This window comes from Pseudonocardia alaniniphila (assembly GCF_022524485.1).
Taxonomy (GTDB): Bacteria; Actinomycetota; Actinomycetes; order Mycobacteriales; family Pseudonocardiaceae; genus Pseudonocardia; species Pseudonocardia alaniniphila.
This window is the reverse complement of the sequence record NZ_JAKXMK010000013.1, coordinates 115,017-171,374: the sequence shown is the minus strand read 5'-3', so window position 1 is coordinate 171,374 and position 56,358 is coordinate 115,017. Positions and strand designations below refer to the sequence as shown.

The following is a 56,358-nucleotide window of genomic DNA, read 5'->3' as shown; positions in this document are numbered from 1 at the left end:
GGGCTTCGAGGACCTGCCGCAGAGATCCCGGGAAGTCGCCCGCGTTTCGGGTGAGGTTGGCGGTGCCGCCGAGCAGCAACCGCTCCTCGGGGTGCTCGACGAGGGTCTCGATGAGCACGGTGGAGAGAGTGACGATCACGTCACGCAGTTCGGGCGGGACGGACTCGGGCAGGTCGGCCACCGCGACGGACGCGGCCGCCAGCCTGCGGCCGGCAAGCGCTCCGTTGATCAGGCTGCGCAGCTGCGCGACCTGGTCGTCGGAGAGCACCTCACCGAGATCCACCACCCGCTGGTCCACCCGGCCACTGTCGGTGATCACCACCAGCATCAGCCGCGCCGGGGTGAGCGCCACGATCTCGCAGTGGCGCACGGTGGAGCGGGTGAGCGTGGGGTACTGCACCACGGCGACCTGGCGCGTGAGCTGCGCGAGCAGCCGCACGCTACGCCGCAGCACGTCGTCGAGGTCGATCGCGCCGTCGAGGAACGCCTGCAGCGCACGCCGCTCGGCCAGCGACAGGGGTTTGACCTGCGCCAGCCGATCGACGAACAGGCGGTAGCCCTTGTCGGTGGGCACCCGCCCTGCGCTGGTGTGCGGCTGGGCGATCAGTCCGTCCTCCTCGAGGACGGCCATGTCGTTGCGCACGGTGGCGCTGGAGACGCCCAGGTTGTGGCGCTCGACGATCATCTTCGAGCCCACAGGCTCATGCGTGGCGACATAGTCCGCCACGATCGCCCGCAGGACCGCGAAGCGACGCTCGTCGGCGTTCACGCGGCGTTCCTCCCCGGTTCGTGGTGTTCTCACCAGTCTAGGTGTTCTCCACGAGTTGAGCGCTCATCATCGCCCCGCCGGTGGCCGACCGCACGTTCCGGCGGGGGGGGTGGTGAGCCTGTCCGGGACGTCAGGAGCCTGCCGGCCCCGCATCCGCCAATGCCGCCGGGGCGACGACCGGGGCACCCCGACCTGCGGCGACCTCGCGCGCCACCTCCTCGACCGTCTTGCCCTTCGTCTCGAAGGTGGCGGCGAGGGCGATGAGGCCGGCGACGATCGAGATGACGCCGAAGAGCACGAAGAATGCGTAGTGCGAGGTGTGCATGGCCAGCACGAAACCGACCAGCACGGGCATCACGAGCCCGCCCACCTTCTGCATCGCGGCGGCCCAGCCGATGCCGGTGGCCCGGCTCGCCGTGGGGTACAGCTCGCTGGCGTAGGCGAAGAGCGTGGCACCGCCCAGCCCGCTTCCGAAGAAGGTGGCGAGCGAGCCGAGCACCACCACCGCGACGGCTGCCGACGCGGTGCCCCACACGAAGCAGAGCAGCCCGCTGACCAGGAATGACACGCCGAGCACGACCCGGCGGCCGATCCGGTTGATCAGCTGGCCCGCCAGGATGCTGCCCACCACACCCACCGCGGTGATGATCGCGGTGTAGCCGAAGCTCTTGAGCAAGCCGACGCCTTGGCCCTCCAGCACGGAGGGCAGCCAGCCGGAGAGCCCGTAGAGGAACGCCCCACCGCAGACCTCCATGATCCACAGCGCGATGGTGTAGCGGAGGTAGGAGCGTCCGAGCAGTGACCCGATCGATCCGGCGGGTTCGGGCTGCGCGCCGCGCACGGCGGTGAGGTCCCCCGCGGCGCCGCGTGACTCCGGACAGAGCCGGTCGACGATCCGGAGCGCATCCTGTGCCCGTCCGCTGCGCAACAGGTAGCGCACCGACTCCGGGAGCCGGGCCAGCATGAACAGGCTGACGATGACCGGCAGCGTCCCAATCACGAACATGGCGCGCCAGGAGAACGCGGGCACCACCAGCGCCCCGATCGCGGCGGCCACCGGCGTGCCGATGAGCCACGCGGAGGTGGCCATGGTGACCATCGGGCCGCGGTGGCGGGAGGGTGCGAACTCGGCGATGTAGGGCAGCACCACCGCGATCTCCGCGCCGAGGCCGACACCCTGCAGCCCGCGGAACACCAGCAGTGACGGAAAGCTCCAGGCGAACACCGCCGCGAGGCAGAACACGGCGTAGATCGCGATGCTGGCGGCCAGCGGAACCCGGCGCCCGAACCTGTCGGAGACCGAGCCCGCGAGCGCCGCGCCCACGAGCATTCCCGCGAACAGGACCGACGAGTAGAAGCCGGCCTGCTCACTGGAGAGATGGAACGTACCGATGATTCCGGGGAGTGTGACCCCCGTTACGTTGATGACGAAACCGCACAGGAAATGCCCGGCCAGTACCGTCAGGTAGAGCGTCAGATGCCGATTGGTAAATCCGGATTCGTCCAGCCGGGTGAGCAGGGAGCTGGAACCGGGGACGGTCGCGGCGTGGTGGGACATGGAGATACCACCTCCTTGTGGCGCGAAGCTGAATGTGTGTCGCGGTGGCCGTTCGGGTGGGCCGCGCGATCAGCGGTCGTCCAGGTGGCCCTGGGTGTCGAAGTAGATCCGGCGCAGCGCCGGAAGGAGTGGGGAGCGCATCTCCGCGGGCAGCCCTGCGGTGAGCTCGGCGGCGAACTTCTCGAGAGCCCGCCGCGCCGCATCCCGGGCTTCCACGCCCAGCGGGGTGAGCGCGAGCCGCATCGTGCGACGGCTGGTGTCGGACGTGCCGCGGATGAGGAATCCGCGGGTGACCATCTTGTCCACGCTCTCGGACATCGTGGACGGGTTGCGGTGCGCAAGTTTGCACAAGGCGGTGAGCGATGTGTGCCCGCTCCCGACCCGGGACAGAATTCGATACTGCCGAATAGTGAGGGACTGGTCGAGCCCGGCGAGAATCTCGGTCTGCAACCTGGTGAGCCGCCCGCCGAGGGCGAGAAGCACTTCTCCGACGTCGGCATCAGAGCCGACCTCGTCGAAAGTTTCAGTATCGTCGTTGATCACTTTGGTGTCCGCACTGTCCGGTGCCCGAAATGATGTCCGCCGTGAGACTACTGGCGTGACAGCGTTCACGGAAGAGGCAATTTCGATCACCCGAATGATCCCATAGCGACCATATCGGAATGGATAGTCAAATTAACGAAACAGGATTTTCAGGACATCCGCGCAGGGCGTGGTGACACCGGCGCGCCACCTCACCGCTACCGGTCGGCTACCCGCACAGGTTCCGCGGAACTCCCGGCCGGGTGTGATCGTTGGGTTGGCGTGGATCATCCGTTTCGCGAACTTCGCGAAGAACGACGCCAGGGAGCCGCGCGCTGATGGGCCTCTTCGACAAGCTGAAGGAACGCTTCGCTCCGCCGGCGCACACCGCACACCCCACGCACGACCATCACCGGGCGCACGATCATCACCGGCCGCAGTACGGCCACGAGCACGATCGCGACCCTGACGAGGTCGCCGTCGAGCGCTACAGGTACATGCTGAAGACCGCTCCCCCCGAGACCATCGAGCAGGCGCACGCCGAGGCGTTCGCCAAGCTCACCCCGGAGCAGCGCTCGCGGGTGCTCGCCGAGATGAGCACCAACGTGCCGGAGGCGGAGCGGGCGCGCTCCACCGACCCGCGGGAGATGGCACGGATGGCCACCCGCGCCGAGATGCACAACCCCGGCACGATGGAGCGCACGCTCGGCGGCGGCCGTCAGGGGCCGGGCATGGGCAGCATGATCGCCGGCACGCTCCTGGCCAGCGTCGCAGGCGCGTTCATCGGCACCGCCATCGCCGACGCCTTCTTCGACGACGACGAGGACGACATGTCCGGCGGCGAGGAGGAATTCGCCGGCGGTGAGGAGTTCGGCGGCGCCGAGGACTTCGGCGGCGAGGAGTTCTGACCCTCGCCCGTGCGCGGTGACGGGCGTTCGCGCTGGTCACCGCGCACGGGCTGCTGGGAGGATTCGCCCTGTGCTGATCCGGCGCATCACCCTGGACGCAATCGCGGCGGGCACCGTCACCGCGGTTTTCCGGCGCTGGGACCGGCCCCGGGTGCGCCCGGGCGGCACACAGCGCACGCCCGTCGGCGTGCTGGAGTTCACCGCGGTCGAACCGGTGGACCCCACCGCTCTCACCGAGCGGGATGCCCACGCCGCCGGTTTCGCCGACCTCCCGGCGCTGCTTGCGGCACAATCGGGCCACGGGCAGCTCTTCCGCATCCGGTTGCGGGTCGCCGGTCCGGATCCGCGCGTGGAGTTGCGATCCCGGGCGAGGCTGAACGCCGATGAACGCGCCGAGCTGACAAGGCGGCTGGACCGGCTGGACCGCGCGTCGCGCACCGGCCCGTGGACCGCCACGGTGCTCGACCTGATCGCCGGCAACCCCGGAACCCGCGCCCCCGACCTCGCCGCACGGCTGGGCCGGGAGACGCTGCCGTTCAAGCGTGACGTGCGCAAACTCAAGGAGCTCGGCCTGACCGAGAGCCTCCAGGTCGGCTACCGGCTCTCCCCGCGCGGCGAGGCCTACCTCCGCGGCTGACGCCGGCCGGGGGACGCGCAGCGCAAGACCCGGTTCCCGAGATCCTTGCGGTCCATCAGCCTCCGAGGCGGGTAGGGGAGCTCCGGGTTCGAGCGCAGCACCGCACGGGGTTGGGCCCGCACGTTCTGGGCGTGCCCGAGGTGGCAGGCGCCGCGGGGTGCGGCCACCGCTGGGCCTCCCAGTGGGTCGGCAGGCACCGGCGCCGACGGTCCGAGGGCGCAGGCTGGGCGAACATGCGCCCGGCCTCGACGACCCGGAGTGGTCCGTTCGGCATCGGCCGGTCACCGGACCGGCAGGACCGGCCGACTTCGTGTTGAGTGCCTCCCCGGGCGCTTGATCAACGGTTGTGGACCCGCAACCGTGCGGAGAGCGGCGGCGGGTCCCGAAACGGTGATCATGAACCACGCACGGATCAGCCGGCGGGTCGCCACCGACCATGATCAACGAGCGGGGACCCACAGCCGCGCCCCGAGCGGTTGCCGGGCCCAAACAGTGATCATGAAGCAGCCGCAGCTCTCCCAGGACATGATCACCGATTGCCGTGCAGCGACCAGGCCACCAGTCCGAGCCACCGTCTGCGGATCGGCGCGTCCGGATGCCCCGCGGCCCCCGGCACCAAGCCCCGCAACCGCATGATCATCGATTGGGGCCACGGAACCGCGCGGAAAGCGGCGGCGGGTCCCGAAACGCTGATCATGAACCTCGCACGGATCAGCCGGCGGGCGACCAGCAACCATGATCAACGAACGGGGACGCACAGCCGCGCCCTGAGCGGTTACCGACCCCGAAACGGTGATCATGGGCCAACCACGGCTCCCCGGGGACGTGGCCGCCGACGCCCATGCAGCGATCAGGCCAACAGTCCGAGCCGCCGTCCGCGGCTGAGCCGCCCGGATCCCCCGCGGCCCACCCACCGCTCCCCATGATCATCGCTTGGGAGCAGCCGCGGCTTCCCGGGACGTGGCCGCCTTCCCCGCGGCCCGTCCACCGTCCCCATCATCAGGGCGCTTCGGGCCGCGGGCCCCCACCGAATGGGGCCTCTCCGAACCGGCGAAGGTGCTGACCACCCGGGCCGGTGCCGACCACGCACTGGCTGGCGTGGATCGACCTCTACCGCGTGCCGATCCTCTGGACAGCCGTCCGTCAGGGGGTGGAGGTCCAGCTGTCGTACGTGCTCGTCGCGTTCGGAGCAGCATAGGCAAACTTCGCGACCAAGGACGTCACGAGCTGACGGGCATAACCTCGGCACCATGGCCGCGCTGGAGTTCGACGAGCAGGCCGCTCGCCATGTCGAGCGGACCTACGCCACTCCCGACGTCGTGGCACAGCGGGCACAGGTACTGGCGTTGCTCGCGCCGCAGCCCGGCGAGCGGGTGCTCGACATCGGCTCCGGGCCCGGATACCTGGCCGTGTCGCTCGCTGACGCCGTCGGGCCGACGGGCACCGTGTGTGGGCTCGATGTCAGCGAGGCGATGAACACGATCGCCCGGTCCCGCTGTGCGAGCAGGGCCTGGATCCACATCGACGACGGTGACGCGGCGAACCTGCCCTACCCGGACGCCTCGTTCGACGCGGCCGTCTCCACGCAGGTCTACGAGTACGTGCCCGATATGCCCCGGGCGCTCGCTGAGCTGCGCCGGGTGCTGCGACCCGGCGGCCGCGCGCTGATCCTGGACACCGACTGGGACTCGGCGGTGTGGCACGTGGCGGACCGTGAGCTGCACGAGCGGGTCATCGCGGCATGGGAGGAGCACCTCGTCCATCCACACCTGCCGAGCACGCTGGCGGGGCTGCTGCGGCGAGCCGGCTTCACCGTGCCCGAGGAGCGGGTCGTGGTGCTGTTCAATCCGCGGCTGCACAGCGAGACGTTCAGCGCCAACATCATGGAGCTGATCGCGGAGTTCGTGGTGGGCCGCCGCGGCCTCACCGCGAAGGACGCGCAGGCCTGGCTCGACGACCTGCGCGCCCGTGCCGACGAGGGCGACTACCTGTTCAGTCTCAACCGATACGTCTTCCTCGCGACCGTCACCTGACTCCGCATCGGGACTCGATCAGGACGTGGCAGGCACCGGCTGCCGGTGCTTGGCCGTGGGGCCGCCCCGAACGCCCCGCCGCGTGCGGGTGCGATGCAGCCAGTACTCGGCGACGAGCAGGTTCACCACCCAGCTCAGCCACATCGACACGCCGGCGGCCTGGGCGAGTACTGCCGGATCGACCGGGCCGGTGCCCATCACCTCGGGGGCGAACACGGCGATGCAGAGCATGCTCCACGGCCGGTTCGCGACGATGGAGAACGTCAGGGCCACGTTGCGCACCATCCACTCGCGGTGCTCGCCGAACCGCCGGGCGCGGGCAGCCCTGTAGCCCGCCACCGCCGTGGCCAGCCAGAGCAGCGCCAGCATCGTGTTCGCGACCTGGCCGGTCGGCCCGCCCGTCTGCCCGAACGGTGCGACCGCCAGCACGGCAACCCCGCCCGGGATGACGCCGAGCCCGAGGTAGATCCGGCCGCTCCAGCGGTGCACGGCGGGATGGGTCCGTCGCAGCCACGGCCACACCTGCAGCGCCGCCGTCAGCAGCGCGATCGAGCCGAACCCGATGTGCGCCACGAGCGCGGGGTAGAACCACGGCACGTCCTCGGGGACGGGCAGGCGGGCCTTCGCGGGATCGAGCCCGAGGTAGGGCGGCAGCGAGATCACGAGGAACACGACGGTCAGCACGGCCAGCGGGACGGCGAGCGTCCGGAATCTGCGGACGGTGGATGTGGCGGACACCGGGGGAACCTCCGAGCTCGGGAGCAGTGCGTTCACCCTCCGCTCACAGTGGCTCGCCGACACGCCGGTGCGCCACCGTCCGGTGGTGGGGAACACCCCACCGCCGACAACCCCGCCCGGGCGCGACATGGTCACATGTCGCTGTTGCGCGCCGGGTTCGTTCCACGTCAGGTGTCCATGTCGCGGCGATCGGCGTCTGGCGCGGCCGTCAGCCCGCGCCTGCGGCCCGCAGAGCTGCGCAGTCCCCGCCCGTCGGGAGGGCGGCCGGCGAGATCCCCTCCAGCACGAGGCCCGTGACGGCGGCATCCGTCGGCAGTCCGCTGTGGCTCACCGCGGCGCCGGGGCAGATCGACTGCAGCGGCACGTTCACCGCGCCGTCGAGTCGCGCCGAGTCCGGCGGGGTGACCACCTGGTCGTCGGTGGTCCAGATCGAGAGCCACGGCAGCGCCGTCCCGACCTTCGCGTTCGCCAGCTCCACGAGGTCGGCGCTGTCCGGGGCCAATTCGCGGCACGCGGCCGGGCAGGCGTCCGGCGCGCTCGCCGCTGCGGCCGCCGCCAGCGTCGTGCCGGCGAGGGGCGAGCCCAGCGTGATCACCCGACGGGCTTTGGTAGCGCCGCGGTCGCGCGCGACCCACAGCCCGGCGACCACCCCGCCCGCCGAGTATCCGATCACGTCCACCGACGGCGCCCCCGCCGCGAGCGCGTTCCCCACGGCCCCGTCGAGCAGGTCGACCTGCGCGGACAGATCCCCCGTGCCGTTGCCCGGCAACGTCAGCACCTCGGCGGTACGGCCGGTCGCCTCGATCCGCCGGGCGAGGGTGAGCAGGCTGTCGCGAGAACCGCCGTAGCCGGGAACGAGCAGCACGGGGCCGGGCCTGTCCTGGGGTGGCAGTGGCGCCGCAGCAGGCCCGGCGGGGGCGCCACCACGCCCGACCAACCGGATCCCGACCACCACGACGAGTGCGACGACGAGCACCCCGACCAGCGCAACCAACAACCGCCGCCGCGGACTCATCGGTGAGCCACCCACCCGCGCACACCAGGCCCCACAACCACACGTTTACGACCAGGGGTAACTCCGCAGAATCCAGGCGACCCGCGCCGGCCCCGCAAGTTGCCCATCGCACGGGAGGAGCCGGATCCCCCGGCCACGTCCGGGCTCACAGCTGCATGCTCCCGAGCGGGGCGGCCTGCCCGCGCGGACCGGGCGACTCGCGCTCAGGGAAGGGGTGCCTCGCGGGGGGTGTCACACGGGGGCTCCTGCCAGGAGGGAGTTGATCACCCCGTCGGCGAGGAGGCGGCCGCGCCGGGTCAGCACCGCGCGGCCGGTGGGGAGCGCCGCGGGGTCGAGCAGCCCGTCCTCGGCCGCACGAACGGCGGCGGCACGACCCTGGTCGTCGAGGAGGTCCAGCGGGAGGCCCGCCGCCAAGCGTAGCCGCAGCATCACGCGCTCGGTGTGGCGTTCCGACTCGGTCAGCACCTCGCGCCCGGCCTCCGGCGACTCTCCCTCAGCCAGGAGCGACGCGTACCGCGCCGGGTGCTTCACGTTCCACCACCGGACGCCGGACAGGTGCGAATGCGCGCCCGGCCCGAGCCCCCACCAGTCCCCGTCGAGCCAGTACCCGAGGTTGTGCCGGCAGGCCGCCGGCCCGGACGCGGCCCAGTTCGATACCTCGTACCAGCGCAGTCCGGCTGCATCGAGGCGCTCGTCGATCAGCTCGTAGCGGGCTGCGGCCACGTCGTCGTCGGGGGCGGGCAACTCTCCCCGCGCCACGCGGCGAGCCAGCGCCGTGCCGTCCTCGACGATCAGGGCGTAGGCAGACACGTGGTCCACTCCCGCATCGAGCACCGCGTCGAGCGAGGCACGAAGGTCGTCGTCGGTCTCGCCGGGTGTGGCGTAGATGAGGTCGAGGTTGACGTGCACGATCCCCGCAGCCCGGGCCTCTCGCGCGGCGGCTACCGCCCGGCCCGGGGTGTGCCGGCGCTCCAGCACGCGCAGCACGTGCGGCGCGGCGGACTGCATCCCCAGCGACACCCGCGTGAACCCGGCCTCGACGAGGCCTGCGAAGAACTCCGGTGACGTCGACTCGGGGTTGGACTCGGTGGTCACCTCGGCGCCCGGGGCGAGCCCGAAGCTCTCCCGGACGGCGTCGAGCACCTCACCGAGCCGATCCGCCCCCAGGAGCGACGGGGTGCCGCCGCCCACGAACACCGTGTCGACGGCCCGCGGCCCCACGGTGCGCACAGCGAGATCGAGCTCGCGGCGGACCGCGTCGAGCCAGCCGTCCGGTGACGCTCCCGAGCCCGCCAGCTCGACCGGTGTGTAGGTGTTGAAGTCGCAATACCCACAGCGCGCCGCGCAGAACGGCACGTGGACGTAGACCCCGAAGGGCGAGCGAGTGGGCACGGCATCCCAGTCTGCCAGTCGGGTGGACGGCGCAGGGTTCGCCGGTCCGTCCCCTTCCCCACGGCTCGCTCCATTCGCCCCGGAGTCCTCGATCACATCACCCGAGCGGGTCGCGACGACTCCGGTGATCGTGGCCTAACGTCCCGATCAAGCTCCGGTTGCCCGGGGCGCCGCTCCCGGGACAGGACCGCAGGAATGCCGATCTCCCGGCCGCTCAGTCCGGCCCGCATGTTCGCCGACCTCGTCGGGACGACGACTCCCGCCCCGGAGCGGCCCCTGCTGAAGCGGGTCGTGGTGATGGGCGGCTCCGTCGCCGGACTGCTCGCGGCGCGAGCACTCTCCGGGGCGGCCGCCGAGGTGGTGATCGTCGAGCGCGACGAGCTCGGCCAGGGTGCCGAGGCCCGCCACGGCGTGCCGCACGGACAGCAGGTGCATGCGCTGCTGGCGGCGGGACGCATGCAGCTCGACCGCTGGTTCCCCGGGTTCTCGGACGCGTGCGTGGCGGAAGGCGCCTTCGTGGCGCCTCCGGCGGATCTGCGTCCGGCGTTGACCGGGCGCAACCGGCGGCTCCGGAGCGTCCACCCAGGGATCATGTCGGCCAGCCGCCCGTTCCTGGAGGCGATGATCCGCCGTCGGGTGCTCGCGCTTCCCGCCGTCACCGTCCTCACCGGGCGGGCCACCGGGCTGGAACTCGTGGGCGAGACCGTCACCGGCGTCCGCGTCGAGGTCGACGGCGTCGAGCGCGTGGAGCAGGCGGACCTGGTCGTCGACGCGACCGGGCGTTCGAGCCGGCTGGGCGAGTGGCTGGAGAAGGCCGGTTGGGAGCGCCCTGAGCTCGTCCGGCTGCCGATCGCGCTGACCTACGCCACGGGGTACTTCGCACCGAGCGACCAACCGCCCGAGCCGCCGATCACCCTGCTGCGCGACCTCCCCGGCCGGACGAACGTCGCTGTCTACGGGCCGATCGAGGGCGAGCGGTTCATCGTGATGCTGTCCGGCTACGGCGAGGACCGCCCCGCCACCACGATCGACGACTTCCGCGCACAGATCCGTGACGATCTTCCGGAGCAGTTCACCCGCGCGGCAGCCGGCGAGCCGCTGGGCCCGATCCGGCTCTATCACATGGGCGACAGCCGCCGCCGGGAGTTCGCCTCCGCCTACCGGTTTCCGGCGCGGCTCGTGGCGGTGGGCGACGCGGTGGCGTCGTTCAACCCCACCTACGGCCAGGGCATCTCGTCTGCGGCGCTGCACGCCGTGTGCCTGGAGTCGTTCCTGGCCACCCAGCCGGACCTCGACGCTCCCGCGCACGGGTTCTTCGAGCGCCAGCGCCTGGTGGTGGATGCGGCCTGGCGCATGTCGACGATCATGGACGAGCTCCGTGTCGGTATCCCGCTGCACCACACCATGCAGGAGCGGATCGCTCGGCTGCTCACCCGGTTCGTCCTGACGGCCGCGCCACTCGACACCACGGTGGAGGCGACGGCGACCGCCGCCGGTTTCATGCTCGTGCACCCCGATGCGCTGCTCTCACCGCCCGTCATCACCCGGGCCGCGGTGGCGCACGGACGGGACGCGGCCTGCCGGGTTCAGGCGACGGCCCGGCAGGGCCTGGGGTGGCTGACCGAGCGGGTGAACGAACTCCGTGGCCGCGACCGCGTTCCGGACGAGGCGACCTGACGCCGAGACGCACGTGCGGATCTCATCGAGGATCCGCCAGCAGCGACGCCGAGTGCTCCCCCCGCCAGAGCTCCGGATGCCACCGCTGCACGAGCGCGCCGACCGGTGGTGGAGCGCCCGCGCCGCCCATGATCACGAGCAGCCAGCACCGCTCGCGACCCAGCCGCCATGCCCCGCGCAGCTCGGGGTGCCGGCGCACGGCCTCCTGATCGGCCGGGTAGAGCTCGAGCGCCGCAACGATCGGCGTCGCCTTCGGCGGTAGATCGAGCCACCGGTAGTAGATCCGGGCGTGGATTCTCCGTCGTCTGTCGGAGAGGCGCAGGGAGACCGCTCCGATCTCCGTCCACGCCAGGCGAAACGCCGGTGTGCGCCGACCGGTGTCGAGCCGGATTCCCTCGTGGTCGATCAGCAGCCGGCGCGGCCGTCGCAGGTCGAGCAACGTCAGCGACACGACAAGGGCGAGCAGCCCGAAGCACCCTCCCAGCACCCCGACGACCACCCGGGCCACCGGCCCTCCGTCCACGTCGCCACGGATCGCGGCGACGACGACAACCGCACTCAGCGCCCACAGGATCGGCGCCCCGAGCAGCAGCCACCGTCCGTTGAGCCTGCGCAGGTCGATCACTCCACTCTCCACGCGCGGGACGGTACGCAGGGCGCGTGACGCGGTGGGGCCGTTCGGCAAACCGTGTGAGCCCGCTCCCAGCATGCGGACGTCGATGGATCGCGGACCGGACAAGTGGCACGCTGTTCGTTGTGACCGCGCTGACCCTGCGACTCGTGGCCCGGCGCCACGTGGACCTGCACCGGGTGAGCAGCGCGCTCTGTCGACAGCGCTGATCTCGCGCCCCGACCACCACACACAGCCGGCGCAGAGGCCAGTCGCGCACGCCCGCGGCCGCCCTGTGCCGCAATCCGGAGGCTCGTCTTGCCCCCCACCACGTCCGTTCCCGGCAAGCGCAAGCGCGGCGAAGGCCAGTGGAAGCTGGGCTACCGAGAGCCGCTCAACCCCAACGAGCGCACGAAGAAGGACGATGACGGGCTGAACGTCCGCGCCCGCATCGAGAACATCTACGCCAAGGGCGGGTTCGACTCGATCGATCCCGCCGACCTGCGTGGCCGTATGCGCTGGTGGGGCCTCTACACCCAGCGCCGGCCCGGGATCGACGGTGGCCGCACCGCGGTGCTGGAGCCCGAGGAGCTCGACGACCGCTACTTCATGCTCCGCGTGCGCATCGACGGCGGGGCGCTCACCACCGAGCAGCTCCGGGCGGTCGGCGAGATCTCGCAGGACCACGCGCGCAACACCGCGGACGTCACCGACCGGCAGAACATCCAGTACCACTGGATCCAGATCGAGGACATGCCCGCGATCTGGAGCAAGCTGGAGGGCCTCGGGCTGCTCACCACCGAGGCGTGCGGCGACACCCCCCGCGTCATCCTCGGCTCGCCGGTGGCCGGGATCGCCGCGGACGAACGGATCGACCCGCGTCCGGCGATCGACGCGATCATCGAGCGCTACATCGGCAGCCCCGAGTTCTCCAACCTGCCGCGCAAGTTCAAGACCGCGATCTCCTGGCAGCAGGACGTGGCACACGAGGTCAACGACGTCTCCTTCATCGGCGTCGAGCACCCGGAACACGGCCCGGGCTTCGACGTCTGGGTCGGGGGTGGGCTCTCGACGAACCCGAAGATCGCCCAGCGACTCGGGGCGTGGGTGCCGCTCGATGAGGTTCCCGACGTCTGGGCCGGCATCGTCTCGGTGTTCCGCGACTACGGCTACCGCAGGTTGCGCACCCGCGCCCGGATCAAGTTCCTCGTCGCCGACTGGGGCGTGGCGGAGTTCCGCCGCGTGCTGGAGGAGGAGTACCTCGGGAAGAAGATGGTGGACGGCCCCGCGCCGGCCATCCCCGAGAGCCCGATCGACCACGTCGGCGTGCACAAGCAGGTCGACGGCCGCAACTACATCGGCGTGGCTCCCGCCTCGGGGCGCGTCTCGGGCGCCACTCTGGTGGCGCTGGCCAAGGCCGCAGAGACGGCCGGGTCGCAGCGGGTGCGGCTCACCCCGCAGCAGAAGATCGTCGTGCTCGACGTGCCGGACGAGAACGTCGCCGCTCTCGTGGCGGAGCTCGCCACCCTGGGCCTGCAGGCCGAGCCGTCGCCGTGGCGGCGCGCGACCATGGCCTGCACGGGGATCGAGTTCTGCAAGCTCGCCATCGTCGAGACCAAGGAGCGGGCGATCCGGCTCGTGGAGGACCTGGAGCTGCGACTGGCCGACGTCAGCCCGGACGTCCCGATCTCGATCCACCTCAACGGCTGCCCGAACGCCTGCGCCCGCACGCAGGTGGCCGACATCGGCCTCAAGGGCCAGCTCGTGACCGACGCGAGCGGCAACCAGGTCGAGGGCTTCCAGGTGCACCTCGGCGGTGGCCTCGGTCTCGACGCCGGTTTCGGCCGCAAGCTGCGCGGCCTCAAGGTCACCAGCGCGGAGCTGGGCGAGTACGTCGAGCGGATCGTCAGGCGTTTCGTGGCCCAACGCGAAGACGGCGAGCGGTTTGCGCAGTGGGTCACACGCGCCGACGAGGACGACCTCAAATGATCGCCGGTATAACCGAGCTGGGGGCGACATGAGCGAGCGCGCGGTCCCCTTCTACTGCCCGTACTGCGGCGAGGAGGACCTACGACCCGCAGAGCAGACCGAGCGGGTGCCCCACGGCGCCTGGTACTGCGCGGCCTGTCTGCGGACGTTCTCACTGAAGTTCGTCGGAATCGGAGTGCCGGAGGTCTCGCGATGAGTGTTGCGGCGGAAACCGATCTTCGTGGTCTTGCGGAGCGGGGAGCGGTCGAGCTCGGACCGGACGCGACCGCCGAGCAGGTGCTGGCCTGGGCCGCGGAGACGTTCGGCGAGCGGTTGATCGTCGCGTCGAACATGCAGGACGCGGTGCTCGTCGACCTGGCCGCCCGCGCGCGGCCCGGTGTGGACGTGCTGTTCCTGGAGACCGGCTACCACTTCGCCGAGACCATCGGCACCCGCGACGCCGTCGAGCTCACCTACGACGTGCGGATCGTGAACGCCACGCCGGAGCACACCGTCGCGGAGCAGGACTCGCTGCTCGGCAAGGACCTCTTTGCGCGCGACCCGAACCAGTGCTGCGCGCTGCGTAAGGTCGCTCCGCTCTCTCGCACCCTCGCGAGCTACGACGCGTGGGTCACGGGGGTGCGCCGCATCGAGGCTCCGACCAGGGCGAACACGCCGCTCGTCACCTACGACGAGAAGTTCGGGCTGGTGAAGGTCAACCCGATCGCCGCGTGGAGCGATGAGGAGATGGACGGCTACATCGCCGAGCACGGGATCCTCGTGAACCCGCTCGTCGCGGAGGGCTACCCGTCGATCGGGTGCGCGCCCTGCACGGCGAAGCCTGCGCCCGGCGCTGACAAGCGCTCGGGCCGGTGGGCGGGCACGGGCAAGATCGAGTGCGGGCTTCACGTCTCATGACCCGCATCCACGCACTTTCGACCGTGGAGGCCCACAAGTGACCGCGACCCTGCCCCTCACGGCCCCTTCGGCGCTCGACGCGCTGGACGCCCTGGAGAGCGAGTCGATCCACATCTTCCGCGAGGTGGCGGGTGAGTTCGACCGTCCGGTGATCCTCTTCTCCGGCGGCAAGGACTCCACGCTGCTGGTGCATCTCGCCGTCAAGGCGTTCGCGCCGGCACCGGTGCCGTTCCCGCTGCTGCACGTCGACACCGGGCACAACTACCCGGAGGTCATCGACTTCCGCGACCGGCTGGTCGCCCGGCTCGGGCTGCGCCTGGAGGTGGCGCACGTCCAGGAGTGGATCGACGACGGTCGCCTGGTCGAGCGCGCGGACGGCACCCGCAACCCGCTGCAGACCACTCCGCTGCTCGACAGCATCACCGACCACCGGTTCGACGCGGTGTTCGGCGGTGGGCGGCGCGACGAGGAGCGGGCGCGGGCCAAGGAGCGGATCCTGTCGCTGCGCGACGCGTTCGGCCGGTGGGATCCCCGCAGCCAGCGCCCGGAGCTGTGGAACCTGTACAACGGCCGGCACGCGCCGGGTGAGCACGTGCGGGTGTTCCCGATCTCGAACTGGACCGAGCTGGACGTCTGGCGCTACATCCAGCGCGAGGGGATCGAGCTGCCCTCGATCTACTTCGCCCACCAGCGCGAGGTCTTCCGGCGTGACGGGATGTGGCTCGCCGAGGGCCCGTGGGGCGGACCGCGCGGGGCCGAGGCCCTGGAGCTCAGGTCGGTGCGTTACCGCACCGTCGGCGACGGCTCGTGCACCGGTGCCGTCGAGTCCACCGCCACCACGCTCGACGAGGTGATCGCCGAGGTCACCGCGTCTCGGCTCACCGAGCGCGGGGCCACCCGTGCCGACGACCGCCTGTCGGAGGCGGCGATGGAAGACCGGAAGCGCGAGGGGTACTTCTGACATGAGCGAGGTCACGAGCGAATCACACGGCAGAGCTCGGGATCTGCTCCGCTTCGCCACCGCAGGCAGCGTCGACGACGGGAAGTCGACACTCGTCGGGCGCCTGCTCTACGACACCAAGTCGGTGCTGGCCGACCAGATCGAGGCCGTGCAGCGCGCCTCGGTCGACAAGGGGCTCTCCGCCCCCGACCTCTCGCTGCTGGTGGACGGCCTGCGCGCGGAGCGCGAGCAGGGCATCACGATCGACGTGGCCTACCGCTACTTCGGCACGCCGACCCGTGAGTTCGTGCTCGCCGACACGCCGGGCCACGTGCAGTACACCCGCAACACGGTGACCGGCGCGTCCACCGCGGAGCTCGCGGTGCTGCTCGTCGACGCCCGCCACGGCGTGGTCGAGCAGACCCGTCGGCACGCCGCCGTGCTCGCCCTGCTGCGGGTGCCGCGGCTCGTGCTGGCCATCAACAAGATCGACATCGTCGACTACGACGAGGCTGTGCTCGCCGCGATCGCCAAGGACTTCGCCGGGCTCGCCCGCTCGCTCGGCTTCGCCGACGACGCCGTTGTGACGATCCCGGTGTCGGCGCTCGTCGGCGACAACGTCGTCGAACGCTCGGCGCGCACCCCCTGGTACGACGGGCCGACCCTGCTCGGGCACCTGGAGTCGGTTCCCGTGGCCGGGCCGGAGGTTGCGGCGCCGTTCCGCATGCCGGTGCAGTACGTGATCCGTCCGCGGGAAAGCACCGAGGACCTGCACGACTACCGCGGCTACGCAGGTCAGGTGGCCGCCGGGACCGTGCGCCCGGGTGACGAGGTCGTGGTGCTGCCCGGCGGTGCCCGCACCAGGGTCGCGCGCGTCGACACCGCGGACGGGCCGCTCGACGCAGCGGGTGCCGGGCGCAGCGTCACGGTGCTGCTGGAGGACGACATCGACATCTCCCGCGGCGACCTGCTCGCCTCGGCCGGCGCTCCGCCGCGGCTGACCAGCGAGCTGGACGCCACGCTGTGCTGGCTGGCCGACAAGCCGCTGCGGCCGGGCGCCCGGCTGCTGCTCAAGCACGGTGCGCGCACCACCCAGGTGATCGTCGGCGCGCTCGGCGAGCGGTTGGACACCGAGACCGTGTCCTATGTGGACGCGCCCGAGCAGCTGGGGATCAACGACATCGCGCGCGTCGCGCTGCGCACGGCCGACCAGCTCCCCGTCGACGAGTACGCGGACATCCGCGCCACCGGCAGCTTCCTGCTCATCGACCCGCCCACCGGCAACACGCTCGCGGCGGGCCTCGTCGGCCATCCGCTTTCGCTAGCGGGGTAGGCCGTGCCGCTCCAACCCGTCCTCGTCCGCCGGTCCCGCGCCGCCCTGCGGCCCGAACCGGCCGACGACGGGGGGCAGGCTCCCGTGCTGGTCGCGGTCGCGCACGGCAGCCGCGATCCGCGGTCGGCAGCCACGGTGGCAGCACTCGCCGACGAGGTGCGCCGGCAGCGCCCGGAGCTCGACGTGCGCGTGAGCTTCCTCGACCTGTCCGCGCCCCGGCTGCCGGACGTGCTCGCCGGGGTCGCCGCCGAAGGCCACCGGGCCGCGGTGGTCGTCCCGCTGCTGCTCGGTCATGCCTTCCACGCCAGGGTCGACGTCCCCGGCGAGGTCGCTCGCGCTGCTCGACGGCACCCGCAGCTCCACATCACGACGGCCGGCGTGCTCGGCGGCAGCCCGCTGCTCGAGGCCGCCGCGCTGGATCGCCTCACCGCTGTCGCAGGACCGCTCGACGACCCCGGGCTGGGCGTCGTGCTCGCCGCGATCGGCTCCTCGCACGCACCGGCCAACGCCGCCGTGGCGCAGGTAGCCGAGGGCTGGCACCGGAAGTTCGGTTGGGCAGGCGCCACGGCGGCGTTCGCGACCGCAACGGAGCCGACGGTGCCGCAGGCGATCGCCGCCCTCCGCGAGCAGGGGGCGGAGCGCGTGGCGGTGGCGCAGTGGATCCTCGCCCCGGGCCTGCTCCCGGACGCGATCGCGCGCTCCGCTCACGCGGCGGGCCCGGACGTACTGCGAGCGGGCCCACTAGCGGCACACCCAGCGGTGGCAACCCTGGTGGCGGAGAGATACGCGTCAGCACAAACTCCCGCCGCCTCCCGTGCCGCAGGCTGACCCTCCGCACCATGGAGCCGTACTGCTGTGGAGGCGGGCGCATGAACAGCTCGATGGCTCCGGAACGCGCGCGTCCAGTGATTCACGTGTCCGGACATTTTGGGCTCTTCCCGCTGCTCGGACACCTTGTTGTCCTCCGCCGGGCGGCGACGCACGATGGTGGGGTGAGGTCGACGCAGCAGTGCCCGCCGGGCCGCGCCGCGTCCCGGCGTGCCCGTCTAGCGGCCATGTCGAACCTGCTCTTCACCGATCTCGAGAGGTTCTGGCCGTCCCGCCGCGGCCACGCCTTCGACGAGTTCTGTCGCTGAACCACCACGCCCCCTGCTGATCAGCCGCCGCGATCCCGCGCGCCGTCAGCACGCGTGTCCCCGCCCGCGCACCGGCCGGGCACCCCCATTCAGAACAGGACTCCATCCGATGCCCCGGCTCCGCGCCTCCGCCCTGCTATCGGCCGTGATCGTCATGGCCCTGCTCGCCGCCACCGGTTGCTCGAGGGCCGAGCGCCCTGACTCCGCCAGCGCGGCGGCACCCGTCGACGGAGGGAAGGCGCAGGAGGTACGGCTCGGCTACTTCCCCAACGTCACCCACGCCCCGGCGATCATCGGCGTGGAACAGGGCCTGTTCACCGCTGAGCTGGGCAGCACCACGCTCACGCCGCAGACCTTCAACGCCGGTGGCGACGCGGTCAACGCGCTGCTCGGCGGCTCGCTCGACGCCACCTACATCGGCTCCGGCCCGGCGATCAACGCCTTCGCGAAGTCCGACGGCCAGGTGCGCATCATCGCCGGCGCCACCGAGGGCGGCGCCCAGCTCGTCGTGAAGCCCGATATCGCCAGTCCCGAGCAGCTCAAGGGCCGCACGATCGCCACCCCGCAGCTCGGCAACACCCAGGACATCGCCCTGAAGGTGTGGCTGAAGAAGAACGGGCTCACCGCGGGCGATGGTCCGGGCGACGTGAAGATCGCCAACCTGGACAACCCCCGCACCCTCGACGCGTTCCGCCAGGGCAGCGTGGACGGCGGCTGGCTCCCCGAGCCGTGGAGCTCGCGGCTCGTGCTCGACGCCGGGGCGAAGGTGCTCGTCGACGAGAGCACCCTTTGGCCGAACGGGCGCTTCCCCACCACGGTGCTGCTCGTCCGTGCCGACTTCCTGCAGAAGTACCCGGAGACCGTACGTGCGCTCCTGCGGGCCCACCTGAAGGCGATCGACCTCGCGCAGCGGGATCCCGCACAGGCCAAGACGATCGTCAACCAGGGCCTGGAGAAGCTCGCCGGCAGCGCGCTCGCCGGGCCGGTGATCGACCGCGCCTTCGAGAACATCACGCTCGATCCCGACCCGCTGGCCTCGACGTTCCCGCAGCTCGCGCAGGACAGCGTGACGGCGGGGATCACCGAGCAGCCCACTGATCTGGCCAGCTTCATCGATGTCGCGCCGCTGAACGCCGAACTGCAGGCCGCCGGCAAGCCCGCTGTGGACGCGGCCGGACTCGACAAGCCCGGAGGCAATTCATGACCGCAATCCTCGATCATGCCGTCGGCGTCCAGCACGAGGCGGCCGTCGACCTGACGGGCGTCGGGAAGGTCTTCGGCCGCGGAAGCGAGACGGTCACCGCGCTCACCGAGGTCGACCTGCGAGTGCGGCCGGGTGAGTTCGTGGTGCTGCTCGGGGCGTCGGGCTGCGGCAAGAGCACCCTGCTCAACCTCGTCGCCGGGCTGGACCGGCCCACGTCCGGCACCGTGACGGTCGACAGCGGCCGGCCGGCGGTCATGTTCCAGGAGCCTGCCCTCCTGCCGTGGCTCGATGCAGGCCGCAACGTGGAGCTTCCGTTGCGGCTCGCCGGGGTCGGGCGCTCTGCGCGGCGTACCCGGGCGGCCGAACTGCTGGACCTCGTCCGTCTGGGCGGTCAGGCGCGCAAGCGTCCTCACGAGCTGTCGGGCGGCATGCGCCAACGTGTCGCGCTGGCCCGCGCGCTTGCCGCCACCTCGAACGGCACGGGTGCCCCCGAAGGCGGACTGCTGCTGATGGACGAGCCGTTCGCCGCGCTCGACGCCATCACCCGCGACTTCCTGCAGGGTGAGCTGCAACGGATCTGGCAGGCCACCGGCACAGCCGTGCTGTTCGTGACCCACGACGTCCGCGAGGCCGTCCGGCTCGGGCAGCGGGTGGTGCTGCTGTCGTCCCGCCCGGGCACCGTCGTGCGCGAGTGGGATCTCGGCGCCGACGGCGCCGACCGCGAGGAGCTCACCGAGGAGATCACGGCCAGGCTCCGGGAGGTGATCTCGACGCATGGCCGTGCCTGAGGTCGTCTCCCGCCCCGACACCGCCGCGGTCGGGGCAGGGCTCGACGCGCTCGACACCCCCACCGAGGCGCGCAAGCCCGTGCTCCGGCGGGTGCTGGCGACGGGGCTGCCGCCGCTGGTCGCGATCGCCCTGTTCTTCGCCGTGTGGCAGGCCGTCTGGGCGTCGGCGATCTACCCGGAGTACCAGCTGCCCGCTCCGCTCACGGTCTGGCACGAGTTCGCCGGCACGGTCGCCGACGGCAGCATCTGGAGCATCGTGTGGGTCTCGCTGCACCGCGCGGTGCTCGGGTTCCTCACCTCCGTGGTGATCGCCACGCCGCTCGGGCTCCTCGTCGCGAAGGTCCCAGTGGTGCGGGCTGCGATCGGTCCGCTGCTGGCCGGCATGCAGAGCCTGCCGTCGGTCGCTTGGGTGCCCGCAGCAGTCCTCTGGTTCGGGCTGACCGACACCACCATCTACTTCGTGGTGCTGCTCGGCGCCGTCCCCTCGATCGCCAACGGCCTCGTCTCCGGCATCGACCAGATCCCGCCGATCCTGCCGCGCGTGGGTCAGGTGATGGGCGCCGGGCGGATCGACTCGGCGCGGCTGATCCTGCTGCCCGCGGCGCTGCCGGGCTACATCTCCGGCTGCAAGCAGGGCTGGGCGTTCTCCTGGCGCTCGCTGATGGCCGCCGAGATCATCGCCACGTCCCCGCAGCTGGGCATCGGGCTGGGCGCCTACCTCAAACAGGGCAGCGACTTCAACAGCATGCCCGGGGTCATCGCGGCGATCTTCCTGATCCTGCTCGTCGGCATCGGTATCGAGCTCCTGGCGTTCCGGCCGCTGGAGCGCCGCGTCCTGCGGGCCCGCGGGCTCGCCTCGGCGACGTGATGGCGCGGCGGTCGATCGGAGCGCCGACGTTCGCCCGGCGCCGGCACATCGACTTCTGCCGCGTCCCCAGCACGTGTTGTCCGTCCTGATCGTCCCCTCCGGTGGCGCATGGCGCACCGAGCTGCGATCCCGGCGACAGGACGGACAACCGTGGATATGACCGAACCGCGCAACGACCAGTATCCGCCGTCCGACGTGCGCTTCGGCCAGGCCGTCGGCGCAGCGTCGATCGATGGCAATATCGATAGCAGAGCGGCGGTGAGCGCCGCTGGAGCGATCGTCGGCGAGGAGGACCAGCTGATCGCCACGATCGTGAAAACCGCCGCGTAGGGGTACCGGTGCCCCCCTCAACCCGGTCGTCGTCGCTCACGAGGCGATGGGATCGGGATCTGGCCCACCACGCGAGCGCGCTCTGTCGGACGGGCCGTCGACCCGTCCCGTCCGACTTCCATCTCCAGGAGGCAACGATGTCCCCTTCCGCGTCCGGGTCCGCGTCCCCACCCGCAGGCGAGTCCGTCCGTCCGAGCGTCGCCGACCGCCTGCTCGACTCGCTCGAAGACCTGGTCCGCAGGCACCGGGCGCTCGCGCTGCAGGAATCGTGCGACACGCAGAAAGCCGCTCTGCACGCCGAGCTCATCGCCGCCGAGGTGGCACACGAACTCGCGATGGCCCGCAGCGCCCTGCACCGTCACCCGGCACTGGGCGCCACCTGATCGGACCGGCGGGGCCGCGTGGCCGTGGCCCCGCCGTGACGGACGTCGGTTCCTATGCCGCGGAGGCCTCAGCCGCGCTGTTCGGGAGGCTGCGCAGCACCGCGCGTGCCACGGCGTCGTTGTAGCGCAGGCTCTGTGAGTTCATCCCCGGCCGGGTGAACGCACCTGCCAGCTTCACGGCGGTGTGCGGGCCGACCGCGAAGCGGTGCGGGTGCACCGCACCCGACGCATCGATCAACGCACCGTCGGACGGACGCACGCGCAGCTGACCGGTGTTGCGCAGGACGGTGCCGTCGTCGTCGACGAGCTCGAGTTCGCTGGCGGCCCCGCTGCGCATCAGGCCGGCCACCAGCGGGTCGACGGTACGTGCGGCGCTGGCGTGGGGCAGCCGGGCATCGACGAGCACGGTGGACGTGACCGGCGGCGCGTCCTGAAGCGTCGCGCTGCCCGCGTGGAAGATGCCGTCGGCGATGTCCACCCACATCCCGGCGCCGAGGAACTGGACGAACCCCGCCCGGGCGAGGGCCAGCAGCTGCCGCACGCGGAACCCGGGCGGCCCGCTCGCGACGGAGCTGAAGAAGCCCTGCCACCAGCTCAGGTCGAACGCCTGCGAGCGCCCGGAGAGCGCGCCTGCGCCGACCAGGCGGCCGACCTGCCCGTACACGGAGAGCATCGCGACGAAGGCACCCAGGTGCGGGGTGTGGGCCGGATCGACGTGCTGGCGCAGGTCCTCGGCTATCCGCTCCTGCACGAGCGGCTGGAGGGTGGCGAGGTCGGGGGCGTGCAACCCGTCGAGCGGGCGGTCGAGAGCGGCGAAGTCGATCCTGTCGACGGGGCCGGGCACGGCGGCGGCGAGCAGCTCGTCCATCTCCGGCGTGCCCCACGCCGGCTCGGCGTACCGGACGGCGAACTCGTCCCAGGAAAGCCGGACGCGGTCGGGGTGGCCGAGGAACAGCTCGTGGTACCAGCCCCAGGCGATCTCCTTGGCCATCAGCGGCCACACCTGCGCCAGCAGCTCGACGGGACCGCCCTCGGCGATCAGCGGGTCGATCTCGGCCGGTCCGAGGAATCGCGGCAGCGGTGGACGTCCGGCGCGCAGCTCGTAGTGGGTCTTGGAGTGGTAGGGCGCGCCGCGCGGCGAGCCCGCCACCAGCCGCGGTTCGGCGCCTGACGGGATGTAGCGCAGGGTGTCCTCGCCGGGGCCCGTCGGCTCGAACCGGCCACCGCGGCCCTCGAAGATCAGCACCATGAGGTCGACGAACGCGAGCCCCATGCCACGGACGATCACCGTCTCCCCCGGCTCGATCACCGACAGGTCGGAGTCGGTGGTCTGCTCGGGCGGCAGGTAGCGCAGTCCGAGCCCGGTGGCCCGGGCGACCAGCGCGAGCTCCTCGTCGGTGGGCGTTGCGTCGAGGTGCCCGGAGGCGAGCACGACCGCGTCGACGTGCAGGGCCGAGCCGTCCTCCAGGTGCACGACCTGTGTCTCGCCCTCCTCGGTCAGCTCGACGGCCCGGGTGCGGTGGATGTGCACCCGCACACCCGGGGGCAACCCCGCGATCACCTCGTCGAGCACCCAGCTCAGGTACGCGCTCTGCAGCCGCCTGCTCGGGAAGGTCGAGGCCGTGACGGCGCGCAGCTCGGCGGCCAGTTCGGGGCCGAGCACGTCGGGGTCACCGCTCGCGCGCAGCTCCTGCGCCCAGTCCCAGAACGACGGGCCCGGCCGGATCGGCCCGTCACAGACGACGGTGTCGTCGGTGAACATGGTGACGTCGGCGGCCATCGAGTTCATGGCCAGCAACGGGGACTGCTCGTGGCGCCAGATCCGCCCGGCACCCGCCGGGTAGGGATCGATCAGGTGCACGTCGACATCTGACCCGCAGCAGGTGGCAGGGAGCAGGTCGGGGATGCTCGCGCCGAGGCGCTCGAGCAGGCCGACGCCCCGCGGTCCCGCGCCGACGATCGCGATCGCGGACGTCACAAAGGGTTCCTCTCGGCAGGCGGACGGAAGACGGTCCGGGCCTGCCTCTCAGAGAGCTGCGCTGGTGCGGCACAGGTCCACGTGCCACCGGCGCGACAGCTGGAACCCCATACCTCGACTGTAGATCGGTGGATCCGGCACGGCCAGCGAACCGGTCTCGCGTCACGTCCCGGACTCCATGGCCGCGTCGACGAGGTGAGCGAGTGCGGCGGCAACCCGAGCTGCGCCCGGAGTGGGAGCGCCCCCCGGTTCGGCCATGTACCCGTCCCTGCGGATCTCGATCATGACCGAGAGCACCCGCGGGTCGGTGCCGTAATGCGCGAGGGGGACGTAGGTGCCGGCGAACGGGGAGTTCACCGCGACCGACCCGATCGCGGCGAACGCCGTCTCCGCCGCCGCGACGAGCCACGACGGCGTGTGCACGGGGTCGGCGCCCAGGCACACTGCCGGGCGCGGGCCGTCGGCGTGCAGCTCGTAGGGCAGCGGTGTCGTGGAGTAGGAGTGGACGTCCACGAGCACGGCGCGTCCGGTGGCCTTGATCCGGTCGTCCACCGCGGCCTGGACCGCGGCGGCCCACGGCGTGTAGTAGGCGGCGAGCAGCAGGTCCCGATGCGCCGCATCGTCCGCCCGGACGGGCTGGCCGCGGGTGCCCCGCGTGTAGACGGCGGCCATGCCGGCCGCGGCCATCTCCTCCCGCTCGTCGGGGAACCGCTCCGGGTCGACCACGAACCGCGACACCCGGTTCACGAGCACCCAGGGCCGGACGCGTGCCCGCTCCGCGGCGACGGTCGCGATCAGGTCGGTGTGGTGGTCGGTCAGCGCGGCCAGTTCGGACGCGAGCTCGTCGTCGTCGAGCACGAGGTGCGGCCTGGTCCACGAAGGGATGTCGGTGCCGGCATGCGGGACGTGCAGCAACACGGGGCTCCGGGCATCGCCCGCACGGGCGTCCGGGAGGCGGGGATCCGGCACCCGACCATCCTGCCCGTCGGCCGGCACGCCTGCGGTGCTTCCTCCCGTGTGACCGGTTCGAAGTCTTGTTGACGGACCCACTCCGCGGTGCTGCAGTGGAGGACGTGACCATCCGGGTTCCCCTGGTGACGCGAGCACACATCGACCTCGGCCGGGTGTGGTCGGCGGCCTGTCCGGGCCGCTGAGCCCCCAGCCCGCATCCCATCCACCCGGAAGGACCACCATGCCCGTCGAGTTCCTCGGCATCGGCGCCACCAACAACGGCACGGAGACGACACCGCGCACCGGCCCCGCGTTCGACAAGGACTACACGCTCGCCCTCGCCCGCGCCCACGAGGAGAGCGGCTGGGACCGGGTGCTCACGGCGTACAGCTCCGGCAGCCCGGACCCCGCTCAGGCCGCCGCGCTCATCGCCACCCACACCGAGCGGCTGCAACTGCTGCTCGCCCACCGGCCGAACGTCTCCTACCCCACCTTCGCCGCGAAGACCGTCGCCACGCTCGACCAGATCAGCGACGGGCGCCTCACCCTGCACGTGATCACCGGCGGCAACGACCACGAGCAGCAGCGCGAAGGCGACACCCTGCCCAAGGACCAGCGCTACGACCGCACCCGCGAGGCCATCCAGATCTTCAAGAAGGCCTGGACGTCACGCGAGCCGTTCGACTTCCACGGCGAGCACTACGACTTCAGCGACTTCGTGCTGGACGTCGAGCCCGCCCAGAAGCCCCGCCCGCGCATCTCCTTCGGCGGTTCCTCCCCCGCGGCCTACAAGGTCGGGGCGGAGGAGGCCGACATCTACGCACTGTGGGGTGAGCCGCTCGCCGGCACGGCCCAGCAGATCGCCACGATCAGCGAGCTCGCCCGAGCGGCGGGTCGCCCGGTCCCGACGTTCCAGGTGGCGTTCCGCCCGATCCTCGGCCGCACCGAGGAGGAGGCCTGGGAGAAGGCCTACGCCACCGTGGCCCGCATCCAGGACCGGACGAAGGGCGGCACGGCGCAGCTCACCCGCCGCCACAAGCTGTCGGACCCGGAGAACGCGGGCTCGCAGCGGCTGCTGGAGGTGGCCGCGCAGGGCGAGCGCTTCGACCGTGCACTGTGGACCGTCACGGCGAAGGCCACCGGCGGGGCCGGTAACTCCACCGCGCTCGTGGGCACGCCGGAGACGGTGGCCGCGGCGCTGCTGGACTACTACGACCTCGGCGTCCGGATCCTGTCCGCCCGCGGCTACGACCTGCTCGCCGACGCCGTGGAGTTCGGCCGCGAGGTGATCCCGCTCGTGCGTGCCGAGGTGGCCAGGCGCGACGCCGAGGAGGCGCGCACCGCTGTGCCCGCCTGACCCGTCTCACATACCGGCGACGCGCTGGGCCCCGCCGATCACGCAGGGGCTCAGCGCAGCACCGCCTGAGTCTGTGTCACCCGCGCCGCGAGTTTCCCGGCCGCGTCGCGCACCTCCGTGTCGACGATGATCGTGGTGCGTCCACGGTGCAGCACCCGGGGCACGGCCTCGACGTGCCCTGACGTGACAGGGCGCAGGAAGTTCGTCGCCGATGTGACGGTGGCGGTGCCCGTCGCGCCGTCGGGCAGGTTGAGGAAGGCGCACCAGCCACCTGCGGCATCGGCGAGGGCCATCAGCGCTCCGCCGTGGAGCAGCCCGGCGGTCGTGCACCTGGACTCGTCCCAGTCCAGCCGCAGCGCCACCTCCTGCGGTTCGGCGCGCAGCGCGGTGGCGCCGAGCAGAGCGGTGAAGGGCATCAGGCGGTGCATCAGCGCGGTGGGGTCGTCGGTTTCGAGTGATCCGGTCACGTGCTGAGACTGTCGCGGTCATGGCCGCCGGTCCATTACCCCGGACGTTATCGATCAACCCCACCGGCGCCGCTAACGTGCCCGCCATGACCGCCGCGACAACCACCGGCACCGCGTTCGGCTCGCTGCTGCGCGACTGGCGACAGCGCCGCCGGCTGACCCAGCTCGACCTCGGTATCCAGGCCGACGTGTCCGCCCGGCACCTGAGCTTCCTGGAGACCGGCCGGTCGAAGCCGAGCCGGGACATGGTGCTGCACCTCTCGGAGGAGCTGGACGTGCCACTGCGCGGACGGAACGAGCTGATGATCGCGGCGGGGTTCGCCCCGGCCTACTCCCAGCACGGCCTCGACGACGCCGAACTGGGCGAGGTGCAGCGCTCGCTGCGCCGGATCCTCGACGGTCAGGAGCCCTACCCGGCCGTCCTCGTCGACGGCTCGTGGAACCTGATCGCGGCCAACCGGGGGATCGCACTGCTCACCGACCTCGTCGACCCCGAACTGCTGGTCCCGCCCGTCAACGTCCTGCGGGTGAGCCTGCATCCGCGCGGGCTCGCGCCGCACGTCGTCGACCTGGAGGAGTACGCCGCGCACCTCGTGTCGCGGGTGCGCCGGCAGGCCGAGCGGGCGGCCTCCACGGGGCTGCGTGCGCTGCTCGGGGAGCTCGTCGGGTACTGCCGGGACGCCGGGCTCGACCCGACGGCACAGCCGCGCGACCGGATCGTGCTGCCGCTGCGGCTGCGCCACCCCGATCAGGAGCTCACGCTCTTCAGCACGGTCGCCGTGCTCGGCGCGCCGCTCGACGTGACGTTGGAGGAGGTGGCCATCGAGAGCTTCTTCCCCGCGGACGACGCCACCGCCGCGTACCTGCGTGAGCGGTTCGCCTGATCTCTCCCCCTTGCCTGCACTGTCATGGATCATGGAGATCCGTGACGGGGGAGCGCGTGGGTGACAAGCCGGGGCCTGCCCCGCTGATCGGGGTCGACGACATCGGTACGCCCTCGTGGGCGCAGGGCTACGAGTCCGTGGCGAAAGCCGGGCTGCCGGCCGTGGCGCGCGCAGCACCGCGCACGGCGGTGCTGGCCGCACGGTGGGCGTGGCAGACGTCGCGGCCGCTCACGATCGCCACGGCGGTGCTGGAGCTGCTCGCGGGTGTGATCACGGCATTTGGGCTGCTGGCCACGGCCAACGTCTTCAGTCGGCTCCTGGAGCAAGGCCCCACCCCGGAGCGCGTGGTGGCCGCGCTTCCCGCGCTCGCCGTCGTGGTGGCTGCGGCCGCGGCCCGTGGCCTGCTGGACGCCGCCGTGGCTGGAGTTTCGGGCGCGCTCGTGCCGCGCGTGGAGCAGCGGGCACAGGACATGCTGCACACCGCGGTGATCGGGGTGGAGCTCGCGGCGTTCGACGACCCGGACTTCGCCGAACTCGTCGAGCGAGCCACCACCCAAGGCCCGGACCGCGTGCGGGCCGTCGTCCGGGACACCGGCGATCTGCTCGCCTCGCTGGTGTCGGTGACGGCTGCCGTCGTCACAGCAGGGCTGCTGCACCCGCTGCTGGCACCGGTCGTGCTGCTCGCTGCGCTGCCGCGAGGCTGGGCATCGATCCGGACCGCGCGGCTGATGTTCAGCAACTTCGTGCGCACGAATTCGCATCGCAGACGCCTCGGGGTGACCAGCGGCCTGATCACCGGGCGGGACGAAGCCGCCGAGGTACGCGCGTTCACCACCCAGGAGGTGCTGCTTCGCGAGCACCGCCGCATCTCCGACGAGATCACCCGCGACGCCGTCAGGCTCGAGCGCGACCGGACCTCGGTCCAGCTCGTGGGGCGCACGCTCGCGGGCGTCGGCACGGCCGCGGCCTATCTGGTGCTCGCGTTCCTGATCTATGCCGGAAGCCTGGAGCTTGCCCTGGCCGGCGCAGCCGCGCTGGCCATGCGCACTGCTGCCCAAGCGGCCACCACCACGATCTTCCAGGCCAACCGCCTCTACGAGGCCACCTTCTACCTCGACCTCTACCGCAGCGCGCTCACCGACGCCGCCTCCCGCCGCCGCCTCCCGCCGGTTGCCGAGCTGCACGGTGACCCGGAGGTGATCACGCTGGCCGGGGCGTCGTTCCGCTATCCCGGTCAGGACGAGTACGCCCTGGCCGACGTCGATGTCACGATGCGCCGTGGCGAGGTCATCGCGCTGGTGGGCGAGAACGGGTCCGGCAAGTCCACCTTGGCGAAACTGATCACCGGCCTGTACCTGCCCACCGCTGGGAGCGTCACCTGGGACGGCGTCGACACAGCAGCGGTCGACGCCGGCGCTCTGCACGCCCGGGTAGCAGTTGTGCTGCAGGATCCGGTGCACTGGCCGATGACGGCCGAGAACAACGTGCGGATCGGACGGCTGGAGCGCGCCGACCCTGGCTCGGAGCAGCTCGACGCAGCGGCCCGCCTGTCCGGCACCGACACCGTCGTGGCCGACCTCCCCAACGGCTGGGCCACTGTGCTCTCCCGGATGTTCCAGACCGGGCGGGACCTCTCAGGCGGACAGTGGCAGCGGTTGTCGGTGGCCCGTGGCCTGTACCGCGACGCGCCGCTGGTGGTCGCCGACGAGCCGACCGCGGCCCTCGACGCCCGCGCCGAACACGCCGTCTTCGGCACGCTGCACGGGCGCTCCGGGGCGGGTGCGCAGCGCATCACCGTGCTCGTCACACACCGGCTGGCCAACGTCCGCCACGCCGACCAGATCCTGGTGCTGGAACAGGGCAGGCTGATCGAGCACGGCCGCCACGAGGAGCTGATGGCGCACGGCGGCACCTACCACGAGCTGTTCACGTTGCAGGCCCGCGCGTACGCCGAGTCCGCGGGCGAGCCGGATACCGTCCCAGCATGACCGACGAGCTGGTGCACCTCGACGTCGCCGCGGGCGTCGCGACGATCACGCTGGACTCCCCCGCCAACCGCAACGCGCTCTCCGCGCAGGTGCGCCGGGAGCTACTGGCGCACCTCGGCACGGCCATCGCGGACGACGGGGTGCGGGTGGTCGTGCTCACCCACACCGGCCGGGTTTTCTGCTCGGGGATGGACCTCAAGGAGTCGCGCGGGGCGGGAGCGCAGAACCAGGGCATCAACGAGTTCCCCGCGATCCTGGAACGGATCTGGGCCTCGCCCACCCCGGTGCTCGCGCGGGTGGCGGGTCCGGCCCGAGCCGGTGGCGTCGGGCTCGTGGCGGCGTGCGACATCGCCGTGGCAGCCCAGAACGCCACCTTCGCGTTCAGCGAGGTGCGCATCGGCGTCGTCCCGGCGGTCATCTCGGTCACCGTGCTCCCGCGCCTGCTGCCGCGCGCCGCGCACGAGCTGTTCCTCACCGGCGAGACCTTCGACGCCACCCGCGCCGCGCAGATCGGCCTGATCAACACCGCCGTGCCTGCTGCGGCGCTCGACGCGGAGGTGCACCGCTACACCGAGGCCCTGCGGATGGGGGCCCCGGGCGCGCTGGCCGCCACCAAGGAGATGCTGCGCCGCGAGCGGCCGGCCGCGATGGCCGACCAGCTCGCCGAGATGCAGGAGCTCTCGGCCCGCTTCTTCGCCGGCGAGGAGGGCCAGGAGGGGATGCGGGCCTTCGCGGAGAAGCGCGCGCCTTCCTGGGCGCGTTAGCGCGGCCAGGGCGCCGAGGCGCGGCCCGACGATCACCCCGCCGGTGCCGGCGGGGTCCAGCGCTGGTCGCGACCCGACGCTGCGAGTGCCCGCTCGAACACCGGCGCGTCGGCGGCCACCGTGACCTCGGCGCCGAACCAGCCGCCATCGCGTCCCATCGGCGCCATCGCCTCGACGCCGTCGAGCACCACCTGGTCGAGGCCGGACGGCACGTGGATCGGCTGCCCGGTGGCGACGGCGAGGTCCCAGGCGTGCACCACGAACTCCGACGTCATGATCGAGCCGATCATCGCCGCGGGCATCGGCGAGCCGCCCATCTGTGACTCGCCCTCCCACGCCGACGGAGCGGCCCACGCCTGCGCCGCGGCCGTGGCCTCCTCCACGCAGGCCTGTGCCCACTCGCTCTCCGGACGGCCCTGGAGGTAGGGCGTGCGGTCCGCGGCCGTCCAGGACGAGTCCCAGGCCTGCCTGGTGGCCGAGCGGTGGGCCAGCAGGAAACCGAACGCGAGGTGGTTGACCACCTCGCGGACGCTGTAGTCGGAGCACGGGGAGGGATCGTCGTACCGGGCGAGGCTTGCGCCCTTGATCGCGGCGACCGCGAGATCGATGCTTCGGCTGAGGTGATCGGCACTGTCCACGTCGTCAATCTCCCGCGATGCCCTCATCCCGGTATTGCACGAACGCGACAGCCTGGGCCCCTGCAGCCGACGGTTAGCCTGGTCACGTGGACGTGCTGGAGGGGGCCCCGGACACCCCCGGCAAGGCTCTGGACGAGGCGCTGGACCGGGCGCTGGGCGTGCTCGCCAGGAGACCGGTGGTGGCGCTCACGGGCGCGGGGCTCTCCACCGACTCCGGCATCCCCGACTACCGCGGCCCCGGCTCCCCCCGCCGCAGCCCCATGACCTACCAGGAGTTCGTCTCCGGGGAACACGCCCAGCGCCGCTACTGGGCCCGCAGCCACGTCGGCTGGGCCCGGATGGCCCGCGCCGAACCCAACCCGGGCCACCACGCTCTCGCCGAACTGGAACGCGCCGGCGCCCTGCACGGGCTCATCACGCAGAACGTCGACGGGCTCCACACCGCCGCCGGCAGCCGCACACTGATCGACCTGCACGGCTGCATCGCCGACGTCGTGTGTCTCGGTTGTGGCCGCCGCAGCCCGCGCGACGAGCTCCAGGGCCGCCTCGCCGCGCTCAACCCGGGTTTCGTCGACGCAGCAGGCGAGAACGTCGAGACAGCCCCCGACGGTGACGCGGCACTCGAGGCCACCGACGGGTTCCGGCTCGCCGAATGCGCGGGCTGCGGCGGCGCGCTCAAGCCCGACGTCGTCTTCTTCGGCGAGAACGTCCCGCGCGATCGCGTGGCACGGGCCTACGCGATGGTCGACGCGGCGGGCTCACTGCTCGTCGCGGGCAGCTCGCTCGCGGTGATGTCCGGGCTGCGTTTCGTGCGGCACGCGCGCAAGATCGGAACGCCCGTGGTGATCGTCAACCGCGGTCGCACCAGGGGTGACGACCTCGCTGACGTGCTGGTGGACGGCGGCTGCTCGGAGGTGCTCCCCGCGATCGCCGCGGTGGCGCGGCTCAGCTGGACCGACGGCGGCCGGACGAACGGCACTCCCGTGCGTTCCTAGCGGGCCGACGGGCCGTTCGTACGGTCGCGCCCCAGCTGGGCGGCCGCCAGGTCGACCAGGCGGTCCACACCGGCAGCTGTGCCCCAGCAGAGCGGCAGCACCACGAGGATGGCGAGCACCACCTGCATCGGGAACGGGAGCTGGGTGATCCACAGCTCGACGGCATCCCACCAGTCGGCCACTGCGCGCAACATCAGCTCACCTTCTCCCTCTCTCTGCATCCACACGGTAGCGGCTCACCGATGCGACTAGTTTCCGTGGCATGTTCGCCGTCTACGCCGCAGAGCCCAATGCCGATGCTCCCCTCGACTCCCTGACCGTGGGCGAGCGCCCCGAGCCCGAGGTTCCCGACGGCTGGGTGGCCGTCCGTGTCTCCGCCGCGAGCCTCAACATGCACGACCTCTGGACGCTGCGCGGCGTCGGAATCAAGCCCGAGCAGTTCCCGATGATCCTCGGCTGTGACGGTGCCGGCACGCTCGAGGACGGCACGGAGGTCGTGCTGCACTCGGTGATCGGGGACGCCTCGCTGTTCGGCGACGAGACCCTCGACCCGAAGCGCTCGCTGCTCACCGAGAAGCACCAGGGCACGTTCGCCGACACCGTGGTCGTCCCGAAGCGCAACGTCCTGCCGAAGCCCGAGAACCTCACGGCGGCGCAGGCGGCGGTCATGGGTACGGCCTGGCTCACCGCCTACCGGATGCTGTTCGTGAAGTCGGGCCTGCGGCCGGGCCAGACGATGCTCGTGCAGGGAGCCTCCGGTGGCGTCTCCACGGCCCTGGTACAGCTCGGCAGCGCGGCCGGGATGCGCGTCTGGGTCACCGGTCGCACGGAGGAGAAGCGGGCGGTGGCGGAGAAACTGGGGGCGCACGCCACGTTCCCGTCGGGCGAGCGGCTGCCCGAGCGTGTCGACGCCGTGTTCGAGACTGTTGGTGACGCCACGTGGTCACACTCGATGCGGGCACTCAAGCCCGGTGGGGTGGTTGTGGTCAGCGGATCGACGAGCGGTCCCAATCCTGGGGCAGATCTCCAGCGGCTTTTCTTCCTCCAGCTGCGCGTCATCGGCTCGACCATGGGCACCCGGGAAGAGCTCTCCGACCTGCTCACTTTCGTCTCCAACGCGCGAATCAGCCCTGAAATCGGGCTCGAACTGCCCATGGAACGGGCAGAAGAGGGGTTCCGGGCAATGCTCGAAGGCGACACTTCCGGCAAGATCGTCTTCCGTCGATGACGCCATCCGTCGCGTTGGATCAGCCGCTCGTCTATGGCAAGTGGTTCCTGAGAGACCCGCTTGGCCCTCTCAGGACGTACAGTAAGTAACCGTGTCTGAGCCACCAAGTCGAATGGCGCCGGGGTCCGTGTACATCCCGGTGCCACGAGTGACAGGTCTGGTCGAGCTACTCGACCGGTTGGACCGTGCGGTTGCTGCCGCGCTGTCACCGGTCACCTCGGCAGAGGGCGTCAGCCGTGACGGCTGGCGAGTGCTGCTGATGCTGGCCCGTGGCGGCGGCCGGAGCATGGGTGAGATCGCCTCGCACACTGCTCTGCCGGCGCCCACGGCAACCCGTGTCGTGGACCGGTTGGTCGCGGCCAAGCTGGCCTACCGGCGCACCGATCCGGTAGACCGCCGCCGCGTCCTGGTCCACCTCGCGGGGGACGGGCGGGCAGTGGTCGAGCGGGTCTGCGGGCGAGTGGAACGCCGCGCAGGTGAAGCACTCGGCTCCCCCCACACGCCCGAACGTGCCCAGCTCGCCGAACTCCTCGAGGCCCTGGCAAGCCAGGGCGTCACAGCCTGATCAGACCCCTCGCCCCCCGCAAGCCTCCCCCCATCGACCGTCTCCCCACCCCAACCGCTTCCCCCATAGCCCCGATCAGGTCCTCGTCACGTCGAGCGTCCTGTCCAGCCAAGCTCGTCCGCGAACACCGAGGTGCTCGCGGGCGGTTGCCACCTGCGGCAGGAGCGTTCGCTCGCCGGTGCGTGCCGCCAGGATGTGGGCCACGGTGACGCCGTGGGCGGGGCGGTCGACCACACGCACGGTGTCGCCCCCCTTCACCGCTGCGGGCCGCAGGACGGCCAGGTACGCGCCCGGCCTTCCTGCGGCGATGAAGCGCTTCACCAGGTCGGGCACGCCGCGGAACCCGGCGAACACCCGGCACGGGATGCGTGGACCCCGCACCTGGAGCACGGCCGCGCCGATCTGCCAGCGCTCGCCCACCACGGCTCCGGAACAGTCCACCCCGGAGAGGGTGAGGTTCTCCCCCACCGCGCCCGGCGACAGCGGCTGTCCGAGCTCGGCCGCCCAGAACGCCAGGTCGTCACACGAGTAGGCATAGACGGCCTGGTCAGGCCCGCCGTGGTGTTTGAGATCACAGATGGTGTCGCCTTCGACACCGTCGGCGGTGAGCAGCACCGAGTGATCCACGGGGCGCTTGTCGATGCCGGATCGCCCCTTCTGCATCGTCCACTCGCCGGTGCGAACGACGGCCAGGTTCACGGACTCGACACGGCCTTCCACCCCCGGCCCGGTCGATGTCGTCATCACGGTCCCCCCTGTTCTCCTCCCGGCACTCCGACCGGCGCACCGGGCAATGTGTCGGCCGTAACCCCGCCTGCTGCGGCATACGGGAAGGCCGCGACGATCAGCGCCGCCACCCCGACCACGACCACGCGCTGGATCCAGCCTGCCCTCCCGCACAGCCATCCAGCCGCAAACGCCACGAGGAGCGGCACCACCACGGTATAGAACGCCGTCATCTCGGCGGCCCGATCGCCGGGAACCGCCGGATCGGGAGCCCCGGCCACCGCGATGACAAGGACTCCGAACACCAGCACCCCGAGCAGCCCGGTGAGCAACAGCGCCCACCGCCGTTTCGTGCGTCCGGCGACCACCCCGACGAGCAGCACGAGCACCAGTACGAGCCCCGCGACGCCCGGTGATCCCCCACCGGGGAACACCGGCGCATCCGTCATGGCGCCCATCGTAGGCTGATCGTTGATCAGCGACGATCAGTATTCAGGGCCCGAACCCGGGGGAGGTGCTACTTCTTCCCGGACTTCGCGTCGCCTGCGGAGTCGGTGGACAGCGCCGCCACGAAGGCCTCCTGCGGCACCTCGACCCGTCCGATGGTCTTCATCCGCTTCTTGCCCTCCTTCTGCTTCTCCAGCAGCTTGCGCTTGCGGGTGATGTCGCCGCCGTAGCACTTGGCGAGCACGTCCTTGCGGATCGCCCGGATGTTCTCGCGCGCGATGATCCGCGACCCGATCGCCGCCTGGATCGGCACCTCGAACTGCTGGCGCGGGATCAGCTCGCGCAGCTTCGTGGTCATGGCCGTGCCGTAGGAGTAGGCGTCGTCCTTGTGGCGGATCGCCGAGAACGCGTCAACCGGCTCTCCCTGCAGCATGATGTCGACCTTGACCAGATCGGCTTCCTGCTCGCCCGCCTCCTCGTAGTCGAGGCTCGCGTAGCCGCGTGTGCGCGACTTCAGGGCGTCGAAGAAGTCGAAGATGATCTCCGCGAGCGGCATCGTGTAGCGCAGCTCGACCCGGCTCTCCGACAGGTAGTCCATTCCGCCGAGCTGGCCACGCCTGCCCTGGCACAGCTCCATGATCGTGCCGATGAACTCCGACGGGGCCAGGACCGTCACCTTGACGACCGGCTCGAAGACCTGCGCGACCTTGCCCGTCGGCCAGTCCGATGGGTTGGTCACCGTCATCTCGGTGCCGTCGTCCTTGATCACCCGGTACACCACGTTCGGCGCGGTGGAGATGAGGTCCAGGCCGGCCTCGCGCTCCAGCCGGTCGCGGGTGATCTCCAGATGCAGGAGCCCGAGGAAGCCGCAGCGGAAGCCGAAGCCCAGCGCGGCCGACGTCTCCGGCTCGTAGGTGAGCGCGGCGTCGTTGAGCTGCAGCTTGTCCAGCGCCTCGCGCAGGTCCGGATACTCCGAGCCGTCCACCGGGTAGAGCCCGGAGTAGACCATCGGCCGGGGCTCGCGGTAGCCGGTGAGCGGTTCGGTGGCGCCGCCCCGCTGGCTCGTGACGGTGTCGCCCACCTTCGACTGGCGGACGTCCTTCACACCGGTGATCAGGTAGCCCACCTCGCCGACCCCGAGCCCGGCGCTCGGCTTGGGATCCGGCGAGACGATGCCCACCTCGAGCAGCTCGTGGGTGGTGCCGGTGGACATCATCTTGATGCGCTCGCGCGGGGTGATCTTCCCGTCGACCACGCGGATGTAGGTGACGACGCCGCGGTAGGTGTCGTACACCGAGTCGAAGATCATCGCCCTGGCCGGGGCATCGGCGTCGCCGACCGGCGCCGGAACCAGCCGGACCACCTCGTCGAGCAACTCACGCACGCCGAGCCCGGTCTTGGCGCTCACCCGCAGCACGTCGCCGGGCTCGCAGCCCACGATGTGGGCGATCTCCGCCGCATAACGGTCGGGATCGGCGGCGGGCAGGTCGATCTTGTTGAGGACCGGGATGATCGTGAGGTCCTTCTCCAGCGCCAGGTAAAGGTTGGCGAGAGTTTGGGCCTCGATGCCCTGAGCGGCGTCGACGAGCAGGATCGCCCCCTCGCACGCCTCCAGGGCGCGGCTCACCTCATAGGTGAAGTCGACGTGGCCAGGGGTGTCGATGAGGTGCAGGACATGGTTCTGCCCGTCGACCTGCCACGGCAGCCGCACGTTCTGCGCCTTGATCGTGATGCCGCGCTCGCGCTCGATGTCCATCCGGTCGAGGTACTGGGCGCGCATGGCCCGCTCCTCGACCACACCGGTGAGCTGCAGCATGCGGTCGGCCAGGGTGGACTTGCCGTGGTCGATGTGGGCGATGATGCAGAAGTTCCGGATCAGCTCCGGAGGCGTGAAGGTCTGGTCGGCGAACGAGCTCACTCACGGATCCATTCAGTACGGGTCCCTCTATCGTCCCATGCGGCGCGGCGGGCACGACGGTGCCGGTCAGCGCGACGATGCCGACGGTCCGACTACGCCGCCGGGTCGCTCCCGTCCCACTCGCCGAGGGGCGCGCAGTGCCATCGCCAGCCCTCGCGCCGCGGCCGCTCGCCCAGCGGCGCACGGCCGTTGCACCACAGCAGGACGGCCCACGGATCGGGGTGGCCGGGGGCCCACGGAAAGAGCCGGTGCACCACGCGGGCGGCGAGCGCCGGGTCCGGTGTGAACGACACGCCGAGGCCGGCCGCGGCATCGGCGGTGTGCACCAGGATCTCGTCGCACCCCATCGCGGCGAAGCCGGACGCGTCGGCGAGCCCGGCCGGATGCCAGCCCCGCCCCTCCACGGGAGTCACGGTGACGACGGCGGCAAGCACGGCCGCATGGGCCTGCACGGTCGCGAGCAACCCGGCGGGGGGCGTCTCCGGGCGCACCCGCAGGTCCATGGTCGACAGCTCGACGGGCCCCGCCGCTGCATCGGCGGCATACCAGAGCAGCGTGTCCCCGACGTGCGCCACGGTCTCGGCGACGCTCATCCGAAGGTCACCCGCCGGTCCCGACCAGTCCCGGTCCACGGCCTCGCCGAGCACGGCAGCGCAGACTGCCGCTGCCTCCTTCAGGTCCGTCGCATTCACGACCGGAACGTATCCGGCATATCGATCCGGTCGATCATCACCATCCGTTTCACCTGCACCAGGAGTATCGCCGGATTACGACGATCGGTTGTTTTTCGATCACTCTCCGCGAAGAGTGCAGCACCGCCGAAACCCGAACTCCCCGCTCGAGCGGATCACGTGCCACCATGGCGAGATCGTGCGGTCGCGGAGCGACGGAGGAGCTCCCGAGCCTCACGCGCGCCGGAACCCCAGCTCCGGCGTTCTCACCCGAGCAACCCGATGGCCCTCCAGGGGAGCGATCCGTGACATCGCGCTCGTCCGCGGCGATCACTGCCCCGAGCGAGTGCGTCCTCGTGGCAGGTGCGCCCAGCTGCCGATGCCCGCAGGACGTCCACCAGGTCAGCGATGAGCAGCTCATCGTCCGAGCCACCGACAAGTTCCGCTGGCAGCAGCGGGCGGCGGCCGAGGGACGAACCGCCGCCCGTGCCGGGCTGGACGCGCTACTCGTCGCCGCCCGTCACGACCGCCCGTCCACGGTGGTGTCCGAGCTGCTCCGGATGTGCATCATGATCCGGATCTACGACCCCGACCTCACGGTGCCGGCCCACGTCGAGACGGACACCGTGCGGACGGAGGTCGAGACGCTGCTGCAGGAGTACACGGAGCTCGCCGAGCTCGACAACGACCCCCGCAGGCTCGGCGAGGCAGCCACTCTGCGCGCCCTTCGCACCGGCACCTTCTGCCAAGGGGAGAACGCCCTCGCCGACACCGCAGCGGCGCACGCCATCCTCACCGACCTCGTTGCCCCGATGCCGGGCGAAAATCCGAAGGAATGGGCGCGCCTGCTGTCGCGCAGCCTCAACGGGCTGGTCCTCGTGCTCCTCAAGCTCGGCTCGCACGAGCTGGCCGACGAGGTCTCACAGCGGGGAATCGCGGTGGCCGAGAGCGGCGGGGTTCCGGCGATGGACCGCCTCATCCATCAGCTCAACCGCGTGCGGCTACAGCTGTCCTGGGCGTTGCGCCTCGAGCGCGGGGGACGCGACGCGGCTGCAGCCACCCGTTTCGTCGGGGCCGCTCAGGCCGCCCACGCCGCCGGACAGCTCTGGGGTCCCGCGCACGGGATTCACGACGACGGGTCGGCCGCCATCACGGGGTGCTCGATCATCAGCACCGCCTACGCCCTGAAGCAGCCGACCCCTGACCAGATCGACCTGCTCGTCTCCCTGGAGCCGACCACCCACTTCACCGAGGACCGCATCATGCTCGCCATCGCCACGGCGCGCTGCCTGCTGGTCGCGGGCCGTCCCGCGGCCGCAGCCGCGGCACTCGCACCCCTGCAGACGGAGCTGCGCATCGCCACCCCGGATGCGGTGCTCACCCTCGCCCTGCACCGCGAGTTCGCGAAGATGGACGGCCTCGCCCACGGCGCGCCCCGGCGGCCCGACGCGCTCGCCCGCTACGCCGAGGCCCTGGAGTCCGAGCTCTGGGCGCTGCGCGAGGCACGGCTCACGGCCCTGCGCAGCCACTCCGAGCACCACCGCCTGGCCCTCGAGCACGGCGCGGTGGCCGCGCAGGCCCTGCAGGATCCGCTCACCGGGCTGCCCAACCGACGTGCCCTGGACCTGCGGCTCGCCGAGGCCGTCACCACGCCGTCCGCCCAGCCCTGCGCCGTCGCCCTGATCGACCTCGACCGGTTCAAGGACGTCAACGACGACCGCTCGCACGCCGCGGGTGACGCCGTCCTGCGCGAGGTGGCAACGTGCCTGCGCACGATCCTGCGCTCCCACGACATGGTGGCCCGCTACGGCGGCGACGAGTTCGTCGTCGTCATGCCTGCCACCCCGCCCGCGGAGGCCCGGGCGGCGCTGCAGCGTGCCGCCGATGCCGTGGCGGCGCTGCCGGTCGAGGTCGCCGCCGGCGTCACGATGTCGGTCGGCGTGGTCCGCGCGCCGCTGGACGGCGACCCCGCTGCGGCGCTCGCGGCCGCAGACGCCGCGATGTACCGGGCCAAGCACGCAGGCGGCAACACCGTCGTCTCCGGCGCGGTCGCCCCGGCCGCAGCCACCGCGGCGGAGTCCGGGCCCGTGCACTCCAACCGCGTCATGTCCACCGTGGCGTCCACGTCCGTGACGGCGTCGAACTCCGTGACACCGGCGACGGTCAGCTCGCGAGCGGCACGGCCGAGCGCAGCTACCATCCGGTCCGAGTAGCCGACAGTCGCCCGCTGGTCACAGGGAGTCCCAGAACTCGGTGAGCACGGCCGCGCCGCGGTCGGGATCCTGGGCCATCCACCAGTGTCCGAGCCCGTCGAGCACCGCCACGCGAGCGCCCGCCCGAGCCGCGGCGCGCCGGCGTTGCTCGTCGGTACCCACGAAGTGATCCTCGGTGGAGATCAGAGCGAGGCCCGGGCGCGCTGCCGCGTCCGGCAGCCGGGCGCCGAGGTCACGGAGCACCGGCTGGGCAGCCGAGCGATAGAGCCCCAGGATGCACCGCCCCATCTCCGCGTCGAAGCCGGGAGCGACGCGCTGCGCCACCCGTGGGTCCATGCCGCGGTCGGCCAGGCCTTGTGCGAACTCCTCGACGGGCGTGGCGAGGCGAGCCTCGATCTCCTCCTCGCCCTCGCCGGGTGTCTGCCAGACCTGCGCGAGGTCGTGCCACACGTAGTCGGGGTCGTAGATACCGATGACGTCCGAACACCAGCTGTGCAGCAGGTCGGGACGGCTCATCGCGACGTTGAGCACATGGCTGCCGCCCCAGTCGTGACCGACCAGGTCGACCGGTTCCCCGATCCTCTCCAGCTCGGCCACCAGCCAGTCGCGGTACTCGTCGACGGTCGCCGTCCACCCGTCCGGCACCGGAGCGCCGAATCCCGGCGGCGACAGCCGCACCTGATCGGTCCGACCGCGGGCGGCGAGCCGCTCGCTCAACAGGTCCCAGATCGCCTCGGTCTCGGGATTGCCATGCACCAGAACCACAGTCACGCACGCAGCCTAGGCGTCACTCTCAGTGCGGGGGCGCGGGCCGATTTCCGACTGGTCGCCGCCGGGCTGTAGCATGGACAGCTGAGCGCCCGGCGTGAACGCACGATCCCCGCCGCCGGTGCGGACCGGAACAAGGCGAAGAAGAACTCGAGGCATTCGCGTGGCCAACATCAAGTCCCAGATCAAGCGGGTCAAGACCAACGAGAAGCGCCGCCAGCGCAACAAGTCGGTCAAGTCCTCCGTGCGCACCGCGGTGCGGCGCTTCCGTGAGGCTGTGGAGGCCGGCGAGAACGAGAAGGCCACCGAGCTGCAGCGCGCGGCGGCCCGGGCCCTGGACAAGGCGGCCAGCAAGGGCGTCATCCACAAGAACCAGGCGGCCAACCGCAAGTCGGCGCTGTCCAAGCGCGTCGCCGCGCTCTGATCAGGCTCTCCCAACGGCGCTGCCCTTCGGGGCGGCGCCGTTGTGGTGTGTTCGACACAACTCCCTGAGGGATGCGCTCAGCGGCTCTCACGAGCCGCGCAGATGCGCAGCACCGCCCGTTCAAGGGCGTAGCCAGGATCGGCTGCCGCGCCCTTGACGTCGGCGTTCACCTCGGCGGCGGCTTCGAAGGCCAGTGCGAGCGACTCCGGCTGCCAGGCTCGAACCTGCGACTGGGCCTTGCGAATCTTCCACGGCGGCATTCCGAGCGTGCCCGCGAGCCGGTTCGGATCGCCGCGGCCTGCCGCACCCACCTTGGCCAGCGTGCGCACCCCGTCGGCCAACGCGTCGGCCACCAGCACCGGCGCCACCCCGAGAACCATCGCCCAACGCAGGGCCTCCAGAGCCCCGGCGCGGTCGCCCGCCATCACCTTGTCGGCCACCGTGAACCCTGACGCCTCGGCCCGGCCCCGGTGGTAACGGCGCACCGCGGGCTCGTCCACCTTGCCGCCTGTGTCGGCCACGAGCTGGCCCACCGCGGCGGCGAGCTCCCGCAGGTCGGACCCCACCGCCTCGATGAGGACGCCCACGGCATCCGGCGCGATACGACCGCCGGCCCGCCGGGCCTCGGCCCGCACGAAGTCGGCCCGTTCGTCCGAGCGGGTGATCTTGTTGCACGTGGTGACGACGGCGCCGCCCTTGCGCAGCGCGTCGGCGAGCGGCTTGTTGCGCGCGCCCCCCGCGTGGACCACGACCAGCACGATGCCCTCGGCCGGATCGGCGGACTGCTGGACGATCGCCGCCGCCAGATCCTTGCCCACCTCGTGGGCGGCCTGCAGGACGATCACCCGGCCCTCGGCGAAGAGCGACGGGCTGAGATTGTCGGCCAGGTCGGCAGGTGTGAGGTCGGCCGCTCGATACCGGCGCAGTTCGGCACCGGGCTCGCCGATCCTGACCTCGGCCACCACCTGCTCGACAGCGCGCTCGACCAGCAGCTCCTCCTCGCCGAGGACGAGGTGCAGCGGCGCAGGTGCGGATGGCGCGGGCACGGCGTCCATGCTCGCGCACGGCACCGACAACACGTGAGCCGGCTCCCAGATCCTGGGCCACGGGTTGGGATTCGAGTCGATCGTGTCGTAACGTGTCTTGCATCCGGCGGTCCGATCCGCCGGACACAACTTCACATGGCTCATCCAGAGGGGCAGAGGGAACGGCCCGGCGAAGCCCCGGCAACCGGCGATGCGCGTTCACGCGTTCGATCACGGTGCCAATTCCGACCCGCACGATGCGGGAAAGATGAGGAGACTTCTCATGACCTTGACTGCCGACGCCTCGGCCACCACCTCGTACGACCTCGGGCCTGCACGCGCCCTCTCCTGCCGCGAGTGCGGCCACCAGATCCCGCTCGCCGCGGAGTTCGCGTGCCCGCAGTGCTTCGGGCCGCTCGAGGTCGCCTACGACTTCGGCACCGTCACCCGCGAGTCCATCGAGGCCGGCCCGAAGTCGATCTGGCGCTACCGGCAGCTCCTCCCCGTGCCCTCCACCGTGCAGGAGCACCCCAACACCGAGCCGGGCCTCACACGCCTGATCAAGGCCGACCGCCTGGGCGCCGCTCTGGGCCTGCGCAACCTCTGGGTCAAGGACGACACCGGCAACCCGACCCACTCCTTCAAGGACCGCGTGGTGGCCGTTGCGCTCGCCGCAGCACGCGAGCTGGGCTTCTCGGTGCTCGCCTGCCCCTCCACGGGCAACCTCGCCAACGCCGTGGCCGCCGCCGCGGCCCGTGCCGGGTGGGACTCGGTGGTGCTCATCCCGTCGTCGCTGGAGACGGCGAAGGTGCTCACCACCGCCGTGTACGACGGCACGCTGCTCGCGGTGGAGGGCAACTACGACGACGTGAACCGGCTGGCCACCGAGCTTGCCGCCGAGCACGAGGACTGGGCGTTCGTCAACGTCAACGTGCGGCCGTACTACGCCGAGGGCTCCAAGACTCTTGGCTATGAGGTGGCCGAGCAGCTCGGGTGGCGCCTGCCGCAGCAGATCGTTGTGCCTGTGGCGTCGGGGTCGCAGCTGACCAAGGTGGACAAGGGCTTCACCGAGCTCGGGAAGCTGGGCCTGGTGGACGCCACGCCCTACCGCGTGTTCGGTGCGCAGGCCACGGGCTGCTCGCCGGTGGCCAAGGCCTTCGAGGACGGCCACGACGTGGTGCAGCCCGTACGCCCCGACACGATCGCCCGCTCGCTCGCGATCGGCAACCCCGCCGACGGCCCCTACGTCCTCGACGCGGTGCGCCGCACCGGTGGCGCGATCGCGCACGTCAGCGACGCCGAGGTGGTGGACGCCATCCGGTTGCTCGCACGCACCGAAGGTGTCTTCGCCGAGACCGCCGGTGGGGTCACCGTGGCCACCACGAAGAAGCTGGTGGAGTCGGGAGCGCTCGATCCCGACGCCGAGACCGTGCTGCTGATCACCGGCGACGGTCTCAAGACCCTCGACGCGGTGGCCGGTCAGATTGGCCCGTCGGCCACGGTGCCGTCCACCAGCAAGGCCGTGCGCGAGGCCCTCGCCGAGCGCGGGCTCTGAGTCCATCGGCCGGGCGTCGGGGCCCGGCTCTGGCCCGGTGGACGTAGAGCACCGGGGATCACGCTGACAGGGCCCTGCATCCCGACAGCGCTGCGGGCGGGGCACGGGCGAAGCGATAGACGCCATGACGGGCTGCGGCAGGGAACCGGCAACCGAGCCGGCCCTTGCTGACGGCCTGCAGGGGTGGGCGCTGCGAGTCGGCTGCAGCCAGACGAACTCGAGCAGCACCGGCCTCGGCGTGCCCGGAGAGGAGAACGGCGGCTCGCCGGCGGCAAGGTGGGGCCGGCCGTAACGCCCCGCGCAGCTCAGGCGCAGGATCGCCCACGCGAGAAGCACCGTGACCACGCCGCACGTCCGCACGAGGTTCTGGACGTGGTCGTCACCCTCGATCAGGACGATGTCGACGCCGGCACAGAGCAAGGTGATCGCGGTAGCGAGCGTGATGAGACGGCTCGTCCGACGGTCGGCGAGCCACCCCGGCCACCGCGCTGGTCACCTCACCGTGCCCGGCGCACCCGCGACACGGCGGTAGCGAGCGTGTGCCGGGCCTGTGTGGTTCACCCGATTTCGGGACGCCGCGGTCATCGCGAGGGCTGCTGCGGCGATGGGTTCTCGAGCGCCGCGCTGGAGAACTGCTTGCCCGCCTCCACCACCTCCGCGGCGGGAACCTGTCCGAGCGGCTCCTGCATGTAGTGAGCTCGTGCCCGGCGCACCCGCCACACACGGATCCCGACGTAGCAGGCGCCGAGATCGATCCACGCCCGGCTCACGAGCACGAACGTGGCGAGGTCCTTCGACGCCTGCTGCTCGTAGCGAGCGTGATGTACATCATCGATCCGGAGGAACGGGAGATCGCGCGGGTGACCCGCCCACCCGGCGTCAGCCCCGCAGCCGCACGGCCACCGGTTGTTCAGTGGTTTCCGGTCGGCGGCAGGCACGGACGTGGTGTGCTCGTTCACGTGTTGTTCCTTCAGCCTCGCGGGGCGAGTGAACGAGGCGGCGGCGTTCTGCTCCCCATCATCAGCCGCGCTGATCTCGACCCCGAGCCGTTCTGACAATCGCCGGGCAACCGCGATATCGATGTCGTCACATCACCCGAAGCAATGCCGCGCTCCACACCGTCACCGGCACCCGGAGCTGCAAGAACCTGCGTCCAGTCCTGGCTCGGTAAATTCCATGGGATCACGGCCCGAGTGCCCGCATTCCGCCGCGCGCGGTCTCCTCGTGCTCCCGTTGCGCGCGGCGGATCCGCAGTTCGAGACAACGGCGGACAGCCTGTTGCGACTGAGCGGCCGCGTTTCACCCTCCCCGCCGAAGATACCTCCGGCGTCGGCCGGCCCTCGCCGATCGCAGCTGGTCACCACCGCGGCTCAGGCCAGAGGCGCTGCCCACAGAAGCACGCATTCGCCGCGTAATCCGATGGGCTACCAAGGGCGACCGGTCGGCCGGCTCCGCAGACGGACGACACGACGGCGCGTCGCCTGGCGTCACAAAGCAGAGCAAACTCCCGTTTCGGCCACGTAAGACGACCTGGACACCTTCCCGGGTGTGATCCAGAACATTCAACCGCAACACACTCGCGTCAGTACCGTGTATTCGCTGCAAAGATTTCCATCCGACCGATCGGATTCACCTGAATCGCCGAGACCTACCGGCGTCGAGGTCGGTTCCGGCACTCGACAAGAGTCATCCAGTAGCGCAGTGCCGACGACAGAAGGGGTCACCGTGGCCGACGGGAGCGACAAATGTGCCTGCAGTTCCGGATCCGACAGCGAAACTCCGCGCTTTCCGGATAGACAGTCGCGCTCTTCGCGTCAGGCCCGTCGTGCCGCAGCCGCAAGTCTCATCGGCACGACGATCGAGTTCTACGACTTCTTCATCTACGGGCTGGCCGCCAGCCTGGTCTTCGCCAGCCGGTTCTTCCCGTCCTTCTCGCCCGTCGCCGGGACGCTGGCATCGCTGAGCACGTTTCTCGTGGGCTTTCTGGCGCGCCCGGTCGGCGCCGTACTGTTCGGCCACTTCGGTGACCGCATCGGGCGCAAGCGCCTGCTCGTGGTCTCCCTGGTCACTGCGGGCGGCGCGACGTTCGTGACCGGACTGCTGCCCACCTATTCCAGCATCGGCGCGGCGGCACCTGCGCTGCTCGTGCTCTGCCGGATCATCCAGGGCGTCGGCCTCGGCGGCGAGTGGGGCGGTGCGGTGCTCATGGCCGTCGAGCACGCACCGCCGAACCGCCGGATCGTCTACGGCTCACTCCCCCAGTTGGGAAACCCGGCGGGCCTGGTGCTGGCCACCGCGATCACGCTGCTCTGCAGCTCGCTGATATCGAGGGAGCAGTTCCAGGCGTGGGGATGGCGTATCCCGTTCCTCCTGAGCATCACGCTGGTCGTCGCGGGGCTGATCGTGCGCCTGTGCCTGCGCGAGAGCCCGGCGTTCGATCGCGTGCGCGAGTCCCGACAGCTCGTGCGGTTTCCCCTCGGGGCACTCGTCCGCGGGCACCCGAGAGCACTCGTCGCAGGCACCCTCGCCGTCACCGCGTCCCCCGCGGTAGGGCTGCTGCTCGCGGTCTACCTCATCCCGTACGGACAGCAGATCCTGCGCTTCTCCCCCACCGCGATGCTCCTGCTCTCCGGGATGTTCGGAATAACGTTCTTCCTGGGGATCCTCGTGTCCGCCAGGGTCTCCGAACACCGGGGCGTGAGACCGCTGACCGTGCTCGGGCTGGTGTCCATGGTGGTCTGGGCGATCCCGTTCTTTCTCCTCTTCGACAGCCGTTCGTACCCGGCGGCGCTGATCGCGTATGCGGTCTCCGGTCTCACCGTCGGCACGGTGAACGGGCCGCAGGCCACCCTGCTCGCCGAGTTGTTCCCCGTGCATGTGCGCTACAGCGGAGCGTCCGTCGCCTTCCAGATCTCATCCGTGCTGGGTGGCGCACTCACCCCCATTGCCTCGACGGCCCTCCTGGCCGCCGGCGGTGGCAACGGCCTCGCCGTGGCGGTCTGGGTCATCGGGATCTCCCTGACGAGCCTGGTCTCGTTCACCTGCCTCCGTCTCGGCGGCGGCGTCGAGCCCGGCGAGGAACGCACAGCTGAACTCAGAAGCCTCACCTGACCTCCGCATCCCACCTCAGCGAGTCGACCGCCCGCGGGCTTGAGTCGTCCAGCCCGGACGGCGAGGACGGCCACGACGTGGTGCAGCCCGTACACCCCGACACGATCGCCCGGCACAGGTGGTCAGCGCGGTCTCTGAGCCCACTCGCCGAGCCGTGGCCCTGACCCGGTGGACGCAGCCCCCGGGGGGATCACGCTGACCGGGGACCGCATCGCGACGGCGCCGCCGGCACGTCCACCCGACGGGCCGGCGGCCCCGCCGGCCGGCACCGGCGGGAACGCCGATGGCGCAGCGGTGCGGGCGGGGCACGGGGCGGAGCGGCGGGCGCCATGACGGGCCGCGGCGTGGAGCCGGCAACGGGCTGCCCCTGCTGACGACCTGCAGGGGTGCGCGCTCCGCGTCGCCGGCACCCGCTGCCACGTCGGCCACGACTGCGATGTCGCCATGGATGTCGGTGCGCCGCACCGCCGCTCCCCGCCGCTCGAGCCCGCCGAGCAGGCCGGGATCGGGGTGCCGGTACCGGTTTCCCGCACCGACGCTCACCAGCACCGTGCGCGGAGCGACGGCGGTGAGGAAGGTGTCCGACGTGTAGCGCGAGCCGTGGTGGGGCAGCTTGAGCACGTCTGCGCGCAGGTCGGCTCCGGACGCCAGCAGATCTGCCTGAGCTGCGAGTTCGACGTCGCCGGTGAGCAACGCGGTGGCCGCCGGCATGGTGGCCCGCAGCACGAGCGAGCCGTCGTTGACCGCCGTGCCGTCGTCGGGATCGACACCGAACGCCGGATGCCGGGGAGCGAGCACGTCCACGGTGAGCCCTGGCCACCGGAGCCGCTGCCCCGCCGTCAGCGCCACCAGAGGTGCGCCGGCCTCTGCTGCCTGGCGTGCCACGGTCCGCAACGCCCAGTGCGGCTCATGGACCGGGCCGACAGCGACCGCCCCTACCGGCCGCCCGCGCAATGCTCCCGCCAGGCCACCGACATGGTCGGCATGCAGATGGCTGAGCACGACCATGGCGATGCCCTCCACGCCGAGCCGGTCGAGGCACGCATCGACCGGTCCGTCACCAGGGCCGGCGTCGACCAGCACCACCCAGCCCGGACGGCCGGTGGCGAGCACCACCGCGTCGCCCTGTCCGACGTCGCACGCCACCACGGCCCAACCGGCAGGCGGCCATCCCGGCGGAACGAGCCGCGTGGGAACGAGCACCAGCCCCAGCCCGACGAGCACCGCGAGCAGCATCGCTCTCCACCGCCGCGACCGGCCGAGCACGAGCAGCACCAGCACCAGTCCGCCGAGCAGGAGGGCGCCCGTGAGCCCGTCCGGCCACGGGAGCACCGCGCCCGGCACGGCCGCTGTTCGGTCGGCGACCTCGACGAGCCATCCCACCGCAGGCCCGGCCAGCCAAGCGCACGCCTGCGCCGGTGCGGAACCGAGCGGAGACAGCACTGCGGCGAGCACGCCGAGCACGGTCGCCGGGGCGACTGCGGGCACGGCGAGCAGGTTGGCGACCACCGCGATCGGACTCACCGCTCCGCTGAGCCCGGCCACCAGGGGCGCCGTGACGAGGAACGCCGCGGCGGGGACCGCGAGCGCCTCCGCCGCCCATGTGGGCACGCCCTTCCGACGCATGGCATCGGTCCAGCCGGGTGCGAGGAGCACCAGAGCGGCGGTGGCCAGCACGGACAGCGCGAACCCGGGGTCGACGGCCAGCGCCGGATCGATCAGCAGCAGCACCAGCACGGCCACTGCCAGCGCCGGGAGCGCGGAGCGGCCCCGGCCGAGCGCCAGCGCGAGCAGTACCACTGCGCCCATCGCCGCCGCTCGCACCACGCTCGGCGACGGCCGGGCGAGCACCACGAACCCTGCGATCGCCGCGGCGCTCAGTGCTGCTGCGAGCCGCGGGTCGGCTCGCAGCAGCCGCAGCAGGGCCAGCACCGCGCCACCGACGATGGCGAGATTCGCCCCGGACACGGCCAGCAGGTGGGTGAGACCCGCGGCCCTGAAGTCGGCCTCCACCTCGGAGGTGAGACCGGCGGTGTCGCCGACCGCCAACCCGGGGAGCAGCCCGGCTGGTGCGGGCGACAGCACGGCGGCGGCGGCCTCGCGAAGGCCGCTGCGCAACCCGCCGGCCGCGTGCTGCCACCACGGCGCAGGCGTGACCTCGTGGGGCGGCCCGCGCACCCGCAACACGGCGATCGTGAGATCCCGGCGCCCGGCGGGGGCCAGCAGGCCCTCGGCAGTGGCGCTCTGCCCCGGCAGCAACCCGGCCCAGCCCTCGGCAGGCGCGATGAGCAGCACCCTCCCGCCCGCGCTCCAGTGGCCCGCATCGACCTGCACCCCGGCCAACACGGACGGGATCAGGACCTGCCCGGCGATGCCCGGGGTGGAACCGTAGGCCTCGGTGCGGATCGGCCGAGGGTCGTCGCGGAGCACCACCCGCAGCGTCGCCGCCGCTCCCCGCTCGGCCGGCTCCGGCAGCGGATGCTGTACGAGGAGCAGGGTGTGCGCGGTGGCCACCACAGCGGCGGCTGCCGCACAGCCCGCGGCGGCCAGCACGGCGGGTGCGCCGCGCCTCGGTCGCAACGCCGGCATCGCGAAGACGGCGAGTATCACCACGGCGGCTGCACCGGTGCCGAGAGCGGCGACGGGCCCGAAGCCGATTCCGATCAGCATGACGGCCCACACCGCCAAGGCAGCGGGCACGAGCCGCAGATCGGGCGGGCGCCGGGGCTCGCCGGGATCGCGGGCGCGCATCAGACCTTGACCAGTTCTCGCAGCTGGGCGAACCGACGCTCGCCGATGCCCTCGATCTCCCGCAGTTGTTCCACGCGGGCGAACCGGCCGTGGCGCGTGCGCCACTCGATGATGCGCTGGGCGGTGACGGGCCCGACTCCCGGCAGGACGTCGAGCTGCTCCACTGTGGCGGCGTTGAGATCCACCCGGCCGGGCGGGACGCCGGGACGCGCCGGGCCGGGCGGCACCGGGCCGCCGGCGCCGGCTGCGGGCACGGCATCCGGGGCAGGCGGGACCCCAACGGCAACCTGCTCGCCGTCGACCACCCGCCGGGCGAGGTTGACCCCGGCCAGGTCGGTGCCCGGGAGCACGCCGCCCGCCGCGTGCAGGACGTCGGCGACCCTGGCACCTGCGGGAACCTCGACGAGCCCCGGCCGCTGGACCCGGCCCGAGACGCTGACGACGAGCGGCACGGACGGCTGCGGTAGGCCCGCACCGGCGGCCGGGGCCGGATCAGCTGGGGCGCCCGGCTCGGCCCCGGCCGGCGGCCCGGCGGCGATCGGCCCGGCAACGATTGGGTCGGCGACCTGCTGACCGGGCGGCTCACCAGCGGCCTCGTCGCTGACCACGGCCAGTCCGGGCGGCGCGCCGACGGGCTCCGCGCGCGGCCGTTCCACCCAGACGCCGATGGCGGCCACGACCGCCGCCGCTGCCGCGATGAGCGCCAACGCGGTGGCTCCTGGCCGACCCGGATCGATCCGCGCGCCCTGCCAGCCGGCGGGCAACAGGCGGCGCAGCGCTCCGCCTGCGCGGCGGTCGTCCGGCGGGGGGTGGGGCTCGACGGGCCCTGCCAACGGGACCGGCATCGTGGGCGGCTCACCGGCCTGGCCCGCGTTCCACGCCCGCCCGGCATCAACCGGCCCGTAGGCCCCGGCCCCCTGGCGCGCTGCCTCGTGCGGAGCGGCGAGCACGGCCGCCAACCGTGCGGGCGGGGAGGGAGGGTCGGGTCGGGCCACGGATCGACGCTAGGTCCGGAATGGCGCCTGGCCCGGGCGACTTCCGAACCTGTGGACAGCCGGCCGGTGATGGGGACAACTCGCCCCCACCACCACCTCGCCTGCTGTGATCTGTCGGGCACACCCGGACGGCGGGCATCACGCCCGAAACGTCATCAGGATCGGGTACCGCTAGTAGTTGTTGCCGATGTTGTTGAACGTGTTGCCATTGGCGATACGGTCGAAACTGATCAGACCGCCGGACGGCGGAGTAGGCGGCGGTGCATCCGAAATCTCGACCGTCGTCTCGTCGTACGAGGCCCCGCAGTTGTCGTTTCCGTTGTAGGCGGCCGTGATGTCGTGGGTGCCAGTAGTGACGAACGACGTCGCCAGCTCTGCATTCCCTTCGGCGTCGACCGGCGCGGTGGCCAGCAGATTCGGACCGTCGAAGAACGTCACGCCGAGCCCGCCCTCGGGCGATCCTGGGCAGGTGACCGTTGCCGTCAGGACGACCCGCTCCCCGACGGCCGCCGCCGCGGGCGATGCCCCCGCTACCGTTGACGACTGTGCAGGCTGAGCCGAGGCTTGCGGCGCGAACGCCAGCAATGCGGAAATCGCCATGAACGCCAACGCGATGCGGCGGCGCCTCCACCCGTGGCCGGATCTGGTGCTCATACTTGCCATGCACAAGTAACGAAGGCTTCAAAACCGGGGAATCAATGTTCACCCGGCAGAGGTGTTTCACTCGACCACCGGGGTTCAGCCGGCAGATTCGAATACCGCCCGTAGGGGCGACCGCGACCGAGGCCGGGTTGCATCATCCGATCTGGGTGCGCGCAACCATGCCGGTGGCCCGCCCAACGCGATCACCGATCGCCCTTCGGTACCACGACCACCCCGAGCAACCCCAGCCCGACGTGTGCCCCGATCACCGCGCCCACCTCCGACACGAGCAGCCGTGTCGCCTGGGGCAGCCGTTCGCGCAACAGCGCGGCCACCTCCTCCGCGCGGGCGGCTGCGCCGAGGTGATGCACCGCAAGGTCCACCGGCCCGTCGCCCGCGGCCCGCACCGCGAGCTCCACGAGCCGCTGGACCGCGCGCGCGGTGGTCCGCACCTTCTCCAGCGGAACGATGCGGCCCTGCGCCACGTGCAGCAAGGGCTTGACCGCAAGGGCCGTGCCGACGAGTGCCGCCGCGGGCCCGATCCGTCCACCACGGCGCAGCCGATCGAGGGTGTCGACGGAGAAGAAGACGCGGCACCGGTCCGCGACGTCGGTTGCCGCCTCCTCCACGACCTCGATGTCGCCGCCGGTGTCCGCCGCGTCCGCGGCGGCCAGCACTGCAAAACCGAGTCCCATGGCAGCCGCCCGGGAGTCGACGATCCGGATGCGCCGTCGGCACACCTGCTCCGCTGCCAGCCGCGCCGCGTCCCACGTGCCGGAGAGCTCCCGGGACAGATGTACCGACACTATTCCGTCCGCACCGGCGGCGAGGGCTCCGCTGTAGCAGTCCGCGAAGTCGGCGGGGGCCGGCCGGGAGGTCTGCACGTCGAGGTGCCGGTCGGCGAGTGCGGCGGACAGCTCCGCGGTGTCGATGTCGGTACCCTCCCGCCCCACGCGCTGCCCCAGCCGGACCTCCAGCGGCACCACCCGGATCCCGCGTTCCTCCGCAACTCCCGGAGGCAGGTACGCGGTGGAGTCGGTCACGACAGCGACGGGCACGACGACGAACTTTATGGTCACGCTCGCGCGCGGCCCAGCGTGGGACGCAGCGCGTCGGCGCAGGCCGCGCCGACCGCCGCGTGCGCCTGCCATCCCCAGTGCATCCCGTCGGGGTTGCCGTGCCCACCGAGGACGTGCTCGCCGACCAGGGCCGCCAGGTCCACGAGCGCCACCCCGCGCTCGCGCGCCCACCCGCGGGTGGCGCGCTCGGCCGCGGCCCGACCGGCGTGCACCGCCCCGTAGGCCGCGGCACGGTGCACCGACGGCAGCATCGCGACGACGGGGATCCCGGGCCGGATCGTGAGCACAGCCTGCCGGCATCGCTCCAGGTGGCGGACGGTCAACCGCGGCGGGAGCGCGACCGGCCCGCCGCCGGGGACCGTCGCGGCGAACGCCCGGGCAAGACCGGGCTGGGCCGTGCGGTACCCGGCCCGCACCGCCCGGCGCAGCCCGTCGGGGCGCAGCACCGGGATCAACTCGCGCAACGCGGTGGGCAGCGGCGACGGCAGGCTGTCCATCCCGCCGACGGCCAGCACGAGCGCGTCGACCCTCGGCATGACCGCCCACACGCGGGGGTCGTTGATGAGCGCGTGCCAGGCGTGGCGGGCCGTCCATCCGATCCCGGCGACGAGCTCCGCGCGACCACCGAGCGCGGTCGCCGCGACGTTGGGCCACAGCCTGGGCTCATCGGCGGGCTCGGCGCGTTGCGGGCCGTGGAAGGTGAGCGAGTCGCCGAGTATCAGGAGGAGCGGGCCGGTCATTCCTGACTGTCGGGACCGGTCACTACGTGCCGACGTTGTAACCGGCGAGCCGCCAGCGTGGGTGGTCGGCGCGGCGGGCCAGCACGGCCCAGTGGCAGTTGCCGATCCCCCCGATTGCGGGCCATGACGACGTCGGCAATGCCAGCAGCCCGCTGACCAGGCCTCCGATCAGGCCTCCGTGCGCGACGAGCACCACGGTGCCGTCCGGCGCCGAGGCGTACTCCTCGTCCAGCTCGTCGACCACGGGCTGCGCGCGGCGAACCACGTCGATCCGCGACTCGCCTCCGGGCGGGCGCCACGCGGGATCGGAGCGCCAGGCGGCGATGGCGCCTGGCCAGCCCTCCTCGATCTCCGGCACCGTGCGGCCCTGCCACTCACCGAGGTGCGTCTCACGTAGCCGGGAGTCGAACTTGACGGGCAGGCCGCACGCGGCGCCGACGACGTCGGCGGTGTCCACAGCCCGCCGCAGGTCCGAGCTGATGAGGCGATCCGGGGCGATGCGGGCGATCTCCGGGGCGACGGCGGCGGCTTGGGCCACTCCCGTCTCGGTGAGCATCGAGTCGATGTGGCCCTGCATCCGGCCTTCGACGTTGTAGTCCGTCTGGCCGTGCCGCAACAGGACCAGTCGCCGCAGGCTCACCCGATGCCGTCCCCGTCGAGGTTGCCCGGCCCGGAACCGTCCGCGCCGACCTCGGCTTCGGGGAACGCGATGCGCGGGCAGTCCTTCCAGAGCCGGTCGAGCCCGTAGAACCCGCGCTCCTCGCTGTGCTGCACGTGGACCACGACGTCGACGAAGTCCAGCAGCACCCAGCGCCCTTCGCGGGTGCCCTCGCGGCGGGTGGGTTTCGCCCCGTGCTCGCGGAGCTTCTCCTCGACCTCGTCGACGATGGCCTGCACCTGCCGTTCGTTGGGCGCGGAGGCGATCACGAAGCAGTCGGTGATCACCAGCTGGTCGGACACGTCGAGCACGACGATGTCCTGCGCCTTCTTGTCGGCTGCAGCGGCTACCGCCACACGGGCCATGTCGAGCGCCTCGTCGGTCGCCGTCACCGTTCCCCTCTCCCGGCGGACCTCGGCCCACCTCGTCACGCACATTGTCCCAGCCGCCGCGGCGACGCGAGGAGTCGGCTACCTCGGCCGGCACCACCGAGGTTTGAATTCCGCCATCGAACGGGTACCGGCATGATCAATGGGTGTGGGGACGAGGGCAGCCGGGGGGCCGATGGGGCAGGAATCGACGGTGCGAGAGCCGACGATGGCCGAGCTCGACGAGGTCGCCGAAGCGGCGGCCCGCGACGTCGCGCGCCTGCTCGATCGCCGCGGCCTCAAGGACATCGTCGCCCTGGCCAAACGCGTCCTGTGCGACACGCAGTGGCGACCGAACACCATTGCGGTACCTCACGGAGGTGACTCCTGACGGACCATCTGTACGCTGCGCCAACATGAACGGCTTCCTGGGCGGGATGCCGCCGGCCGAGCAGCTGATGACACTCAACCGTGACGACCGGGACGGCTGCCTGGTGCTCATGGTCCAGGGGGAAGTGGACCTGAGCACCGGTGGCCGGCTGCTCGAGGCGGGCAGCGAGGCCCTCCAGCAGGCGGCGGGACGGCCTGTGGTGCTCGACCTCTCCGGCGTCGACTTCCTGTCGTCGTCCGGCATGGGGCTCCTCGTCGCGCTGCACGACGAGGGCCGCGCGACACGTACCCCGCTGCGGGTGGTCGTCGACGAGACGCGATCGGTGATCAGGCCCATCAGAACGATGGGGCTGGACGAGGTGCTCTCGCTGTTCGGCTCCCTCGACGAGGCCATCACGGCCTGATCGGCGCACGGGCGATGGTGTACTCCGAGGACCTCGACGCCGTGATCTCCATGGTGCTCATGGCTGATCCGGTGTCGCTGTCGGTCGTACGCCAGCGGTTTCGTCGATGGCTGGGCAATCTGCGATGGCCCGACGAGGAGATCGACGATGTGGTGATGGCCGTCAACGAGGCGGTGTCGAACGCCATCGAGCAGATCCACCCGTCGGAGATCGGCGCGGAGGTGCGCGTCGCGGCCCGTCAGTACGCCGAGCCCGACGGCGGCAGGCGCGTGCTCGTCGCCGTGGCGGGCGGCAAGCTGTGGCGCCCCGAGCCTGCGGGTTTCCGCGGGCAGGGCCTGTTGATGATCCACTCGTGCATGGACGACGTCGGGGTGAGCCGCGAACACGACGGCATCACGATGATGATGACGAGCGCGAAGGTGCCCCCGCTGCCCCGCGAGGCGTAGCCCCCGGAACCGCACACCCCACGGACCGCGCCGCGAGGTGTGCGGTGGGAGATCGTTCTCAGAGGCGGCCGTACTTGTTGTAGACGTCGATCACCGGAACGCCCGACTGGACCTCCTCGCGGACCTTGTCCTCGATGTCCTTGGCCTCCTCGGACTTCGCCAGCACCTCGTCCAGCGCGTCCTTCGGGATCACCAGCACGCCGTCCTCGTCCCCGAAGATCCAGTCGCCGGGGTCGACCCGAACCTGACTGCTGATCGTGCCGGTCATCGAGATCGGCACCTCGAGATCGTGGATCCGGGAGCGGCGCAGCGACTCGATCGGAGACGTGTACCGCGCGAAGACGGACAGTCCGTCGATCTCACGCACCAGCCGACCGTCACGGATGCCGCCGTCGATGACGACGCCCGTGGCTCCACGGGCTCGGCTCGCGTTGCTCATCAGCTCGCCCCAGATGCCGCTCTGGCGCTCGCCCGCTGCAGCGACCACGACGACGCAGCCGTCGTACATCTGTGTGAAGACGCCGAAGTCGGCCAGCTTCGTGTTCGGCGGCATCTCGGCGCGCTCCCGCATGTCGGGGCCGGCCGCCACGGTGTAGGCGGGGCCTGCCACCTGCATCGAGCGGTCCAGCGGCGCGATGGCGAGGTCGAGGCACTGATGGGGCAGGCCCATCTCGTCCATGATGTCGTAGACGACAGCCGAGTACAGCGCCTTCAACCGCTTCGCGGTCTGCGCCACCCAGGCGGGATCGGGACGTGCGGTTCCGTTCGTCATGTCGTGCGTTCCCCCTCTTACTCGAAGATCCCGTAGCCGGGTACGGCGTGCGCGCGGACGCCGTCCATGTCGAGCTCGACGCCGATGCCAGGGCTGTCGGGGAGGGTGATGTACCCGTCCTTGACGATCGAGCCGCTGCCGTCGGGCGCCGTGACGTAGCTGTCCCAGACCTCGCGCTCCTCGAGCGCGTGCCATTCCTGCACCAGGAAGTTGGGGATCGCGCCGCACTGGTGGGCCGTGGCCATGGTGCCGAGCGGCGTGGAGACGAGGTGCGGCGCGAACGGCACGTAGTGCATCTCGGCGAGGTTGGCGATCTTCTTGGCCTCGGCCAGGCCGCCGCACTTCGGCACGTCGGGCTCGATCACGTCGACCGCTCCGCGTTCGAGCAGCTCACGGAATCCCCAACGCAGGTAGAGGTTCTCGCCTGCGCAGATCGGCGTGCGGGTCTGGGCGCGTACCCGGACGAGCGCGTCGATGTTCTCGGCCGGGATCGGCTCCTCCAGCCACATCAGGTGGAACGGCTCCAGCTCCCAGGCGATCCGGCAGGCGCTCGGCACGTCGTAACGGGCGTGCAGGTCGATGGCCAGGTCGACGTCCGGACCGATCGCCTCCCGGACGGCCGCCACCCGCTCCACCATCGAGCGCAGCTCTGCGGCGCCCACGGTGTGGTTGAACTCGTCGAACTTCGCCGGGTGCTGTAGGTCGTCGATGTC

General features: G+C 71.6%; 60 protein-coding genes and 1 riboswitch (2 of these 61 running past the window's edge). Of the genes, 32 read left to right on the top strand and 28 right to left on the bottom strand.

Going from position 1 to position 56,358, the window contains the following annotated elements:
* From hrcA to MMF94_RS17255, 3 genes are all read right to left on the bottom strand, one after another.
* A protein-coding gene (hrcA, locus tag MMF94_RS17265; protein ID WP_241037830.1) for a heat-inducible transcriptional repressor HrcA crosses the window boundary here: on the bottom strand, positions 1-769 show its 5' portion. It extends 251 nt beyond the left edge of the window; only the first 769 of its 1,020 coding nucleotides appear in the window; the start codon lies at positions 767-769; its stop codon lies off the left edge, out of view.
* Positions 770-899: 130 nt separating this feature from the next.
* Complete coding sequence (locus tag MMF94_RS17260) at positions 900-2,327, bottom strand: MFS transporter (RefSeq protein WP_241037829.1); 1,428 nt, start codon at positions 2,325-2,327, stop codon at positions 900-902.
* A gap of 69 nt (positions 2,328-2,396) precedes the next feature.
* Positions 2,397-2,870: a MarR family winged helix-turn-helix transcriptional regulator gene (locus MMF94_RS17255; protein WP_241037828.1), complete on the bottom strand. Its 474-nt coding sequence runs from the start codon at positions 2,868-2,870 to the stop codon at positions 2,397-2,399.
* A gap of 317 nt (positions 2,871-3,187) precedes the next feature.
* Here MMF94_RS17255 and MMF94_RS17250 point away from each other — a divergent pair, with 317 nt between their 5' ends.
* From MMF94_RS17250 to MMF94_RS17240, 4 genes are all read left to right on the top strand, one after another.
* Positions 3,188-3,757: a hypothetical protein gene (locus MMF94_RS17250; RefSeq protein ID WP_241037827.1), complete on the top strand. Its 570-nt coding sequence runs from the start codon at positions 3,188-3,190 to the stop codon at positions 3,755-3,757.
* A 70-nt stretch (positions 3,758-3,827) separates the two neighbouring features.
* Positions 3,828-4,394, top strand: a complete 567-nt coding sequence (locus MMF94_RS17245; protein WP_241037826.1) for an ASCH domain-containing protein — start codon at positions 3,828-3,830, stop codon at positions 4,392-4,394.
* Between the two features lie 1,075 nt (positions 4,395-5,469).
* On the top strand, positions 5,470-5,592 hold the full coding sequence (locus MMF94_RS43385) for a hypothetical protein (RefSeq protein ID WP_277398750.1): 123 nt from the start codon (positions 5,470-5,472) through the stop codon (positions 5,590-5,592).
* 52 nt (positions 5,593-5,644) lie between these two features.
* Positions 5,645-6,427 (top strand): methyltransferase domain-containing protein, encoded by a 783-nt coding sequence (locus MMF94_RS17240; RefSeq protein WP_241037825.1) that lies wholly within the window; start codon positions 5,645-5,647, stop codon positions 6,425-6,427.
* A gap of 18 nt (positions 6,428-6,445) precedes the next feature.
* On the opposite strand, the gene MMF94_RS17235 is transcribed toward MMF94_RS17240, so the two are convergent.
* The 3 genes from MMF94_RS17235 to hemW all read right to left on the bottom strand — a co-directional run bounded on the left by MMF94_RS17235 (position 6,446) and on the right by hemW (position 9,572).
* Complete coding sequence (locus MMF94_RS17235; protein WP_241037824.1) at positions 6,446-7,165, bottom strand: DUF2306 domain-containing protein; 720 nt, start codon at positions 7,163-7,165, stop codon at positions 6,446-6,448.
* A 208-nt stretch (positions 7,166-7,373) separates the two neighbouring features.
* Positions 7,374-8,180 (bottom strand): esterase/lipase family protein, encoded by an 807-nt coding sequence (locus MMF94_RS17230; RefSeq protein ID WP_241037823.1) that lies wholly within the window; start codon positions 8,178-8,180, stop codon positions 7,374-7,376.
* A gap of 231 nt (positions 8,181-8,411) precedes the next feature.
* Positions 8,412-9,572: a radical SAM family heme chaperone HemW gene (hemW, locus tag MMF94_RS17225; protein WP_241037822.1), complete on the bottom strand. Its 1,161-nt coding sequence runs from the start codon at positions 9,570-9,572 to the stop codon at positions 8,412-8,414.
* Between the two features lie 195 nt (positions 9,573-9,767).
* Between hemW and MMF94_RS17220 the strand changes: the two genes are divergently transcribed.
* Positions 9,768-11,249: an FAD-dependent oxidoreductase gene (locus tag MMF94_RS17220; protein WP_241037820.1), complete on the top strand. Its 1,482-nt coding sequence runs from the start codon at positions 9,768-9,770 to the stop codon at positions 11,247-11,249.
* A 22-nt stretch (positions 11,250-11,271) separates the two neighbouring features.
* Here MMF94_RS17220 and MMF94_RS17215 read toward each other — a convergent pair whose 3' ends face one another.
* Positions 11,272-11,886 carry a hypothetical protein gene (locus MMF94_RS17215; RefSeq protein ID WP_241037816.1) on the bottom strand — a complete coding sequence of 205 codons (615 nt, stop codon included), beginning with the start codon at positions 11,884-11,886 and terminating at the stop codon, positions 11,272-11,274.
* A gap of 23 nt (positions 11,887-11,909) precedes the next feature.
* Here MMF94_RS17215 and MMF94_RS43760 point away from each other — a divergent pair, with 23 nt between their 5' ends.
* The 13 genes from MMF94_RS43760 to MMF94_RS17155 all read left to right on the top strand — a co-directional run bounded on the left by MMF94_RS43760 (position 11,910) and on the right by MMF94_RS17155 (position 21,727).
* On the top strand, positions 11,910-12,089 hold the full coding sequence (locus tag MMF94_RS43760) for a putative leader peptide (protein WP_379660465.1): 180 nt from the start codon (positions 11,910-11,912) through the stop codon (positions 12,087-12,089).
* Between the two features lie 88 nt (positions 12,090-12,177).
* Positions 12,178-13,848, top strand: coding sequence for a nitrite/sulfite reductase (locus MMF94_RS17210; RefSeq protein WP_241037814.1), 1,671 nt, complete (start codon positions 12,178-12,180; stop codon positions 13,846-13,848).
* A gap of 28 nt (positions 13,849-13,876) precedes the next feature.
* Complete coding sequence (locus MMF94_RS17205; protein WP_241037812.1) at positions 13,877-14,044, top strand: PDDEXK family nuclease; 168 nt, start codon at positions 13,877-13,879, stop codon at positions 14,042-14,044.
* On the top strand, positions 14,041-14,745 hold the full coding sequence (locus tag MMF94_RS17200; RefSeq protein WP_241037809.1) for a phosphoadenylyl-sulfate reductase: 705 nt from the start codon (positions 14,041-14,043) through the stop codon (positions 14,743-14,745). Before MMF94_RS17205 ends, MMF94_RS17200 begins: the two co-directional genes overlap by 4 nt.
* A gap of 37 nt (positions 14,746-14,782) precedes the next feature.
* Positions 14,783-15,706, top strand: a complete 924-nt coding sequence (gene cysD / locus MMF94_RS17195; RefSeq protein ID WP_241037806.1) for a sulfate adenylyltransferase subunit CysD — start codon at positions 14,783-14,785, stop codon at positions 15,704-15,706.
* 1 nt (position 15,707) lies between these two features.
* Positions 15,708-17,018 (top strand): sulfate adenylyltransferase subunit 1, encoded by a 1,311-nt coding sequence (locus MMF94_RS17190; protein ID WP_241037803.1) that lies wholly within the window; start codon positions 15,708-15,710, stop codon positions 17,016-17,018.
* Between the two features lie 45 nt (positions 17,019-17,063).
* Positions 17,064-17,846 carry a sirohydrochlorin chelatase gene (locus MMF94_RS17185; protein ID WP_241037881.1) on the top strand — a complete coding sequence of 261 codons (783 nt, stop codon included), beginning with the start codon at positions 17,064-17,066 and terminating at the stop codon, positions 17,844-17,846.
* 164 nt (positions 17,847-18,010) lie between these two features.
* Positions 18,011-18,154, top strand: coding sequence for a hypothetical protein (locus tag MMF94_RS17180; protein WP_241037801.1), 144 nt, complete (start codon positions 18,011-18,013; stop codon positions 18,152-18,154).
* 109 nt (positions 18,155-18,263) lie between these two features.
* A complete protein-coding gene (locus tag MMF94_RS17175; RefSeq protein ID WP_241037798.1) occupies positions 18,264-19,358 on the top strand; it encodes an ABC transporter substrate-binding protein in 1,095 nt (364 codons plus the stop codon).
* A complete protein-coding gene (locus tag MMF94_RS17170) occupies positions 19,355-20,146 on the top strand; it encodes an ABC transporter ATP-binding protein (RefSeq protein ID WP_241037796.1) in 792 nt (263 codons plus the stop codon). Before MMF94_RS17175 ends, MMF94_RS17170 begins: the two co-directional genes overlap by 4 nt.
* Positions 20,133-21,014: an ABC transporter permease gene (locus MMF94_RS17165; protein ID WP_241037793.1), complete on the top strand. Its 882-nt coding sequence runs from the start codon at positions 20,133-20,135 to the stop codon at positions 21,012-21,014. Before MMF94_RS17170 ends, MMF94_RS17165 begins: the two co-directional genes overlap by 14 nt.
* A 150-nt stretch (positions 21,015-21,164) precedes the next feature.
* The gene (locus tag MMF94_RS17160) at positions 21,165-21,344 is read left to right on the top strand and encodes a hypothetical protein (protein WP_241037791.1); all 180 of its coding nucleotides are present in this window, start codon (positions 21,165-21,167) and stop codon (positions 21,342-21,344) included.
* Positions 21,345-21,481: 137 nt separating this feature from the next.
* Positions 21,482-21,727 (top strand): hypothetical protein, encoded by a 246-nt coding sequence (locus MMF94_RS17155; RefSeq protein WP_241037790.1) that lies wholly within the window; start codon positions 21,482-21,484, stop codon positions 21,725-21,727.
* A gap of 52 nt (positions 21,728-21,779) precedes the next feature.
* Here MMF94_RS17155 and MMF94_RS17150 read toward each other — a convergent pair whose 3' ends face one another.
* A complete protein-coding gene (locus MMF94_RS17150) occupies positions 21,780-23,705 on the bottom strand; it encodes an FAD/NAD(P)-binding protein (protein WP_241037789.1) in 1,926 nt (641 codons plus the stop codon).
* A gap of 162 nt (positions 23,706-23,867) precedes the next feature.
* Positions 23,868-24,674: an N-formylglutamate amidohydrolase gene (locus tag MMF94_RS17145; protein ID WP_241037788.1), complete on the bottom strand. Its 807-nt coding sequence runs from the start codon at positions 24,672-24,674 to the stop codon at positions 23,868-23,870.
* 223 nt (positions 24,675-24,897) lie between these two features.
* Here MMF94_RS17145 and MMF94_RS17140 point away from each other — a divergent pair, with 223 nt between their 5' ends.
* Positions 24,898-26,013, top strand: a complete 1,116-nt coding sequence (locus MMF94_RS17140; protein ID WP_241037787.1) for an LLM class flavin-dependent oxidoreductase — start codon at positions 24,898-24,900, stop codon at positions 26,011-26,013.
* A gap of 50 nt (positions 26,014-26,063) precedes the next feature.
* Here the strand turns inward: MMF94_RS17140 and MMF94_RS17135 are convergent, their stop codons facing one another.
* Positions 26,064-26,429, bottom strand: coding sequence for a PaaI family thioesterase (locus tag MMF94_RS17135; protein ID WP_241037880.1), 366 nt, complete (start codon positions 26,427-26,429; stop codon positions 26,064-26,066).
* 137 nt (positions 26,430-26,566) lie between these two features.
* On the opposite strand from MMF94_RS17135, the gene MMF94_RS17130 reads away from it, so the two are divergent.
* From MMF94_RS17130 to MMF94_RS17120, 3 genes are read left to right on the top strand one after another with little or no spacing between them, the layout of a single operon-like run.
* A complete protein-coding gene (locus MMF94_RS17130) occupies positions 26,567-27,364 on the top strand; it encodes a helix-turn-helix domain-containing protein (RefSeq protein ID WP_241037785.1) in 798 nt (265 codons plus the stop codon).
* A gap of 41 nt (positions 27,365-27,405) precedes the next feature.
* Positions 27,406-29,352 (top strand): ABC transporter ATP-binding protein, encoded by a 1,947-nt coding sequence (locus tag MMF94_RS17125; RefSeq protein WP_241037783.1) that lies wholly within the window; start codon positions 27,406-27,408, stop codon positions 29,350-29,352.
* Positions 29,349-30,116: an enoyl-CoA hydratase-related protein gene (locus MMF94_RS17120; protein WP_241037780.1), complete on the top strand. Its 768-nt coding sequence runs from the start codon at positions 29,349-29,351 to the stop codon at positions 30,114-30,116. The genes MMF94_RS17125 and MMF94_RS17120 overlap by 4 nt, the downstream gene beginning before the upstream one ends.
* Before the next feature lie 32 nt (positions 30,117-30,148).
* Here the strand turns inward: MMF94_RS17120 and MMF94_RS17115 are convergent, their stop codons facing one another.
* Positions 30,149-30,754: a TIGR03086 family metal-binding protein gene (locus MMF94_RS17115; protein WP_241037778.1), complete on the bottom strand. Its 606-nt coding sequence runs from the start codon at positions 30,752-30,754 to the stop codon at positions 30,149-30,151.
* 92 nt (positions 30,755-30,846) lie between these two features.
* Here MMF94_RS17115 and MMF94_RS17110 point away from each other — a divergent pair, with 92 nt between their 5' ends.
* Positions 30,847-31,749: an NAD-dependent protein deacetylase gene (locus MMF94_RS17110; RefSeq protein ID WP_379660472.1), complete on the top strand. Its 903-nt coding sequence runs from the start codon at positions 30,847-30,849 to the stop codon at positions 31,747-31,749.
* Here MMF94_RS17110 and MMF94_RS17105 read toward each other — a convergent pair.
* Complete coding sequence (locus MMF94_RS17105) at positions 31,746-31,943, bottom strand: hypothetical protein (RefSeq protein ID WP_241037774.1); 198 nt, start codon at positions 31,941-31,943, stop codon at positions 31,746-31,748. The genes MMF94_RS17110 and MMF94_RS17105 overlap by 4 nt on opposite strands.
* A 68-nt stretch (positions 31,944-32,011) precedes the next feature.
* Between MMF94_RS17105 and MMF94_RS17100 the strand changes: the two genes are divergently transcribed.
* Together MMF94_RS17100 and MMF94_RS17095 are read left to right on the top strand one after the other, a co-directional pair.
* On the top strand, positions 32,012-32,977 hold the full coding sequence (locus MMF94_RS17100) for a zinc-binding dehydrogenase (protein ID WP_241037771.1): 966 nt from the start codon (positions 32,012-32,014) through the stop codon (positions 32,975-32,977).
* 148 nt (positions 32,978-33,125) lie between these two features.
* Entirely contained in the window at positions 33,126-33,542 is a 417-nt protein-coding gene (locus MMF94_RS17095; protein ID WP_241037769.1) for a MarR family winged helix-turn-helix transcriptional regulator, read from the top strand.
* Between the two features lie 75 nt (positions 33,543-33,617).
* Here the strand turns inward: MMF94_RS17095 and MMF94_RS17090 are convergent, their stop codons facing one another.
* From MMF94_RS17090 to MMF94_RS17075, 4 genes are all read right to left on the bottom strand, one after another.
* Positions 33,618-34,286 (bottom strand): MOSC domain-containing protein, encoded by a 669-nt coding sequence (locus tag MMF94_RS17090; RefSeq protein ID WP_241037768.1) that lies wholly within the window; start codon positions 34,284-34,286, stop codon positions 33,618-33,620.
* Complete coding sequence (locus MMF94_RS17085; protein ID WP_241037767.1) at positions 34,286-34,717, bottom strand: hypothetical protein; 432 nt, start codon at positions 34,715-34,717, stop codon at positions 34,286-34,288. Before MMF94_RS17085 ends, MMF94_RS17090 begins: the two co-directional genes overlap by 1 nt.
* Before the next feature lie 68 nt (positions 34,718-34,785).
* Positions 34,786-36,633 (bottom strand): translation elongation factor 4, encoded by a 1,848-nt coding sequence (lepA, locus tag MMF94_RS17080; protein WP_241037766.1) that lies wholly within the window; start codon positions 36,631-36,633, stop codon positions 34,786-34,788.
* A 92-nt stretch (positions 36,634-36,725) separates the two neighbouring features.
* Positions 36,726-37,325 (bottom strand): maleylpyruvate isomerase N-terminal domain-containing protein, encoded by a 600-nt coding sequence (locus MMF94_RS17075; RefSeq protein ID WP_241037765.1) that lies wholly within the window; start codon positions 37,323-37,325, stop codon positions 36,726-36,728.
* A 284-nt stretch (positions 37,326-37,609) separates the two neighbouring features.
* On the opposite strand from MMF94_RS17075, the gene MMF94_RS17070 reads away from it, so the two are divergent.
* Positions 37,610-39,517: a GGDEF domain-containing protein gene (locus MMF94_RS17070; protein ID WP_241037764.1), complete on the top strand. Its 1,908-nt coding sequence runs from the start codon at positions 37,610-37,612 to the stop codon at positions 39,515-39,517.
* A gap of 18 nt (positions 39,518-39,535) precedes the next feature.
* Here the strand turns inward: MMF94_RS17070 and MMF94_RS17065 are convergent, their stop codons facing one another.
* On the bottom strand, positions 39,536-40,288 hold the full coding sequence (locus tag MMF94_RS17065) for an alpha/beta fold hydrolase (RefSeq protein WP_241037763.1): 753 nt from the start codon (positions 40,286-40,288) through the stop codon (positions 39,536-39,538).
* A 160-nt stretch (positions 40,289-40,448) separates the two neighbouring features.
* Here MMF94_RS17065 and rpsT point away from each other — a divergent pair, with 160 nt between their 5' ends.
* Positions 40,449-40,709, top strand: coding sequence for a 30S ribosomal protein S20 (rpsT, locus tag MMF94_RS17060; RefSeq protein WP_241037762.1), 261 nt, complete (start codon positions 40,449-40,451; stop codon positions 40,707-40,709).
* A gap of 77 nt (positions 40,710-40,786) precedes the next feature.
* On the opposite strand, the gene holA is transcribed toward rpsT, so the two are convergent.
* Positions 40,787-41,764 (bottom strand): DNA polymerase III subunit delta, encoded by a 978-nt coding sequence (holA, locus tag MMF94_RS17055; protein ID WP_379660464.1) that lies wholly within the window; start codon positions 41,762-41,764, stop codon positions 40,787-40,789.
* Positions 41,765-41,892: 128 nt separating this feature from the next.
* Positions 41,893-42,009: riboswitch (SAM riboswitch) on the top strand.
* An 8-nt stretch (positions 42,010-42,017) separates the two neighbouring features.
* Here holA and thrC point away from each other — a divergent pair.
* Positions 42,018-43,289, top strand: coding sequence for a threonine synthase (gene thrC / locus MMF94_RS17050; RefSeq protein ID WP_241037759.1), 1,272 nt, complete (start codon positions 42,018-42,020; stop codon positions 43,287-43,289).
* Between the two features lie 581 nt (positions 43,290-43,870).
* On the opposite strand, the gene MMF94_RS17045 is transcribed toward thrC, so the two are convergent.
* A complete protein-coding gene (locus MMF94_RS17045; RefSeq protein WP_241037757.1) occupies positions 43,871-44,248 on the bottom strand; it encodes a hypothetical protein in 378 nt (125 codons plus the stop codon).
* Between the two features lie 742 nt (positions 44,249-44,990).
* On the opposite strand from MMF94_RS17045, the gene MMF94_RS17040 reads away from it, so the two are divergent.
* Positions 44,991-46,400 (top strand): MFS transporter, encoded by a 1,410-nt coding sequence (locus MMF94_RS17040; protein WP_241037755.1) that lies wholly within the window; start codon positions 44,991-44,993, stop codon positions 46,398-46,400.
* Between the two features lie 15 nt (positions 46,401-46,415).
* On the opposite strand, the gene MMF94_RS17035 is transcribed toward MMF94_RS17040, so the two are convergent.
* The 7 genes from MMF94_RS17035 to rsfS form a co-directional block, all read right to left on the bottom strand.
* Positions 46,416-49,151, bottom strand: a complete 2,736-nt coding sequence (locus tag MMF94_RS17035) for a ComEC/Rec2 family competence protein (protein ID WP_241037753.1) — start codon at positions 49,149-49,151, stop codon at positions 46,416-46,418.
* On the bottom strand, positions 49,151-50,146 hold the full coding sequence (locus MMF94_RS17030) for a ComEA family DNA-binding protein (RefSeq protein ID WP_241037751.1): 996 nt from the start codon (positions 50,144-50,146) through the stop codon (positions 49,151-49,153). Before MMF94_RS17030 ends, MMF94_RS17035 begins: the two co-directional genes overlap by 1 nt.
* Before the next feature lie 171 nt (positions 50,147-50,317).
* On the bottom strand, positions 50,318-50,746 hold the full coding sequence (locus MMF94_RS17025; protein ID WP_241037748.1) for an Ig-like domain-containing protein: 429 nt from the start codon (positions 50,744-50,746) through the stop codon (positions 50,318-50,320).
* A gap of 245 nt (positions 50,747-50,991) precedes the next feature.
* Positions 50,992-51,846, bottom strand: coding sequence for a DegV family protein (locus MMF94_RS17020; protein WP_241037746.1), 855 nt, complete (start codon positions 51,844-51,846; stop codon positions 50,992-50,994).
* 17 nt (positions 51,847-51,863) lie between these two features.
* Complete coding sequence (gene octT / locus MMF94_RS17015) at positions 51,864-52,607, bottom strand: diglucosylglycerate octanoyltransferase (RefSeq protein ID WP_241037744.1); 744 nt, start codon at positions 52,605-52,607, stop codon at positions 51,864-51,866.
* A 22-nt stretch (positions 52,608-52,629) separates the two neighbouring features.
* Positions 52,630-53,247 carry a histidine phosphatase family protein gene (locus MMF94_RS17010; protein ID WP_241037742.1) on the bottom strand — a complete coding sequence of 206 codons (618 nt, stop codon included), beginning with the start codon at positions 53,245-53,247 and terminating at the stop codon, positions 52,630-52,632.
* The gene (gene rsfS, locus MMF94_RS17005; RefSeq protein ID WP_241037740.1) at positions 53,244-53,657 is read right to left on the bottom strand and encodes a ribosome silencing factor; all 414 of its coding nucleotides are present in this window, start codon (positions 53,655-53,657) and stop codon (positions 53,244-53,246) included. Before rsfS ends, MMF94_RS17010 begins: the two co-directional genes overlap by 4 nt.
* 205 nt (positions 53,658-53,862) lie before the next feature.
* Here rsfS and MMF94_RS17000 point away from each other — a divergent pair, with 205 nt between their 5' ends.
* The 3 genes from MMF94_RS17000 to MMF94_RS16990 are packed head-to-tail and all read left to right on the top strand — an operon-like array spanning position 53,863 to position 54,873.
* Entirely contained in the window at positions 53,863-54,024 is a 162-nt protein-coding gene (locus MMF94_RS17000; protein WP_241037738.1) for a hypothetical protein, read from the top strand.
* A 25-nt stretch (positions 54,025-54,049) separates the two neighbouring features.
* A complete protein-coding gene (locus tag MMF94_RS16995) occupies positions 54,050-54,427 on the top strand; it encodes an STAS domain-containing protein (protein ID WP_241037736.1) in 378 nt (125 codons plus the stop codon).
* A gap of 14 nt (positions 54,428-54,441) precedes the next feature.
* A complete protein-coding gene (locus tag MMF94_RS16990; RefSeq protein WP_241037733.1) occupies positions 54,442-54,873 on the top strand; it encodes an ATP-binding protein in 432 nt (143 codons plus the stop codon).
* A gap of 58 nt (positions 54,874-54,931) precedes the next feature.
* Here MMF94_RS16990 and MMF94_RS16985 read toward each other — a convergent pair whose 3' ends face one another.
* Both MMF94_RS16985 and MMF94_RS16980 read right to left on the bottom strand, forming a co-directional pair.
* Positions 54,932-55,645 carry an RraA family protein gene (locus tag MMF94_RS16985; RefSeq protein WP_241037730.1) on the bottom strand — a complete coding sequence of 238 codons (714 nt, stop codon included), beginning with the start codon at positions 55,643-55,645 and terminating at the stop codon, positions 54,932-54,934.
* 17 nt (positions 55,646-55,662) lie between these two features.
* On the bottom strand, positions 55,663-56,358 hold the 3' portion of the coding sequence (locus tag MMF94_RS16980; RefSeq protein ID WP_241037728.1) for a mandelate racemase/muconate lactonizing enzyme family protein. The gene runs 462 nt beyond the window's last position; 696 of the gene's 1,158 nt are visible here — the last part of the coding sequence; its start codon lies beyond the right edge, outside the window; the stop codon is at positions 55,663-55,665.

Coding starts and splice junctions, on each gene's coding strand:
- MMF94_RS17240 (WP_241037825.1), top strand. CDS start 5,645: ATGGCCGCGCTGGAGTTCGACGAGCAGGCCGCTCGCCATGTCGAGCGG.
- MMF94_RS17130 (WP_241037785.1), top strand. CDS start 26,567: ATGACCGCCGCGACAACCACCGGCACCGCGTTCGGCTCGCTGCTGCGC.
- MMF94_RS17035 (WP_241037753.1), bottom strand. CDS start 49,151: ATGCGCGCCCGCGATCCCGGCGAGCCCCGGCGCCCGCCCGATCTGCGG.
- MMF94_RS17120 (WP_241037780.1), top strand. CDS start 29,349: ATGACCGACGAGCTGGTGCACCTCGACGTCGCCGCGGGCGTCGCGACG.
- MMF94_RS17175 (WP_241037798.1), top strand. CDS start 18,264: ATGCCCCGGCTCCGCGCCTCCGCCCTGCTATCGGCCGTGATCGTCATG.
- MMF94_RS17100 (WP_241037771.1), top strand. CDS start 32,012: ATGTTCGCCGTCTACGCCGCAGAGCCCAATGCCGATGCTCCCCTCGAC.
- MMF94_RS17155 (WP_241037790.1), top strand. CDS start 21,482: ATGTCCCCTTCCGCGTCCGGGTCCGCGTCCCCACCCGCAGGCGAGTCC.
- MMF94_RS16985 (WP_241037730.1), bottom strand. CDS start 55,645: ATGACGAACGGAACCGCACGTCCCGATCCCGCCTGGGTGGCGCAGACC.
- MMF94_RS17140 (WP_241037787.1), top strand. CDS start 24,898: ATGCCCGTCGAGTTCCTCGGCATCGGCGCCACCAACAACGGCACGGAG.
- thrC (WP_241037759.1), top strand. CDS start 42,018: ATGACCTTGACTGCCGACGCCTCGGCCACCACCTCGTACGACCTCGGG.
- MMF94_RS17165 (WP_241037793.1), top strand. CDS start 20,133: ATGGCCGTGCCTGAGGTCGTCTCCCGCCCCGACACCGCCGCGGTCGGG.
- MMF94_RS17085 (WP_241037767.1), bottom strand. CDS start 34,717: ATGACGGATGCGCCGGTGTTCCCCGGTGGGGGATCACCGGGCGTCGCG.
- MMF94_RS16995 (WP_241037736.1), top strand. CDS start 54,050: ATGAACGGCTTCCTGGGCGGGATGCCGCCGGCCGAGCAGCTGATGACA.
- MMF94_RS17090 (WP_241037768.1), bottom strand. CDS start 34,286: ATGACGACATCGACCGGGCCGGGGGTGGAAGGCCGTGTCGAGTCCGTG.
- MMF94_RS17260 (WP_241037829.1), bottom strand. CDS start 2,327: ATGTCCCACCACGCCGCGACCGTCCCCGGTTCCAGCTCCCTGCTCACC.
- MMF94_RS17200 (WP_241037809.1), top strand. CDS start 14,041: ATGAGTGTTGCGGCGGAAACCGATCTTCGTGGTCTTGCGGAGCGGGGA.
- MMF94_RS17170 (WP_241037796.1), top strand. CDS start 19,355: ATGACCGCAATCCTCGATCATGCCGTCGGCGTCCAGCACGAGGCGGCC.
- MMF94_RS17205 (WP_241037812.1), top strand. CDS start 13,877: ATGAGCGAGCGCGCGGTCCCCTTCTACTGCCCGTACTGCGGCGAGGAG.
- MMF94_RS17190 (WP_241037803.1), top strand. CDS start 15,708: ATGAGCGAGGTCACGAGCGAATCACACGGCAGAGCTCGGGATCTGCTC.
- MMF94_RS17250 (WP_241037827.1), top strand. CDS start 3,188: ATGGGCCTCTTCGACAAGCTGAAGGAACGCTTCGCTCCGCCGGCGCAC.
- MMF94_RS16990 (WP_241037733.1), top strand. CDS start 54,442: ATGGTGTACTCCGAGGACCTCGACGCCGTGATCTCCATGGTGCTCATG.
- MMF94_RS17105 (WP_241037774.1), bottom strand. CDS start 31,943: ATGTTGCGCGCAGTGGCCGACTGGTGGGATGCCGTCGAGCTGTGGATC.
- MMF94_RS17135 (WP_241037880.1), bottom strand. CDS start 26,429: ATGCCCTTCACCGCTCTGCTCGGCGCCACCGCGCTGCGCGCCGAACCG.
- octT (WP_241037744.1), bottom strand. CDS start 52,607: ATGACCGGCCCGCTCCTCCTGATACTCGGCGACTCGCTCACCTTCCAC.
- holA (WP_379660464.1), bottom strand. CDS start 41,764: ATGGACGCCGTGCCCGCGCCATCCGCACCTGCGCCGCTGCACCTCGTC.
- MMF94_RS17220 (WP_241037820.1), top strand. CDS start 9,768: ATGCCGATCTCCCGGCCGCTCAGTCCGGCCCGCATGTTCGCCGACCTC.
- MMF94_RS17000 (WP_241037738.1), top strand. CDS start 53,863: ATGGCCGAGCTCGACGAGGTCGCCGAAGCGGCGGCCCGCGACGTCGCG.
- MMF94_RS17025 (WP_241037748.1), bottom strand. CDS start 50,746: ATGGCGATTTCCGCATTGCTGGCGTTCGCGCCGCAAGCCTCGGCTCAG.
- MMF94_RS17230 (WP_241037823.1), bottom strand. CDS start 8,180: ATGAGTCCGCGGCGGCGGTTGTTGGTTGCGCTGGTCGGGGTGCTCGTC.